The sequence below is a fragment of the Pyrinomonadaceae bacterium genome (genome assembly GCA_036277115.1).
Lineage (GTDB): Bacteria > Acidobacteriota > Blastocatellia > Pyrinomonadales > Pyrinomonadaceae > UBA11740.
The window spans coordinates 1-57,671 of sequence record DASUNM010000015.1 but is presented as its reverse complement, the minus strand read 5'-3'; the positions used below and the strand labels follow the sequence as shown (position 1 = coordinate 57,671).

General features: G+C 56.6%; 58 protein-coding genes. 33 read left to right on the top strand and 25 right to left on the bottom strand.

Annotated elements, in window-relative coordinates; all coding sequences use genetic code 11:
* Positions 1–106 precede the first annotated feature (106 nt).
* The 5 genes from VFX97_03230 to VFX97_03210 form a co-directional block, all read right to left on the bottom strand.
* On the bottom strand, positions 107–913 hold the full coding sequence (locus VFX97_03230; GenBank protein ID HEX5702211.1) for a hypothetical protein: 807 nt from the start codon (positions 911–913) through the stop codon (positions 107–109).
* Between the two features lie 310 nt (positions 914–1,223).
* On the bottom strand, positions 1,224–1,466 hold the full coding sequence (gene rpoZ, locus VFX97_03225) for a DNA-directed RNA polymerase subunit omega (protein HEX5702210.1): 243 nt from the start codon (positions 1,464–1,466) through the stop codon (positions 1,224–1,226).
* A gap of 52 nt (positions 1,467–1,518) precedes the next feature.
* Positions 1,519–2,199: a guanylate kinase gene (gene gmk / locus VFX97_03220; GenBank protein ID HEX5702209.1), complete on the bottom strand. Its 681-nt coding sequence runs from the start codon at positions 2,197–2,199 to the stop codon at positions 1,519–1,521.
* Positions 2,189–3,070, bottom strand: coding sequence for a YicC/YloC family endoribonuclease (locus tag VFX97_03215; GenBank protein HEX5702208.1), 882 nt, complete (start codon positions 3,068–3,070; stop codon positions 2,189–2,191). Before VFX97_03215 ends, gmk begins: the two co-directional genes overlap by 11 nt.
* A 163-nt stretch (positions 3,071–3,233) precedes the next feature.
* Positions 3,234–5,042 carry an ABC transporter transmembrane domain-containing protein gene (locus VFX97_03210; protein HEX5702207.1) on the bottom strand — a complete coding sequence of 603 codons (1,809 nt, stop codon included), beginning with the start codon at positions 5,040–5,042 and terminating at the stop codon, positions 3,234–3,236.
* Between the two features lie 205 nt (positions 5,043–5,247).
* Between VFX97_03210 and VFX97_03205 the strand changes: the two genes are divergently transcribed.
* The 15 genes from VFX97_03205 to VFX97_03135 all read left to right on the top strand — a co-directional run bounded on the left by VFX97_03205 (position 5,248) and on the right by VFX97_03135 (position 22,706).
* A complete protein-coding gene (locus tag VFX97_03205) occupies positions 5,248–5,967 on the top strand; it encodes a response regulator transcription factor (GenBank protein HEX5702206.1) in 720 nt (239 codons plus the stop codon).
* A gap of 197 nt (positions 5,968–6,164) precedes the next feature.
* Positions 6,165–7,544: a PQQ-binding-like beta-propeller repeat protein gene (locus tag VFX97_03200; GenBank protein ID HEX5702205.1), complete on the top strand. Its 1,380-nt coding sequence runs from the start codon at positions 6,165–6,167 to the stop codon at positions 7,542–7,544.
* Between the two features lie 562 nt (positions 7,545–8,106).
* Positions 8,107–9,660, top strand: coding sequence for an OmpA family protein (locus VFX97_03195; GenBank protein ID HEX5702204.1), 1,554 nt, complete (start codon positions 8,107–8,109; stop codon positions 9,658–9,660).
* An 88-nt stretch (positions 9,661–9,748) separates the two neighbouring features.
* The gene (locus VFX97_03190; protein ID HEX5702203.1) at positions 9,749–10,417 is read left to right on the top strand and encodes a hypothetical protein; all 669 of its coding nucleotides are present in this window, start codon (positions 9,749–9,751) and stop codon (positions 10,415–10,417) included.
* A 69-nt stretch (positions 10,418–10,486) separates the two neighbouring features.
* Positions 10,487–11,014 (top strand): hypothetical protein, encoded by a 528-nt coding sequence (locus tag VFX97_03185; protein ID HEX5702202.1) that lies wholly within the window; start codon positions 10,487–10,489, stop codon positions 11,012–11,014.
* Positions 11,015–11,067: 53 nt separating this feature from the next.
* On the top strand, positions 11,068–11,964 hold the full coding sequence (locus tag VFX97_03180) for a tetratricopeptide repeat protein (protein ID HEX5702201.1): 897 nt from the start codon (positions 11,068–11,070) through the stop codon (positions 11,962–11,964).
* Between the two features lie 62 nt (positions 11,965–12,026).
* Positions 12,027–14,015, top strand: coding sequence for a S9 family peptidase (locus VFX97_03175; protein ID HEX5702200.1), 1,989 nt, complete (start codon positions 12,027–12,029; stop codon positions 14,013–14,015).
* 32 nt (positions 14,016–14,047) lie between these two features.
* Positions 14,048–14,395 carry a hypothetical protein gene (locus VFX97_03170; GenBank protein HEX5702199.1) on the top strand — a complete coding sequence of 116 codons (348 nt, stop codon included), beginning with the start codon at positions 14,048–14,050 and terminating at the stop codon, positions 14,393–14,395.
* Positions 14,396–14,450: 55 nt separating this feature from the next.
* A complete protein-coding gene (locus VFX97_03165; GenBank protein HEX5702198.1) occupies positions 14,451–16,169 on the top strand; it encodes a hypothetical protein in 1,719 nt (572 codons plus the stop codon).
* Between the two features lie 91 nt (positions 16,170–16,260).
* Positions 16,261–18,324 carry an ATP-binding protein gene (locus VFX97_03160; GenBank protein HEX5702197.1) on the top strand — a complete coding sequence of 688 codons (2,064 nt, stop codon included), beginning with the start codon at positions 16,261–16,263 and terminating at the stop codon, positions 18,322–18,324.
* A 188-nt stretch (positions 18,325–18,512) separates the two neighbouring features.
* Positions 18,513–19,175 (top strand): hypothetical protein, encoded by a 663-nt coding sequence (locus VFX97_03155; GenBank protein HEX5702196.1) that lies wholly within the window; start codon positions 18,513–18,515, stop codon positions 19,173–19,175.
* 193 nt (positions 19,176–19,368) lie between these two features.
* A complete protein-coding gene (locus VFX97_03150) occupies positions 19,369–20,820 on the top strand; it encodes a sigma-54 dependent transcriptional regulator (GenBank protein ID HEX5702195.1) in 1,452 nt (483 codons plus the stop codon).
* On the top strand, positions 20,817–21,473 hold the full coding sequence (locus tag VFX97_03145) for an O-methyltransferase (GenBank protein ID HEX5702194.1): 657 nt from the start codon (positions 20,817–20,819) through the stop codon (positions 21,471–21,473). The genes VFX97_03150 and VFX97_03145 overlap by 4 nt, the downstream gene beginning before the upstream one ends.
* A gap of 211 nt (positions 21,474–21,684) precedes the next feature.
* The gene (locus tag VFX97_03140; GenBank protein HEX5702193.1) at positions 21,685–22,302 is read left to right on the top strand and encodes an L-threonylcarbamoyladenylate synthase; all 618 of its coding nucleotides are present in this window, start codon (positions 21,685–21,687) and stop codon (positions 22,300–22,302) included.
* Between the two features lie 20 nt (positions 22,303–22,322).
* Positions 22,323–22,706, top strand: coding sequence for a PilZ domain-containing protein (locus tag VFX97_03135; protein HEX5702192.1), 384 nt, complete (start codon positions 22,323–22,325; stop codon positions 22,704–22,706).
* On the opposite strand, the gene VFX97_03130 is transcribed toward VFX97_03135, so the two are convergent.
* On the bottom strand, positions 22,703–24,304 hold the full coding sequence (locus tag VFX97_03130) for an ABC transporter substrate-binding protein (protein ID HEX5702191.1): 1,602 nt from the start codon (positions 24,302–24,304) through the stop codon (positions 22,703–22,705). The genes VFX97_03135 and VFX97_03130 overlap by 4 nt on opposite strands.
* Positions 24,294–25,445, bottom strand: a complete 1,152-nt coding sequence (locus VFX97_03125) for a glycoside hydrolase family 3 N-terminal domain-containing protein (GenBank protein HEX5702190.1) — start codon at positions 25,443–25,445, stop codon at positions 24,294–24,296. The genes VFX97_03130 and VFX97_03125 overlap by 11 nt, the downstream gene beginning before the upstream one ends.
* A gap of 314 nt (positions 25,446–25,759) precedes the next feature.
* Here VFX97_03125 and VFX97_03120 point away from each other — a divergent pair, with 314 nt between their 5' ends.
* The 11 genes from VFX97_03120 (at position 25,760) to VFX97_03070 (ending at position 35,387) form a co-directional block, all read left to right on the top strand.
* Entirely contained in the window at positions 25,760–26,740 is a 981-nt protein-coding gene (locus VFX97_03120) for an NDP-sugar synthase (protein HEX5702189.1), read from the top strand.
* 113 nt (positions 26,741–26,853) lie between these two features.
* Complete coding sequence (locus tag VFX97_03115; GenBank protein HEX5702188.1) at positions 26,854–27,891, top strand: phosphotransferase; 1,038 nt, start codon at positions 26,854–26,856, stop codon at positions 27,889–27,891.
* 41 nt (positions 27,892–27,932) lie between these two features.
* Positions 27,933–29,288: an asparagine--tRNA ligase gene (gene asnS, locus VFX97_03110; protein HEX5702187.1), complete on the top strand. Its 1,356-nt coding sequence runs from the start codon at positions 27,933–27,935 to the stop codon at positions 29,286–29,288.
* A gap of 72 nt (positions 29,289–29,360) precedes the next feature.
* Positions 29,361–30,041 carry a class I SAM-dependent methyltransferase gene (locus VFX97_03105; protein ID HEX5702186.1) on the top strand — a complete coding sequence of 227 codons (681 nt, stop codon included), beginning with the start codon at positions 29,361–29,363 and terminating at the stop codon, positions 30,039–30,041.
* Positions 30,038–30,598: an LOG family protein gene (locus tag VFX97_03100; GenBank protein HEX5702185.1), complete on the top strand. Its 561-nt coding sequence runs from the start codon at positions 30,038–30,040 to the stop codon at positions 30,596–30,598. Before VFX97_03105 ends, VFX97_03100 begins: the two co-directional genes overlap by 4 nt.
* A gap of 99 nt (positions 30,599–30,697) precedes the next feature.
* Positions 30,698–31,552, top strand: a complete 855-nt coding sequence (locus VFX97_03095; GenBank protein ID HEX5702184.1) for a discoidin domain-containing protein — start codon at positions 30,698–30,700, stop codon at positions 31,550–31,552.
* A 22-nt stretch (positions 31,553–31,574) separates the two neighbouring features.
* Positions 31,575–32,537 (top strand): arginase, encoded by a 963-nt coding sequence (gene rocF, locus VFX97_03090; GenBank protein ID HEX5702183.1) that lies wholly within the window; start codon positions 31,575–31,577, stop codon positions 32,535–32,537.
* A 63-nt stretch (positions 32,538–32,600) separates the two neighbouring features.
* Positions 32,601–33,728, top strand: a complete 1,128-nt coding sequence (locus VFX97_03085) for a D-alanine--D-alanine ligase family protein (GenBank protein HEX5702182.1) — start codon at positions 32,601–32,603, stop codon at positions 33,726–33,728.
* Between the two features lie 184 nt (positions 33,729–33,912).
* Positions 33,913–34,302, top strand: coding sequence for a hypothetical protein (locus VFX97_03080; protein ID HEX5702181.1), 390 nt, complete (start codon positions 33,913–33,915; stop codon positions 34,300–34,302).
* A gap of 234 nt (positions 34,303–34,536) precedes the next feature.
* Complete coding sequence (locus tag VFX97_03075; GenBank protein ID HEX5702180.1) at positions 34,537–34,752, top strand: hypothetical protein; 216 nt, start codon at positions 34,537–34,539, stop codon at positions 34,750–34,752.
* A 56-nt stretch (positions 34,753–34,808) separates the two neighbouring features.
* Positions 34,809–35,387, top strand: a complete 579-nt coding sequence (locus VFX97_03070) for a hypothetical protein (protein ID HEX5702179.1) — start codon at positions 34,809–34,811, stop codon at positions 35,385–35,387.
* A gap of 1 nt (position 35,388) precedes the next feature.
* Here the strand turns inward: VFX97_03070 and VFX97_03065 are convergent, their stop codons facing one another.
* The 7 genes from VFX97_03065 to ruvX form a co-directional block, all read right to left on the bottom strand.
* On the bottom strand, positions 35,389–36,339 hold the full coding sequence (locus VFX97_03065; protein ID HEX5702178.1) for a VWA domain-containing protein: 951 nt from the start codon (positions 36,337–36,339) through the stop codon (positions 35,389–35,391).
* 3 nt (positions 36,340–36,342) lie between these two features.
* Positions 36,343–36,777 carry a hypothetical protein gene (locus VFX97_03060; protein ID HEX5702177.1) on the bottom strand — a complete coding sequence of 145 codons (435 nt, stop codon included), beginning with the start codon at positions 36,775–36,777 and terminating at the stop codon, positions 36,343–36,345.
* 222 nt (positions 36,778–36,999) lie between these two features.
* Positions 37,000–37,617 carry a hypothetical protein gene (locus tag VFX97_03055; protein HEX5702176.1) on the bottom strand — a complete coding sequence of 206 codons (618 nt, stop codon included), beginning with the start codon at positions 37,615–37,617 and terminating at the stop codon, positions 37,000–37,002.
* Positions 37,618–37,641: 24 nt separating this feature from the next.
* Positions 37,642–38,289 (bottom strand): hypothetical protein, encoded by a 648-nt coding sequence (locus tag VFX97_03050; GenBank protein ID HEX5702175.1) that lies wholly within the window; start codon positions 38,287–38,289, stop codon positions 37,642–37,644.
* Between the two features lie 93 nt (positions 38,290–38,382).
* Positions 38,383–39,651, bottom strand: a complete 1,269-nt coding sequence (locus tag VFX97_03045) for a POTRA domain-containing protein (protein HEX5702174.1) — start codon at positions 39,649–39,651, stop codon at positions 38,383–38,385.
* 45 nt (positions 39,652–39,696) lie between these two features.
* Positions 39,697–40,770: an endolytic transglycosylase MltG gene (mltG, locus tag VFX97_03040; GenBank protein HEX5702173.1), complete on the bottom strand. Its 1,074-nt coding sequence runs from the start codon at positions 40,768–40,770 to the stop codon at positions 39,697–39,699.
* Positions 40,771–40,848: 78 nt separating this feature from the next.
* Complete coding sequence (ruvX, locus tag VFX97_03035) at positions 40,849–41,370, bottom strand: Holliday junction resolvase RuvX (GenBank protein HEX5702172.1); 522 nt, start codon at positions 41,368–41,370, stop codon at positions 40,849–40,851.
* Between the two features lie 86 nt (positions 41,371–41,456).
* Here ruvX and VFX97_03030 point away from each other — a divergent pair, with 86 nt between their 5' ends.
* The 6 genes from VFX97_03030 to VFX97_03005 all read left to right on the top strand — a co-directional run bounded on the left by VFX97_03030 (position 41,457) and on the right by VFX97_03005 (position 47,280).
* Positions 41,457–42,725: a S41 family peptidase gene (locus VFX97_03030; GenBank protein ID HEX5702171.1), complete on the top strand. Its 1,269-nt coding sequence runs from the start codon at positions 41,457–41,459 to the stop codon at positions 42,723–42,725.
* Between the two features lie 66 nt (positions 42,726–42,791).
* Entirely contained in the window at positions 42,792–43,952 is a 1,161-nt protein-coding gene (locus VFX97_03025) for a potassium channel family protein (protein HEX5702170.1), read from the top strand.
* A 294-nt stretch (positions 43,953–44,246) separates the two neighbouring features.
* Entirely contained in the window at positions 44,247–44,819 is a 573-nt protein-coding gene (locus VFX97_03020; protein ID HEX5702169.1) for a hypothetical protein, read from the top strand.
* A gap of 18 nt (positions 44,820–44,837) precedes the next feature.
* Positions 44,838–45,770, top strand: coding sequence for a retroviral-like aspartic protease family protein (locus VFX97_03015; GenBank protein HEX5702168.1), 933 nt, complete (start codon positions 44,838–44,840; stop codon positions 45,768–45,770).
* Positions 45,771–45,938: 168 nt separating this feature from the next.
* The gene (locus VFX97_03010) at positions 45,939–46,484 is read left to right on the top strand and encodes a hypothetical protein (GenBank protein ID HEX5702167.1); all 546 of its coding nucleotides are present in this window, start codon (positions 45,939–45,941) and stop codon (positions 46,482–46,484) included.
* 58 nt (positions 46,485–46,542) lie between these two features.
* Positions 46,543–47,280: a hypothetical protein gene (locus VFX97_03005; GenBank protein HEX5702166.1), complete on the top strand. Its 738-nt coding sequence runs from the start codon at positions 46,543–46,545 to the stop codon at positions 47,278–47,280.
* Positions 47,281–47,400: 120 nt separating this feature from the next.
* Here the strand turns inward: VFX97_03005 and VFX97_03000 are convergent, their stop codons facing one another.
* From VFX97_03000 to VFX97_02950, 11 genes are all read right to left on the bottom strand, one after another.
* A complete protein-coding gene (locus VFX97_03000) occupies positions 47,401–47,844 on the bottom strand; it encodes a hypothetical protein (GenBank protein ID HEX5702165.1) in 444 nt (147 codons plus the stop codon).
* Between the two features lie 250 nt (positions 47,845–48,094).
* Complete coding sequence (locus VFX97_02995) at positions 48,095–48,388, bottom strand: DUF1330 domain-containing protein (GenBank protein HEX5702164.1); 294 nt, start codon at positions 48,386–48,388, stop codon at positions 48,095–48,097.
* A 145-nt stretch (positions 48,389–48,533) separates the two neighbouring features.
* Complete coding sequence (locus VFX97_02990; GenBank protein ID HEX5702163.1) at positions 48,534–49,790, bottom strand: hypothetical protein; 1,257 nt, start codon at positions 49,788–49,790, stop codon at positions 48,534–48,536.
* 171 nt (positions 49,791–49,961) lie between these two features.
* On the bottom strand, positions 49,962–50,636 hold the full coding sequence (locus VFX97_02985; GenBank protein ID HEX5702162.1) for a cyclase family protein: 675 nt from the start codon (positions 50,634–50,636) through the stop codon (positions 49,962–49,964).
* Between the two features lie 255 nt (positions 50,637–50,891).
* On the bottom strand, positions 50,892–52,463 hold the full coding sequence (locus VFX97_02980) for an acyl-CoA carboxylase subunit beta (GenBank protein HEX5702161.1): 1,572 nt from the start codon (positions 52,461–52,463) through the stop codon (positions 50,892–50,894).
* A gap of 78 nt (positions 52,464–52,541) precedes the next feature.
* Positions 52,542–53,321 (bottom strand): ABC transporter permease, encoded by a 780-nt coding sequence (locus tag VFX97_02975; protein HEX5702160.1) that lies wholly within the window; start codon positions 53,319–53,321, stop codon positions 52,542–52,544.
* A complete protein-coding gene (locus tag VFX97_02970; protein HEX5702159.1) occupies positions 53,318–53,839 on the bottom strand; it encodes a DUF402 domain-containing protein in 522 nt (173 codons plus the stop codon). Before VFX97_02970 ends, VFX97_02975 begins: the two co-directional genes overlap by 4 nt.
* Positions 53,836–54,825 carry an ABC transporter ATP-binding protein gene (locus tag VFX97_02965; GenBank protein HEX5702158.1) on the bottom strand — a complete coding sequence of 330 codons (990 nt, stop codon included), beginning with the start codon at positions 54,823–54,825 and terminating at the stop codon, positions 53,836–53,838. The genes VFX97_02970 and VFX97_02965 overlap by 4 nt, the downstream gene beginning before the upstream one ends.
* Before the next feature lie 50 nt (positions 54,826–54,875).
* The gene (fsa, locus tag VFX97_02960; GenBank protein ID HEX5702157.1) at positions 54,876–55,532 is read right to left on the bottom strand and encodes a fructose-6-phosphate aldolase; all 657 of its coding nucleotides are present in this window, start codon (positions 55,530–55,532) and stop codon (positions 54,876–54,878) included.
* A gap of 261 nt (positions 55,533–55,793) precedes the next feature.
* On the bottom strand, positions 55,794–56,309 hold the full coding sequence (locus VFX97_02955) for a hypothetical protein (protein ID HEX5702156.1): 516 nt from the start codon (positions 56,307–56,309) through the stop codon (positions 55,794–55,796).
* 69 nt (positions 56,310–56,378) lie between these two features.
* On the bottom strand, positions 56,379–56,786 hold the full coding sequence (locus tag VFX97_02950; protein HEX5702155.1) for a hypothetical protein: 408 nt from the start codon (positions 56,784–56,786) through the stop codon (positions 56,379–56,381).
* A gap of 51 nt (positions 56,787–56,837) precedes the next feature.
* Here VFX97_02950 and VFX97_02945 point away from each other — a divergent pair, with 51 nt between their 5' ends.
* Entirely contained in the window at positions 56,838–57,215 is a 378-nt protein-coding gene (locus VFX97_02945) for a hypothetical protein (protein HEX5702154.1), read from the top strand.
* Positions 57,216–57,671: the final 456 nt, after the last annotated feature.

The window sequence follows — 57,671 nt, the reverse complement described above, 5'->3', positions numbered from 1 at the left end:
TCGCGCGCGCGAACAGGTGCATAACGACATAGCTGCCGCCGAGGATGGCGACAGCTATGGCGATGTTCAGCAGAGTTTCTTTCAGGCTAGTTCTCGACGGCAGCCGTCAAGCAGCCTTGCGACTGGCCGTTGGTTCCGTTTGCTTGGTTTCAATCGAGCTCTGGTACGCCTGGCCTCGCTCATAACCGCGGCGAAATGCTTCCAGCCCGCAGCTCTCCGCGTATCGCGTTCTCAGATTCTCGACGGTGTTGTCGTAGTTGCGGCCGCGTCGATCCGGGTGCAGCGATGCTTCAAACCCGAGCCGGTACGCCGCTTCGTCAACATTGAAGTTGCCGCCCTGAGTCGAATAGTGCTCTTGCTCAGCATCACGCAAACCGGTCCACCATTGATCGCGTGCGGCGTCCACTGACTCGGCGCCCGCGCGCTTCAGTTCCGCGCGTGCCGTTTCAGCCAGTTGATCAGAATCGGCGAGCGCAATCACAACTGAGCGCCCTTTGCGCAGAGCATCTTCATACAAGAAAAGCTCATCGCGTGGCAACCCAGTATCAAGGTTGCCTTCGACGGCATTGCCTGCTGCCGCGCCTGCTGCCGCGCCTCCGATGCCGAATAGTGCTGCGCCGATCAACCCGAGCGCGAAAATCGGTCCCACGCCGGGGATTAGAGCAGTCGCTGCGGCCAATCCGGCGTGCATGCCGCCGGCAACACCCAGCGCCCCTCCGACAGCTCCGCCCACGGCAGTTCCGACCCCGGGCTGTTCGGTTTCCGTCGTGGGAATGTTCGCTTCGATTTCAGTTTCCGGTGTGCGCGGCGAAAGTACTCCGATGTTTTCATCAGCTATGCCAAGTGACCCAAGCATAGCTGCCGCGCGCTTTGCATCAGCAAATGAATTAAAGATTCCGATAACAGTGTTCATTAGTCCTATCCTCCCGTCAGTTTCCTTGCGCCTGACGTGCCACATCAGTGGCTTAGGCCCAATTCGTCACATTTTCACGTCGAAAGAGAAGGAGATTGTAAGTAGTTTTTGAGTTGATTGAGGACGCAAAATCCTTACCTCTCAAGTTCGAAAGAGTCGTTTACCCCCGCTGAGGTAAAGAGAGCGTAAGCGGGGGCAAGCCCCTTCCTGACCTGAGTGGTTTTCAATGCACCACGCTTGGCTGTGCGAATATTAGTCCCAGGAACGGCTTCGTGAGAGCTACGGGAGGAACAAAAGCTCGGCGCGAATCTTAGTTTTCTTTGGCGCCGTCTATAGGATTGAAATGGAATGGAACCTTACCGCGGATCACTTCTTCCAGCGCGATACGCGTCGGCTTGTGTTTCGTTACATCAATGTCGATGCGCGGGCGCGCGCCGCGTTGCAGTTGCTTGCTGCGCTTGGCGGCTAAAATTATCAACCGGTACTTCGCATCAATCTCAGGTACTGTTTCAGACGCCTCTTCAAACTCTTCGTTAATATTTGCCATCGTCATAAGTCGTGTTTCTCCTCTATCTCTCGATAGTGTTATTCAGTAGATTTGTTAACTAGCTCTGGGCAATCGTTCCGGCCCGCGCAAAGTCAGCCAGCGCTTCACTCGAAGTTGTTTCCTGTCGCTCGCGGCGGGCGCGTTCCGCGTAAATCACTGATGCCAGCTGCGCCGAGGCCCGGTTGATATCGTCGTTCAATATCACGTATTGAAACTTCCGGTATTGCTCGACTTCAGCCGGCGCGCCGCGCAATCGTCGCGCGAGATCTTCTGCTGAGTCCGTGCCGCGCTTCACCAGCCGATTCTGCAACAGTTCAAATGACGGCGGCAGGATGAAAACGGTGACTGCATCTTCGATCAGCGCACGCACGCTGTCTGCGCCCTGGACGTCAATCTCCAGGATGATGTCACGGCCGGCGGCGCGCTCGCGTTCTACCTGCTTGTGGCTGGTACCGTAAAGGTGACCATACACATCCGCCCATTCAAGGAACTCGCCGCGCTGAATCATCTCTTTAAAAACGGAGGTTGAGACGAAGAAGTATTCGCGGCCGTCCTGCTCTTTCGGTCGCGAGGGGCGCGTGGTGTACGAGACCGAGTAACTGACGCCGGGCACTGTTTGCAGGACGCGATCGATCAAGGTGCCTTTGCCGCCGCCCGACGGGGAACTGACGACTATCAGCATGCCGCGACCGCCCCGGGCGCCGTCGTTATTCGGCTTGTTTATCAGCTCACTCGACATTTTGCACTTGTTCGCGCAGTTTCTCAACTTCAGCCTTGATCGCCAATGCCGCTTCTTTGATGGGAATCTCGGTGGATTTCGAGAGAACCGTGTTGGCTTCGCGATTGAATTCCTGAAGCAGAAAGTCCAAACGCTTGCCTACTTCATCGGCTGAGTCGATGGCTTCACGGAATTGATCCACGTGGCTTTTGAGGCGCGCCAGCTCTTCCGTAATGTCGCTGCGATCGGCCAAATAGGCGACTTCCTGAGCCAACCTGGCAGTATCGACTTCGATCGCCTGACCTTCCCGAGCCAGCAATTCCGCGATTCGTTTATGCAGCCGTTGGCGGTAACTCTCGATCAAACCCTCAGCGGCGGATTCTATTGTCGGGATGGCGGCGTTTATTTTTCCGAGCCGCGACCGCATTTCTTCAGCCAGGGCCGCGCCCTCGGCGCCGCGCATCTGCTCCAGGCTGTCGAGCGCCTGATCGATGGCTGAGTCAATCGCGCTCGCAATGTCCTGGTTCAACTCGTCGCGCGGAGAAGACAGCGCGCCCGGCAAGCGGGCGATTGAAGTCACGTCGATGTCGCCGCTGAGGTTGAACTGCCGCTGAATCTCGCGCAGCGCGTCAACGTAGGCCGTGACCACCGATTGATTAATCTGGTAAGTCGCTTCAGAACCGGTGCGATCAAAACTGATGTTGAGATCTACGCGCCCGCGGGACAAGCGCGCTTTCACTCGCTTCCGGATGTCCATCTCCATCGCGTTCAACTCCTGCGGTGCGCGCAGGTGAATGTCGAGGTAGCGATTGTTGACGGTTTTGATCTCGACGCCCACGGTAAAGCCGTCGCCGCTTGCCGCTCCACGTCCGAATCCGGTCATTGATTTCATAGCTTGTCAGTAGTCCGTCGTCAGTTGTCAGTGGTTTGGTCTGGTACTTTGTACTTTGTGCTTTGTGCTTTGACGTCCCGCACAGTCGACATCTTCAGCGAAGAGCGAACCTCCGCAAAACCGACATCGAAGTACCACAAAGCACAAAGAACGAATTGAATAACTACTGACCACTGACAACTGACAGTTCTTCTTCCTCGTCAGCGAATTGCATCTCGTACAGCTTTTGATACTGCCCGCCGCGGGCGAGCAAATCCTTGTGCGTGCCTTGCTCAATGATACGTCCGGCTTCCATGACGACGATGTTGTCGGCGCGCCGCACGGTCGAAAGACGATGCGCGATTACAATCGTCGTGCGGTCTCGCACGAGGTTCGCGATGGCTCGCTGCACCAGTTGTTCTGACTCAGCGTCCAGGGCCGATGTCGCTTCATCGAGGATCAATACCGGCGCATTCATCAGAATGGCGCGCGCAATCGCCAGGCGCTGGCGCTGACCGCCGGAAAGGAAAATGCCACGCTCGCCGATGATTGTGTCATAGCCGCTCGGCAAATCCATTATGAAATCGTGCGCGAAAGCGGTCCGCGCGGCGTCGCGCATTTCTTCATCAGAAGCCCCGGGTCGGCCGTACGTGATGTTGTAACGGACGGTGTCGTTGAAAAGAACAGTTTCCTGCGTCACTAAAGCCATCTGACGCCGCAGGCTGGAGATTCGAGCATCGCGCAAATCAGTTCCGTCCCAGAGGACCGCGCCGGAAGTTGGATCGTGAAAACGCGGCATGAGCTTCGTTAACGTTGATTTGCCCCCGCCTGATTCGCCAACCAGAGCGACCATCTTGCCAACCGAAACCGTGAGGTTCACATCCTGAAGCACCTTGCGTCCTTCATTCGCGTAGCCAAAGGAAACCCCTCGAAGTTCGATTTCGTTTTGCAATGGCCGGAGTTCAATTGCATCCGGCTTTTCCGGAATCTCGGCGCGTTCGTCCATTACTTCCCAGACATGCCGCGCGGCCGCGAGCGCCTGGGACAGCGAATTCTGCAGACGCGAAAGCTTGCGCATCGGATCGTAGCTGCGGAAGAGGAAGAATAGAAACGTAATGAACTGCGACGCATTCATACGGCCGAGCCGAATCTCTCGTTCAGCGAAAAAGAGCAGCGCCGCCACGAACAAAACGCCGATGAATTCGATGATCGGAGGAGACATTCCCGCAATGCTTGCGGAACGAAGGTTCGCGCGCCGGATGTGATCGGACACCCGCGTGAATCGGTCTCGTTCGCGGGTTTCGCCTTGATAGGCCTTCACGATGTTTTGGTTCGCCAGGGCTTCCTGCGCGGTGTCCGTCAGGTGTTTAGTGCCTTCAAACGACTCGCGCGCCAGATTTCGCAGTGAAGTGCCAAACCGAATCGTTAACCAGGCGATGGGCGGCGCAATCAGAAGCGACCCCAGGGTCAATCTCCAGTTGTAATAAAAAGCCGCCATCAGAAAAGCGATCAGCGTTAAGCCCTCTTTCAGCATGTCACGCAAGGTGTGCGTGATGGCTGCTTCAATCGCCGCGGCGCTGGTGATCAAACGCGAGACAAGATAATTCGTGCGATGACGCTCAAAGAACGCCGCTGATTGCGCGAGCACATGCGTGTAGAGATCCTGCCGCAGGCGCAGAATCGACGACTGGCCAATGCGCGCCATCAGGTAGGTTGAAAAGTAATCCGCAATACCCTTTATGAGCGTGAAGCCAATTAGCAGGATCGCAATCGTGCGCCAGGCGGCCAGGCCAGACGCCGGAATCAGTTTCTGAAGACCAAAAAGTGTGTCGCTTTGCTGCTGGGAGGTCGCGAGTACTTGATCAAAAATCGGAACGATCAGGGCGCCGATGGCAATTTCCAGGACGCTGACCACGACCATTGCCAGAGTCGCAATGGCAAAAGTACCGGCGTAAGGGATCAGATACTTTAAAAGACGTCGGAGATCACGCATGGAAATCGAAGGTTAGACCGGTTGACAGGAAACGGGCCAGGAGCCGAAACGAATGCAACCACGGAATATAACTGAGCGAAATCGTTTGACGCAAGGCCATCGTCCTGTCCATACTAGGGCGCAACCCCTTGATCTTACAGCAAATTAGGCGTAGCTGTTCCGCCGGTCTTGCAGCAATCCGGCAACAGCCTTGAGGAAAACTGACGTGGATCCCGAACCGACACAACGCGCCAAGAAATTGATGATCGTCGATGATGACGCCGAGATGCGTACGCTTCTGGCTGAGTACTTTCGCAGGCTGGGATTTGAAGTCGCCGAAAACGAGAATGGTCAGGCCGCTTTGCAGACCGTTGCAAACGACACCTTCGATTGCTTCATTCTCGACGTTGCCATGCCGGAGATGTCGGGCATCGATCTACTGAAGAAGATGCGCGAACGCGGCATTACCACGCCGGCGCTTTTTCTCACCGCACACGATCTGTTGGACGACAAGGTGGCGGGCTTTGAGGCGGGCGCTGACGATTATCTCGCCAAGCCGTTTAGTCCACGCGAACTTGAGTACCGAATCGAAGCGCTGTTGCGTCGCGGACAGCTTGCTCCAGAGGCGGCGGGCGATGGTGAGCGTCTGGAGATTGGCGATCTCGTGGTGGACAAACGACGGCACGAAGTTTCGCGCGCCGGGCAGCGTGTCGATCTCACGCCGCTCGAGTTTCAAATTCTTGAGCTACTCGCGTCTGAGCCCGGCCGCGCCTGGTCACGCAACGATCTCCTCGATCGCGTCTGGAGCACTGAGTACGAAGGGTATCAGCGCAACATCGACCCTCACATCAATCGGCTGCGAAAGAAATTGGAAAACGATCCGAAGAACCCTCATTACGTACTGACAGTTCGAGGCGTGGGCTACAAGCTAAACGAGAATCCCTAATCAGCCCGCGCCACCTTCAGCTCGCCGCACAAGGGAACCAATCCCGATTCGTCGTTTACTAATTAGTGGTGAAGGTCTGTTCGTTCAAAAGTCGTCTGTTCAGATGGGTATGCGTGGCCGCGATTTGCGCTGGTCCCGCGTTAACGTCGTTAGCGCCTGTCTGGGCGGTGGTTCAGGATAATCCGCCTCAGACCTCGGTGACGCTTCGTTGGGGCGCGCGCCCGGGTGTGTCCCGGTACCGTTTGCAACTGGCAAATGACGCCACATTCATCGACATCGTATTCGATCGAGTAGTTTCGGGCCACGAATACCGCATGAATGACCTGGCGCCCGGTAGATATTACTGGCGGGTCGCTTCGCTGAACGCGAAACGCGGTGAGTTTTCGTCGGCCGGTGTGATCGTGGTGCCTGCGAACGGCGAAACGAAGAAGCCGAGCCCCACGCCGCCGGTGGTAACAAACCAAGCGACAAACACGGTCACTTCGAGGGGCGGCTGGTATGCGGCTATCGGCGATGTCACCCGATCTATCGTTGCCCACCTCAGGCGCACAGGTAGTTCCGAGATAGTCGCGGTAACGACTGAGGGTCGCATTGTCGCGTTGGAGGCGAGCCGCGGGATCGCACTGTGGACGGTTCGTACTGCGCAGCGATCGCCGTCCGCACAGAACACGCAGGTGATTGCCATCCGCGCTCGCGGCGGTGCCGACAACGTTCTGGTCCTGGCCGGAAATACAGCCACTTTGATCGAAGGCGCCAGCGGTCGGCAGCTTTGGCAAACCACGTTGCCGGGAAACGCCGGTGCGGCGACAGCGTCGGGAACCACCACGTTTGTTGTCGATAGCTCGCGTCAAAAGTTGTTTGTGATCGATAACAGCCTTGGACGGGTAATCTCGGAAGCGGCTCTGCCGGGCCGTGCGGTTGGGCGCCCGGCGACCATTACATACAGTGGTGCGCGCGCCGTCGTCGTCGCGCTCGACGATGGTGGCCTGCACGTCTTTGACGAGTCAGGCAAGTTCACCATCGCCGCCAACGCGGGAAGCCCAGCCACGACCGCGCCGTTGATCGTGCGGACAGCACGGGGCGAACTTTTGCTGGTCGGGACGCGAAGTGGACTGACGGCGTTGGCCGCTGAGGACTTACGTGCGCTCGGCCGCGTGACTCTCAAAGAGGACGCGCCGCGCGGAAGTTTGATTGCGCAGGATGTGGACAGCGATGGAAGACCGGAAGTGGTGATGTTCACCGAGCGTGGTCGCGTGGTCATCGTCAAGTCCGACGAAGGCAGAATCGTTTGGGAAGCTGACGCCCGTCGCGCCGAGTCAGCCGCGTTCGCAGACGTGAACGGCGATCGAGTGCTCGACCTGCTGATGGCGGGCAGGGAAGGATTTGCCTTCGCTCTGTCCGGCCGCGACGGTTCAGTTGTCTGGAAAGACGAGATGGCTTCGAGTATCTCAACGAATCATGCACCGGCTACGTCTCCTCGCGAGACGTTTGCTGTGCCGTCCGCCTCGGGCGTTTTGATTATCGCCGCAGAGCCTAATCGCACGGGTCTGCGCGCGATCGAATTTCCCAAAGGCTAGCTCTCCAATTACAATGCGCCTCTTGCTCGGCCGGCGGGTGCCAGCATCTCCACCATGCTCTATTACATCGGATCGTTTTTTCTCATCACTTGGTTTGTCCTTAAGTTCGTGATGCACAAGGGTGGATTCGTCCACACGCTTTTATTGACCGGCTTAGGTTTCATCGCAGTTCAATTTGTGCAGCACCTGCGAACACGGCAGTACGAGCGCGAGCAACGCCGACTTTAATCTTTCCCTCTCCCACTGGAAGAGGTCAGGGTGAGGGACGAAGTTAGCGCTATAACAAAAATTATCCACGCTCTCTGACGTGAGGTTGCGCCTCACGACAGATTGGGAATAAAGGTTCATTTCTTACCGCCTTAAGCTTCGCACCCTCACCCCAGCCCTCTCCAGTGGGAGAGGGAGTGCCGCCCACATCTGCACAAACCTTCTTGTCAGTTTCTTCCCGTTCGGCAACAATTAAGACCGGGCCGTGCATCTAGGACTTAGGACAGGGATTAGCCTGTTCGATGCTCGACATAATCTGATCAGGCAGATAGCCTGCTCTTCAATAGAGGGTTTAATGAAAATAGCTCGCCGGTTACTGTCGTTCCTTCCTGTTCCGATAATTATTGTTGGTCTCTGTTTCGGCGCTCTGGCCCAGAGTGATGGTCGCCGAACTACGACCGCAATCACCTATCCGCTGGATCAAACGATCGAAGTGCCGTTTCGCGGAACGACGCGTTTGCCGCGCTTGAAAGGTGATGCAAAAGTGCGCCGTCAGGGACGCCGCGGCACCCGCGTCCAGCTAAGCCTCGATCATTTGCCGCGCGGATATGAATTAGGCGGGGCGTACACTACGTTCGTGTTGTGGGCCATATCGCCGGACGGTACGGTCGATAACCTCGGCGAGATAAAACGTAGCGGCAGTGGAATTATCGATTCGAAGATCGATGTGACGACCCCGCTGCAAACCTTCGCGCTGATCGTGACGGCCGAGCCGCATTTCCTCGTGCGCGCTCCCAGCCGCATGGTTGTGCTGGAGAACGTGCGCCCGGCGACGCCGCGCGACGCGCAGATTGATACCGTGCCGGTCACCTATATCGGCAACTCCAGCGACTACTTCCGCGACGGAAGCGTTCCCACGATCGCTCAGTCTGATTTCCGGGACATTCCCAATGCGCTACTGGGCGCGCGGCAGGCGCTGAACCTGGCACGATACGCGGGTGCGGAGCGCGATGCTCCGAACGAATTGCGTGCGGCCGCCGCCGATCTTGAACAAGCTGAAGCCGCGCGGCGCATGCGCCAACCTGAATCGGAAGTCGACGTTCTTGCGCGACAGGCAACCAGTAGTGCGGCAAAAGCCGAAGCGATGGCAGTGGCGCGTCGCGCCGCGCGGGAACGGCGTGAAGAGATCGAGCGTCGCGATCAGGCTGTGCGCAGCGCTGAGGAAACGGCCGCGACTGCCAATCAGGAAATTACACGTTTGCAGAAGGATCTCAATAATGAACGGCACGCACGCGAGCTTGCTGAACGCGATTCATTGAGGTCGCAGGAGCAGCTTCGCGACGCGCGCACCGAAATTGCGCGACTGCGCGAAGAGATTCAGACGGTCCGGGCTGAAGGGGAAGACGCGAAAGTCAGGCTGGCCCGGATCGAAGGCGAGCGTCAGGCTGAACAGGCGCGGCAAGCTGCCGAAACGCGCGCGGCGCAGCTACGCGCCACGGCGGCGAATTTGAAACAGGCGCTGGGGCGATTCGGGACCGTGCGTGAGTCTGAACGCGGCATCGTCCTGATGCTGAACGAGTCCTGGTGGGCAAACCCGCGTTCCGGAAACCTAACGGCTGCGGCCGCCGCGCGCCTGGATCAACTGGGCGCGTTGATCGCAAATAATCCCGATTACCAAATCTCGATCGAATCGTACACGGACAATGCGGGCCGCGCGGATGCGCTGCAACAACTGACTGACGACCGGGCGCGGATTCTTTCCGAGCGGCTGGCTTCAGCCGGCATCGATGTCACGCGTATTCAATCCAGCGGTTTGGGCTCTGCAAATCCGGTCGCGCCTAACACGACCGTCGCGAATCGGGCGAAGAATCGCCGGACGGAAATTACGTTGAGCGCGGCAGGGCAGTGAGAGCCTGGCGCGTTCGTGCATAGTGCCACCGGCTCATTACGATGGCTGAATTCTGTGCTCTCCCGCGAACCAAATGTGAGGTGAATTAATGGTCGCGCTGTTAATCATATTACTTCTGGGCTCGTTCGATGCTCGGCCGCAAGTGCAGCAGAATAGCCAATCCGATCCAGTCGAAGTCGTGGATCTTGAGGTGTTCATGTATCCCATGACGCCCCGGCCGTCCGCGCCCGGACCAAAACCCGCACCCACACCGCCGGGTCTCATCGTCATTGATGACCTCACAAACGGGAACCGAAAGGAAAGAAAAGATCCAATGACGATTAGGAATCGCTCGATTGAGCTTCGTACGCCCAGTGGCCAAGTCATAAGTCGTCCCGCCGGCGCGTCTTCACTGATGTCGAGATATGAATACCGGCTGCGGGTCAGGAACGCCGGCGCGAAAAAGATAAAGACTATTCTCTGGGAGTACCAACTCAGAGACGCGTCCAACACTTCGACGATTTCGAGTCGCCTCTTCTTTTGCGCCGTTGTATTAAAGCCAAGAAATCTCAGTTCGTTGCTGGCGAGGTCCCCGGCAGATCCTATCAACGCGAGCGCTGAAGCCTCAGCCGCCGAACCTCGAAAGCAGCGGGCGCTCATCAACCGCGTCGAGTACACCGATGGGTCCTCTTGGCAGCGGCCGGGATGGCAAGCGGCGGACTCAAAACGCCCCGAGGCGATTAGCGAATTGCGCGACGGCCAGTGTACAAGTTGGTAGTGGATTGAATTCGCGGCGCCACGGGACCTCAGCGTTCGCAGGAAATGTCTGAGTCAATTTAGAGGGAAGATGGGAAAACGATTTTCAAAGGTATTAGTTTTGCTCCTCGTAGCAGGCTGCCTGTTCGCGGGACAAAGCAGCTTCGGCCAGGAACAAGAACCCTGGCGTACAGATTGGGTGAAGTTTGGGGAAGCAATAGCACCCTATGCCAAACAAGGCGCACTTGAGCGTAAGGGTAACTTCTGGGAATTTAATCGGATTTTTAGTCAAGAGGTTGAATGGTCAGGCACGCTCAAAGAGTTTCATGATAACGGCGTCGCTAAGCACCTCGATCTCGAAATGCAACCGATCCGAGTGGCTTTGAGCGATGGTAGTTTTCTCGAGCTTAAAGACTTGTCAATCTGGTGTGGTAACGAGAAGAGCGGGTGCAATTGGTCTGCCCAATTAGTCGGTAAGGAAGTCGTCTTCCGCACGAAATTAATTAACCGTACCAGAGGCTATCGTCCCGTCGTGGGCGTAATGAACCAGGGGCAAAAGGATCAGAGAGCCAGAATCGAAGCCTTCGGAGCGGAACTTATCAGAGTGGTCTCGAAATAGAAGCGCGCGGTCGCCCGCTCTACAGTTGAAAGGGAATCCTCGTAATCAATCCGATGAGAGTACTTCTTGCCGCCTTCCTGTTTCTTTTTGCCTCAACCACGGTCGCGCAAAACAAATGTCTCCAAGCCGCCGGCGAAATCCAGCCAAAACTTTCCCGGGAAGCGCGCAGGGACTTTGAAACCAAGCTGACCACCGCCCGTGCCGATTTCCAAAAAGAGCCCAGCGCGGACAATTTTATCTGGTTAGGCAGGCGGACCGCGTATCTCGGCAGATACAAAGAATCGATCGCGATTTACACCGACGCAATTTCGAAATATCCGAAAGATGCGCGGCTGTATCGACATCGCGGGCATCGCTTCATCACGCTTCGCTGTTTCGATGATGCCATTAAAGATTTCGAGAAGGCCGCTAAGCTCGTCAAAGGCAAACCTGACGAAGTCGAGCCCGACGGCATGCCGAACGCCAGAAACATTCCCACCAGCACCCTACAGTCGAACATCTGGTATCACCTCGGCCTGGCGCATTATCTGAAAGGCGACTTCGGAAGCGCGCACAAGGCCTATCGTGAAGCGGAAAAGGTTTCAAAGAACCCTGACATGATGGTCGCGACGACGCATTGGCTTTACATGACTCTGCGGCGTCTGGGCCGGGAGAAAGAAGCCGCCGCATCGATTGCGCCGATCACCGACAACCTCGAAGTGATCGAAAATGCGGATTACTATCAGCTCATAAAACTTTATCAAGGCAAGCTAAAACCTTCAGACCTGCTTAGCGACTCAAACCAAACACCCAACACGCTCAGCAACGCCACGGTGGGCTATGGGGTAGGTAACTGGTTTCTCTACAACGGCCGGCCCACCGAGGCCGTAAATACCTTTCGGCAAATCGTGCACGGCATCCAGTGGGCCAGCTTCGGCCACATCGCTGCCGAAGTGGAATTGACTAGATAGTTCAGGACGCGATAGTGTTTCGCCCCGCGAAGCCATAATTCAGAGTTTCTCAGGAGAATCAAATGAAAAGCCTTGCGAAGACCTGCGCCACACTTCTGTTCATCGCCATTACCATCACCGCGCAAAATGCGCCAACCACCTGGACGCCTGAGCTTCAGGTAAAGACCCGCGGGGTTGGGACTCCGCGCGTGTCGCCGGATGGGCGGCGGGTCGTTTACACGATCAACGACGCTGTGATGACTGCGGACAAGAGTGAGTTTGTGACGCAGATTTGGCTGGCGAGCACGGACGGCAAGGAGAACTTCCAGCTCACCTTTAACGACAAGTCTTCAACAAATCCGAAGTGGTCGCCGGACGGAAACTGGATTGCCTTCACTTCGAATCGCAAGGACAATAAGAACAATCTCTACGTGCTGCCTTTGCGCGGTGGCGAGGCCGAGCAGATCACGGACGTGAAAACTTCGGTGTCGAATTTCGAATGGTCACCGGACGGAAAGTGGTTCGCTTTCACGATGGCCGATGCGAAAGCCGAGGACGAAGAGAAGAACGACAAGGGGCGCAACGACTTTCGCTGGGTTGATGAGAACCTGAAGCTGGCCCGGCTGTACGTGATTCCCGTCCAGAAGGACGCGAACGGCAAACGCGAGCCAAAGAAGCTAACGACTGATAATTACCATGTCGGCGGATTCGATTGGGCGCCGGATGGAAGTCGCATCGTCTTTAGTCACGTGAAGTCGCCGATCGCGAACGACTGGACAACCTCAGATGTCTCAATCGTTGAAGTCGCGAGCGGCAAGACCACAGTGTTCGTGAACACGCCCGCGGCTGAAGATTCTGCGCAGTTTTCGCCTGACGGCAAATGGATCGCGCTCACGATCAGCGACAATCCACCGCGTTGGGCGCAGAGTGGTCTCATTCAGGTCTATTCAGTTGCCGGAGGACAGCCGAAAGCGCTCGCCGCGTCGCACGACGGTCAGCCAAACATGGCCGGCTGGTCGGCGGACGGCAAGCGCATCTACTTCAGCGAAGCGAAGGGCACGGGAACGCAGCTCTACGCGATCGACGTCGCCGCGAACAAGATTGAGGAAATCAAAAGCAGCACGGCCGTTTACGGCGCATTTAACTTGAACCAATCAGGAACGATGTTCGCCTTCGTGCGGCAAACTTCCGACACACCGTCCGAGGTGTTCGTCGCGCCGGTGACGACTTTCGCACCGGTACAGGTCAGCCAAGCGCACTCAGCGATGAAGCTGCCGGCAGTTGGAAAGACTGAAGTGTTGACCTGGAAGTCGGCTGATGGCCGCGAGATTGAAGGCCTGCTTACTTACCCGGTCGGCTATCAAGCAGGACAGAAGGTTCCACTCATTCTAAATGTCCACGGCGGACCGGCCGGCGTGTTTCAGCAAAGCTTCCTCGGTGGACGCGGAGCCTATCCGCTCGCGACTTTCTCTGCGAAAGGTTATGCCATTCTCCGTCCGAATCCGCGCGGCTCGTCCGGTTACGGAACTGAATTCCGGCGCGCGAACGCGAAAGATTGGGGCGGCGCCGATTATCAGGATTTAATGACGGGCGTGGACAAGGTCATCGCGATGGGCGTCGCTGATCCAGAACGGTTGGGCGTGATGGGCTGGAGCTATGGCGGATTCATGACTTCATGGATCGTCACGCAAACGCAACGCTTCAAGGCTGCTTCCGCGGGCGCCCCGGTAACAAACCTGATGAGCTTTAATGGAACGACAGACATTGCTTCGTTCGTGCCGGATTATTTTGGCGGCCAGTCATGGGAAATCATCGAGGCGTATCAGAAGCACTCGGCGATGTTCAATGTGAAAGGCGTGAAGACGCCGACGATGATTCAGCACGGCGAGGCCGACGTCCGCGTCCCAATCTCACAGGGCTACGAGTTCTACAATGCTCTGAAGGCGCAGGGGGTGCCGACGCGCATGCTCGTTCTTCCGCGCCAGCCGCATGGACCGAACGAGCCGAAGATGCAAGTGGCAGCAATGCAGGCGAATCTTGAATGGTTCGACAAATACATTGGCAAGAAATAAGTTTGGGTGAACAAAGGGAAGGGCACAGGTTGATGCAGAGAAGAAAAGCTTTCAAAGTTGCCGCGTTGTTGTTAGTGATGGTTGTATCGAGCGCCGATATTCTGGCGCAGAAGCGCATCCGCTTTCAGCGCGGAAAGAGTTCCGCTACGGTGCGTGGCCCAATCGGCGCCAACGGCTACACCGAATACGTCATCGACGGTCGCGCCGGCCAGGTGATGACGATCGAAATCACCTCCGGCAATGGCGCCGTCGTCGTGAATGCCGGTACGGCGAGCGGCAAGAGCTTTAGTGTCGAGATGACCGGCGGCGACCATCTGCTTTCGGTCGTCAACACGGCACGCCGCGCGACAAACTTCACGCTGACGGTTTCAATTAGATAGCTGAGCGGCCCTCGGTTGTCCGTGAAGGCAGGCCGCGCCAGCCAGAGGGAAACAAATGTCCCGCGCAAGACTGACCCACATCGTCCTGCTGGCGCTCTTGCTAATCACCGGGCGCGCCCACGCTCAGGAGCCCGAAAACCGGCGGACCGCCGATCTTGAACTGCAAAGAAAGGCCATTGATCTCCTCAAAACTGTTGGCGATCAAATCGGCACGCTACAGTCGGTGGAGAACCGTGCCCGGCTTGGCGCTAACGTCGCCGCGTCGCTTTGGAAACACGACGAGCAGCGCGCGCGAAGGCTCCTGGATTCCGTCCAGAGCGACATCAACCTTGGGCTGCAAGCGGTAGACGGCGACGAAGACCAGCAAACCGCGGTGCAGACACGTATGGTGTTCCTTAAGTTACGAACGGATACGGTTGAGCGGATTGCAAAGCACGATGCCGACCTGGCGCTCGCGTTCTTGAAAGGAACCGAACCAGCTCCGAGTAATTCGAAGTCGCATGAGCTTGCCGAGCTGGAGCGCAATCTTGAAATTCGACTGGCAAGTCAGATCGCCGCGGAGAATCCTGAGATGGCGCTCAAGCTTGGCCGCAAATCGCTGTCTCGCGGTTTTTCCCACGACCTTTTGTCACTGCTCAGAAAATTACAAAGAAAAGATCGAGAGACGGCGCTGACTCTATATAAAGAAATCGTTTCGAAACTGACGAGTGTCGGTCTCGGACGATTCTCTCCGGCCTTCTATTTTGCCCAAAGCTTGGCCAGGTCATTCAAGCCACCGGTCGTTGATGACGCGACCTTTCGAGAGCTAATCAAGTTATTCATTACCACTGCATTCGAGCACCGTTGTGATAAAGCTGGGCAGGGTTCTGACGAGTCTTTCTGCGCGTACCTTGGGTCCTTTCTGCCTGAGATGGAAAAGATCGATCCATCGCGAGCGGCCGAATTAAAACAATGGGCGCCCGAGGCGCCCGAATCGCAGCGCGACCCGGAGGCCTATGAGCAGGTCCAGGAGACTATCCAGAACGGAACTGTTGACGAGCTCCTCGCCGTTGCCCGGAAGCACCCTCAGATGGCGGAATGGATTTATTGGCACGCAATAAGTAAGGCCGAGTCATTGGGCGATATCGATCGAGCCCGGAAGATTGCAACCGACTACATCACCGATTCCGAATCACGTAAACGGGTGCTGGAACGGCTCGATCGCGCCCAGGCTTGGCGTTCGATGACCGCTGAGAAGCTCGCGGAAGCGCAGACCTTCCTCAGTACTATTCCGCACACGAGGCAGCGAATCGAGTTCCTGGTGTACTTGGCTAACCTCGTGGGGACAAAAGACAGAAAGGCCGCTTTAAAACTTCTGGATCAGGCGAGCGAAATCGTCGACACGATGAAAGCTGGTAAGGAACAGACTGCAGGGGAGATCGGTCTGGCGATGATGTATTGTTTGGAAAAAAGTGATCGTGGTTTGGACAAGATGCAAGCGCTAATGCCGAAACTAAACGAGCTGGTTGCGGCAGCGGTTAAGCTTGATGGCTATGACAGCCACAATCTTCGCGATGGTGAATGGAACATGAGTAATCAGGGCACCGTCGGCGGTCTCCTGACAATGTTGTCACAGAACGCGAGTTATTTTGCCTGGTGCGATTTTGATCGCGCCGTGAATGTGGCTGGCCAGTTCGAGAGATCTGAGATTCGGTTAATGGCGCAGATGAAGTTGGCGCAGGCGATTCTCGCCGGGCCCCCAATTCGATTGGTCTCGACTCAACGATGGGAATAGTTTGAAAGTGCCGGCTTCTGCGCACGGATCAGCCCAACCGTAGCGCCAAAAGGTTCTGACTCGGCCGTTCAAGTAGTATCCTCACACCGCGATGTCCCTGCTCGAGGCCCTCCAGCTAATTGGTTACAGCCTGGGCGCCGTGCTGCCGCTGTGGCTCGGGTATGTGCTCCTGCGCCAGCGCGTCGGCCTGGTGACAGTCGAGCGTCTGCTGCTGGTGCTGGCGGGCTGCATGGTTGGCTGGCACGGCGGAAATCTGATCGTTACTCTGCGCAGTCTGCTTGGACTGCCACATGCCGATTGGATCATCCCGCTGCGCGTCGCGAACACGATCGCGGTAATCAGCATCACGCTGTGCTATTCGGTCCTGCTTCACGTTCATCTGCATCTATGGGCCGGGGCGCACGGCAGATCGCTCAATCGCATCGAACGCATCCGCGCGGTCTTGTCTTATCTTCCATGTATCTTTCTCGTTCTCGCCATTCCGCGTATCTGGTCGGGCGAATATCAGCCGATGATCGCGAAAACGTCTTCATTCGTTTTGCCGTTCGCGCTGTGGGTCGTTTATTCGCTAAGCGTCTGTGCGATCACTGAGTTACTGGTGGCGCGCCGTGCGGATTCCGCCAGCGAGCGCCGCATCCTGCGCACGCTCGCATTTTCGTTCTTCGGCATCGCGGTGCTGATTCTGTCGGCGCTTGGACTCGGGATGGGACGCGGAACGACCGCCGGGCTGTACCTTCAGACGTTTGCGAATCTTGGCTCGCTGCTGCCTTCGGCGCTCCTCGCTTACTACATTTATCGTTATCGGTTCCTTGAACTGATCATCAAAGAGAGCCTCGTGGTTGCGAGCTTCGCGGCGGTAGTCCTGGCCGTCTATGTTTACGGCATCCGCCGAATTGGTGAGTGGACCAACGCGCGTTACGGCGTACGCGCCGGCGTCATCGAAGCCATCCTGATCCTCGGACTGACCTTTTTAGCGGCGCCGATGCGTGGCGCTCTCGAAAGATGGTTTCGCTCGCTGTTTGAGCGCGAGACGGCGTTGTATCGCGATGTCATGACAGGCGTGGGCGCGCAAGTCGGACAGTTCCGAGAGTTGCCTGAACTGATCAGTTTTATTGAGACCCAAATCGCGAGCGCCCTGCCGTTGCGGAAGGTGAAGATCGTATTAAGTTCAAGGGAATCCACAGCCGTTTCCCCCTCTCCGCATGCGGAGAGGGGGGCAGGGGGAGAGGAGGTGCGGCCTGCCGACCCCACCCCCAACTTCTCCCCGCAAGCGGAGAGGGGCGATGAGGACAAAGCCTTCTTTAGTTCCTACCCGTTGCTGCGCGAGGATCAAACCATCGGCGCGTTGCGGGTTGAAGCGTCACCCGGCGCGTTAACTTCCGACGTGCGCGCGGTACTTGAGGTGCTCGCCGGTCAAATCGCGGTCGCCCTGGACGATTGGCGGCTGGTGGAAGAGAACGTGCGGCTGGAACGGAAGCTGGCCGAGGGTGAACGTCTCGCTGCGCTGGGCCAAATGGCGGCGACGGTCGCGCACGAGGTGAAGAATCCGCTATCGGCGATCAAGTCAATCGCCCAGGTCATGAGCGAGGACGAAGCGCTCAAGACTCAACACGCGCGCGACCTGAGTCTAATCGTCGGCGAAACCGATCGCCTGAACAACACAGTCACGCAACTACTCAGCTTTGCGCGAACTCAGACACCGGCCTCTGCGCCGAGCAGCGCCGCGGAGATCGTCGGCACCGTGGTCAGCCTGTTTCGCGCTGAAGCTGAGGAGAAGGGCGTGACCCTTCGATCCGTAGCGCGTTGTGACGGGAAGCTTGACGGTGTGCAAACCTCGGCGGTGCGTGACGCGCTTTCCAATTTGCTTCTCAATGGTTTGCAGGCCACGCCGCGCGGAGGCATGGTGAAAGTCGAGTGCGATATCGACGCTCAGTCGCTTTTGTTTACTGTGAGCGATACCGGCCCCGGCATTCCGGAAGCGATGCGTGAAAAGGTTTGGCAACCGTTTTTCACGACGCGGCAGAGAGGTACGGGGCTCGGTCTGGCCATCGTTCGCAAGCGGATGCAGGAGGCGGGTGGTTCGGCCTTGCTGGCTCCTTCGAGCAACGGCGAAGGCGCGCGTTTTGAGCTGCGCGTGTCACTGTCAGAAGCCTGACCGGCTATTGAGATCTCAATCTCAGATCTCAGATCTCAGATTTGAAATCTGATAAGTTGCAATCCCTCGCCGTCCGCGCTCCGACACTCTGGAACTTTTGCATGCCCACAGCGTGACACCTACGGACGAGCACTCATCCTGCCGACGAGCAATCGGCAACCTGATCTACTAACAAAGGAGAACCGATAATGATCTCGATAAGAATTCGTGTGGTCGTGTGTCTTGCCGTTCTATGTGCGGCAGCCATGTTCATGGTTCCGGCCGCGGTTTGTCAGGAGTCAACTCAGCCAGCTCGCGCCACGCGTCCCTCAACCGATGTTACCAATTTCGATACTCACCTCTATCTCATTCTGGGCACGAACCGGGAGATGCCGGAGGGAAAAACTCCGCCGATTCTTGAGCCGATAGTGAAGACACTGCGGGAATCGATGGCCTTTAAGCACTATAGTTTGGCCGGCACGTTTCTCAATCGAGTCACGAATAATGAACGGTTGGCAGTGAGTTGGGTGGGCGGCCCATTCCTGCTTCCGGTGTCGACCTCTATTGGCCACCCGAGCTTTAATCATTTCGGGGCAGTAGTGCGGTGGATCAAGGATGAGCGGGGCAACGAACTGGTGCGCATGACCGACTTCAGATTCGGTTCAAAGGTTCCGATCGTCACTGCGCAATCAAGCATCACGAATGCATCCACCTCCAGCACCACTTTCCCAGTAGTTAACTACGAGTCGGTCGGCTTGATCACGGACATCAGTATGCGAGAAGGCTCTCCCGTGATCGCCGGGACTCTCAATCTGGGCCCGTCAGGGGACGCGATCGTCGTAGTGATCTCAGCGAAGCGCTCCGGGAATTAAGCAACTGTCACTATTACGGTTTGATCGAGGCGGGCTACTGGCCCGCCTCCTTTTTATTTCCCGCATTTGGGCGGGCGGCACCCTCCACTAAGTCCTCCTTCACGTTTTGGCACAGAATGCGCAAGGTCAAAGCCGGAACACTCAGGTGGCGCGAGCGTCCTCGCCCGCTCTGTATTAAACTGTGGAGTCCGGAATGAGTATGAATAATTTGCGTTTGTTGATTGTTGACGACGAAGAAGCCGCGCGCTATGGCATGCGCCGCGCACTGCAGACGGCTGGCTGCGACATTGCCGAAGCTGAGAGCGCTGAGTCAGCGCACGCTTTGATGCGGACGTCGAAATTCGATTTGTTGCTGCTGGATGTGAATCTGCCGGGATTGAGCGGCCTGGATTTCTTAAGACAGATTCACAGCGACGCCGAAGCTGCGAAAGCTGAAGCGCCACACGTGATCATCATCACGGCCCACGGCTCCGAACGGCTGGCGGTTGAAGCCGTGAAGAGCGGCGCGTACGACTATCTCTCAAAGCCATTCGAGGTGGACGATCTGCGCCTCGTCGTCAAGAACGCTTTCGAGAATATTCAGCTCCGTCGCGAGAACCAGTCGCTGCGTCGGCGAATTGAAATCGAGAGTTCGCAACGCGGTGCTTTGCTGGGTAACTCAGAAGCGATGCAGCGCGTGCGTGGGATGATCGAGAAGGTCGCCGACACGGACGCAACGGTGCTCGTTCGAGGCGAATCGGGGACCGGCAAGGAACTGGTTGCGCGCGAGTTGCACGACCGGAGCAGCACGCGCAGCGGCGGAGCATTCGTGGCGGTGAACTGCGCGGCCCTGCCGTCGGAACTGATTGAATCTGAGCTTTTTGGCCACGAAAAGGGCGCTTTTACGGGCGCTGCCACGCGTCGCAAGGGCAAATTCGAGCAGGCTAACGGCGGCACGTTGTTCCTGGACGAAATCGGCGACATGAGCGCCAATGTGCAGGCGAAGCTTCTGCGCGCGCTGGAAGAAAGACGCATTGAACGGCTCGGCGGCGATGAATCCATTCCGGTCGACGTGCGGATTGTGAGCGCGACGCATCGAGCTTTGGAAGAAGAGATCGAAAAGGGAAACTTCCGCGCCGATCTCTTCTATCGTTTGCGCGTGGTGACGATCGACATCGCTCCACTGCGCGAGCGGCGTGAAGATATTGCCTTGCTGGCGGCGGCTTTCGCCCGCGACGCGGCCGAACGTCACGGTTTGCCGGAGCGACCAATTGGGCGTGACGCTTTGAAAAAATTGGTGGAGTACGATTGGCCCGGCAACGTGCGCGAGTTGCGCAACGCGATTGAGCGCGCCGCAATCATGTCTGATGGCGATGAAGTAAACGCGATCGAGACGGGAATCACCGCCAAAGCAGCGCAATCAAATGATGCTTCGTTGAACGGCGGACTGGTCGTTCCTTACACATCAGATTTTCGTGATGATCGACGGGAGTTCGAGCGCCGTTACATTGCCAGGTGTTTAGAAGAGTCAGGTGGCAACGTCACCCGCGCCGCCTCCGTTTTGGGCATGCATCGCCAGTCTCTGCAGCATAAGTTAAGAGAGCTGGGACTGGGACGACGCTATGTCGCAGTGGGTGAAGGCCCGCAGGAAAAGAACGACAATTGAAAGCTAAACTCGACGCTATTCTGCAACGTGAGCAGGCGGAATATCTCGACGGCATCCTGCCGGCGAGCGATGATCTGCTTGCTGAGATGGAGCGTTATGCCGCGGAGCATCGCGTGCCGATTGCTGATCGCGAAGTGGCTTTGTTTCTCGAACTCACTGCCCGCGCCATCAATGCAAAACGAGCACTCGAATGTGGGATGGCGATTGGCTATTCCGTCATCCATCTTTTACGCGGCATGGGCGGCGACGGGCGCGTTGTCACGATCGACCCGAGCGATGAAATGATCACGGCCGCGAAAGGCTATTTCACCCGTGCAGGTATTGGCGAGCAAGTGCAGATCGAAATCGGGTACGCTCTCGACGTCATTCCGCAACTTAACGAGACATTCGATCTCGTGTTCATCGACGCGGTGAAAGAAGAGTATCGAGGCTATCTCGATCTCAGCCTCCCCAAGCTGCGCACGGGCGGTGTTGTCATCTGCGACAACTTGCTTTGGGGCGGACGCGTCGCGGGCCACAACGAACTAAACGATTATAAAACTTCTACCGAGGCTCTGCGCGAATTCAATCCATACTTCGTCAATCATCCTCAGTTACGCGCAGTGGTCTTGCCGGTTGGAGACGGGCTCGGCTATGGCGTGAAGATCAAATAATCCCAGAGCCGGTGTCGACGCGACGTGGATTCGACGGCTCCGTAGCAGCCGAATTTATAGAAACAGATCGTCATTTAGGTTTTTCTACTCGGCGAGGGGCGTTGCTCCTCGCCGAGTGCGTTTTAGTTAAGCGGCGCCATGAGCTATAAACATTTTCGCGCCTACGGCGCGGACCGTAACGTTCGACATTCGGCCAGACCCTGGGACACTCGTGATTCTTCCGCAGAACAGCGAAAACATATCGCTCGTCGTCGAGATAATTGCGCGCGGCGGCGTCATCGCGTTTCGCACCGATACCTTCTATGGCCTGGGCGCCGACCCTTTCAACGCTTCTGCAGTTCAGAAAGTTAAGGACTTAAAAGGAAGGGAAGGGAACAAGCCGATTCTCGTGCTCATCAGTGACGCGGAACAACTTGGCCGGTTAATTGAAGAACGTTCGGCAACGTTCGACGAGCTTGCGAAACAATTCTGGCCGGGTGCCCTGACAATCATCGGTAAAGCCGCCCGCAAATTGCCGAGCGAACTGACGGCAGGCACTAATTCTGTCGGCGTGCGTTTGCCGGATGATGAAGGAGTCCGCTCACTTGTGCGGGCCTGCGGCGGCGCACTAACCGCGACCAGTGCTAACCTTTCCGGCGAGCCGGCCGCGCGATCTTTAGCAGAAGCGGCGAAGTACTTTGGCGAGAGTGTGGACTTAATTGTGGACGGTGGCACTACGAAAACGGATCAGCCGTCTTCTGTGGTTGATGCCGCCGGTGTTGAAGTTAAGCTGGTTCGCGAAGGCGCAATCGCGTGGGACAAAATTCAAGTAGCGTTACGGGGAAACTAGGTTAAAGTGCCATCAAACTGGTGGCAGAGACTGAAGTCTGTGCCATACGGGCGCACTCAAATAGCATGGACTACAGCGAGCTACGCAGTCATCCACGGGTCACCGTCGACTTCTTTGCCGACTGGGGCCGGAGCGCCGAGTGCGAGTATTACGACAAAATAACCAGCCTGAGCGTGAGTGGATGCTTCCTCGCCACGAAGCGCGAATTGAGTCGCGGTGATGAAATCCATTTGCGGCTGCGCGGAGAGACGACCGGCGCGATTAACGTCAAAGGCGCCATTCGATATCAGTTGCGAGTCATGGAAGGCGCGCCCCCTACCGGCGCGGGCGTCGAGTTTGTAGGAGTCTCGAGCGAGATGCAGTCCAAGCTGCAGATGATGATGGACGCTTACCAGCAGGCTTAACGTTGAACTGTTAGATTCTTCACGAATCCCCAATCGCCGCTCGCGTTGACGTTAATGTTGCCCACGGTCTTTTTCGCGATCACCATGTTCGCCTGATACCAAAGCGGAAGAATGGGCGCGTCGCGGCTCACAATCTCCTGCGCCCGCGCGTACAGTGGTTTCGCTTTTTCATGGTCGTATGTGTTCGCGGCTTCAGTCAGAATCTGATCGAGTTCCGCATTACTGTAGCGGCTGCGATTACGCGACGCCCGCGTTTCCGTGGGAATCTCTGACGTCGCAAACAGATCGCGATAGAAGATCGGATCCTGATTGCCGCCCACCCATTGGCCATATTGCATCTGAAACTGGCCCCGGCGAATGAACTCGAGCATCACATTGAATTCTGTTGCCTCGATCGAAACGGGCAAGCCGACGTTCTTTAGATAATTTTGAATGACTCCGGCGTATTGCCTGGCCGGCGCGCTGCTGCCGGAAATACGAAAGAGAATTGGTTTGCTGATGCGCATTTGCGGGCCGTCGCCATCCGGATCGCGCAACCCTGCTTCGTCCAGAAGCCTTTTCGCCATCGCGGGATCGAAGTTGTAAGTCTGACCGGGCGTGTACGCCCATGACGATTCGGGCAGAATGGAATGGGCGATCTTGCCCTGACCCAATAGCAGATCACGTATCAGACCTTCACGATCGACGGCATGAGCGATCGCCTGTCGCACCTTTACGTTATTAAGTGGAGCTTCGCTCGTGTTGAAGGTGAGCAGGTTTACATTCGAGCCGGTGAATTGATGTACGGTCAGGTTCGGATTCGAGCCAAGCGCTTTGATCGCGTCCGGCGAAAGACTTGTCGGCAGCGGCGCGATATCCACGCGACCGCTTTGCAGCTCGGCCTGCATCGCGTTTGAGTCGCTGATTACGCGCGCGCGCAAGGTGGCCATTTGCGGAGGGCCGTCCCAGTAGCTCGTATTCGCTTCGAGATCGACCACCTGCTGCGATTGATCGTAACTCTTGAACTTGAATGGACCTGTGCCGAGCGGATGGGTCTTCTGTGATTCGTAGCTGTCCTTTGGAATGACGGCAATCGGAACCAAATTCGGCAGCAGACCAGTCCATGGTTTGGTCAGCGTGATTACCAGCGTGCGCGCATCAGGTGCCTCAACGCTCTTGATGTAGCCCGTCCGATTCGCGCCCGCGCCTTCGAAGAAACTCGCCGACTTCGCAAACTGGTTCGCCAAAACAGTATCGACGGTGTATTTCGCATCAGCCGAAGTGAACTGCCGGCCGTCATGGAATGTCACACCGTCGCGCAGCGTGAAGGTAAATGTCAGGCCGTCCTCGGAACGCTGAATGTTCGACGCCAGCTCGGGAACGTAGTCAAACTGATCGTTTTTCTTAACGAGTGAGTTGAACATCAGCACCCGCACGCGCTCGCTGGCCGCATCCACGGTGGGCGAGCCAATCGGATCGATGGTCTTGATGTTGTCGGACAGGACGATCACGAAGCTGTCGCTGCGACGCCGGCACGTAGTCGAGGTCACTAACGTCGCCGTCAGACAAAATGCCAGCGCGAACAGTGTGCGTCGCGTCGTCTGTGTTCTACGTGACATTTGATTCTCCCGGATAGCGATATTCCAGCGTCACATTGAGTTCCCGGATTTCGTCTGACAGACGATTGTACTTGTCCATATCGAGGGGGAGGGGTGGCTGCGCCAGTGTCTTGGTCGCCGAAATACGTTTCAAGGATGCCTGAATGCGCTTTTCGCTGATCTTGCCGTCTCGGGCGGCTTTGAGTAGTCCCTGATAGCCACGTCGAATTGTTTCGGGCGTAGCGCAAATCAACAACATATCCTCGCCCGCGGTAAATGCCTTAACTGAGGCATCCTCAATTTCATACTGCTTCGCAATCGCACCCATTTCCAGGTCATCAGTGACCACCAGGTGTCTGTAACCGAGTTCCTGACGCAGCAACTGCGTCACAATGTTGGAATTAATCGAAGCGGGAGCCACGAGGCCGTGCGTCGTGCCTTTCTTGATGTCGATGTTCGGAAAGCCCCCGTGGCTAACCATCACGACGCGCACACGATCGTCGGCACGCTGGAAGAGTTCGATGTAAGGCGCGAGATCCTGGGACATCAAATCGTCTCGGGTAAGCGGCACGAGCGGCATCTCGATGTGGGAATCGACTTCGCCGGCGCCAATCCCGGGGAAGTGCTTCAAACAACCGAGTAAGCCCGAGCCCTGCAACCCGCGCATATAGACAGTTGTGTAGCCGAGTACTTCTCCGGGTGACCGGCCGAATGAACGCGAGTAGAGACCGTTCGTCAGCTTGCTGCGCGCTTCAGTGATGATCGACATGACCGGCGCGAAGTTAAGATGGAAGCCGAGCATGCGCAGCAACTCGCCGGTCACGCGGCCGAGTTTACGCGCGCCGGCCAGATCGCCGTGTTGGCGAATCGCGCGGGCCGAAGGCATCGGCGGGAAAATCTCACGCAGACGATCGACCAGGCCGCCTTCCTGATCGATGGCGCACAACGGTTCTGTCGGCACCAGTCTTCGGCCGTCATCGAGCAGCTTGCGTAATTGCTCAGGTGACTCGACGTTGCGGCCGAAGATGATGAGGCCACCCGGCTTAATCTCTTCGATCAGTTTGCGAGTCTCTTCATCGATTTCGGTCCCCGGCAAGCCGATGAAGAAGAACTGGCCAATTTGTTGTTCAAACGGAAGCGACGCGAGATGGTTGTTCGGCATGGATGAAAGCGGCTAAAAAGTTTCTAGCGGTACGCACGCCTCTGGCGGCTTATCGTTAGCACGCGAGACGCGTGCGTACCGCACGCCCGCGTACTTTACGATACGGAACAGAATGATTCAACCAGATTTAGAGTGCGGCTCCCTCTCCCTTTGGGAGATGGCTGGGTGAGGGAGCGAAGCTATAGCGACGAACAGAATAAATTTTTCCTTCTACTCCCTTCGTCAGGCCCTCACGCCTACCCTCTCCCAAAGGGAGAGGGAAGTTCTAGAAGTCCCGTCAACCGCGCACGCCAAAGTGTTAGAATGCTGCACGCATGAAATCGATGATCCTCGCCGCCGGTTACGGCGAACGGCTCTGGCCTTTGACCGCAGATCGCGGCAAGCCGGCGCTGCCCGTCTTAGGCAAGCCACTGGTCGGCTATGTCGCTGAATACCTGGCCCAGAACGGCGTCACCGAGAGCGTTGTTAACCTGCATCATCGGCCTGAAACGGTGCGCGCGTCGCTGGGCGACGGTAGCAAGTTTGGATTGCACCTTGAGTATGTGTACGAGCCGGTGATCCTCGGAACGAGTGGGGGACTGGATAACGCGCGCGAGTTCTTTCAAGACGGCACGTTCATCTGCGTCAACGGAAAAATCATTACTGACATCGATTTGCATGCGGCAATCGAAACCCATCGAAAGCAGAAGGCATTGGCGACGTTAGTGCTGAAACGAAATAAGCGTCGCGAGCGGTTCAGCATGGTAGAGGCCGCCGACGGGTTGGTGACGCGGTTTGCTGGAATGCCGCAGCCGGCTGCAGAAGACGACGCTGAGGCGCCGCTGATGTTCACCGGCATTCACATTCTCGAGCCGCGCATCTTCGATTACATTCCGCGCGACGTTTTTTCGGACTCAGTCGTTCACGTGTACCCGCAGGCAATGGCCAAAGGCGAGAGAATCGCAGCGTATGTCGGCGAAGGAAAGTGGCACGAGCTCTCAACTTTGCAGCGTTATCTCGGCATTAGTTTGGATTTACTCGCGGCGCAGGACCGAAACGCTTTTTCCGGAGACAGGACTCAGGTCGCTCCGAAGGCGAAAATCCGTGACGCTATTCTTTGGAACGACGTCGAGGTCGAAAACGGCGCCAGCGTCACACGATCGGTGATCGGAGATGGCGTTAGCGTGCGCGCTCACGAGGCCTTCGAAGATTCAATCGTCGTCCGGGCCGAACTCGTCCACGACACGATGGCGCCGCCGAAAGCTTTGAAAGGCAGCTTTCAGGACGACAAGTTTGTAGTGCCTTTATCGCAGTGATAAGATTTCGTTAAGCTAAGAACCGCCTGCGACATAGCGTGTGAGCCTGGGATGACCTTCCGTCACCAACTAACCGCCCGCTGTCCCCGAGGCGTCGGGATTCTGACATCTACATGAGTTCAGCGACAAAAGCGGCCGGAACTCTCTCTGACACGCCGCAAGCGCGTCTGGAAAAATATCTGGCGCAACAGCCGGCGAAGGGTGAAGTTGTGCCTCTCACGCCGGACGCTTCGACGCGCGTATATTTTCGCGTTCCGTGGAAGCGCGGGACGGCCGTCGCGGCGGTTTACCCTGATGCATTCGACGAGACTGTCCAGCCGTACCTCGACGTAACGCGACTGTTCCTTGAATGCAACCTGCCCGTGCCGGAAATCCTCGACGTGGACGGCGGCGCCGGAATCATTATTCAGGAAGATTTGGGCGACAATCAGTTGTGCAGAGTCTTCGAGACTACGTCTGAAGACGAGCGGGAAGCTCTATTGGAGCAAGCGATCGAGATTATTGCCCGGATTCAAGCAGCAACGGCGAAAGCCTTCGAACGCGATTCCATCTGTAGCCGGCTCGCTTTTGATGAAGCGAAACTGGAATGGGAACTAAACTTTTTTTTCGAACATTATTTTGGCAGTTATCGCAAAGAGAACCTTGCGCACGGCCAGGCGGCTGAGCTCAAAGTAGAGCTGAACGACATCGCCGCTGAATTGGCAGCGCGCCCGCGCGTGATGTGTCACCGCGACTTTCACTCATTCAATCTGATGATGGATCCGCGGGGGCGCTTACGTATCATCGATCATCAGGACGCGCGCATGGGTCCCGCAACCTACGACCTCGTTTCCTTGCTGCTCGATCGCGTCACCTGCTCGCCATCGCTGGCCGAAATTCGCGAACATCGATTGTTCCTCCTCAATGCTCGGGAGCGGTTAAATCTGGCGGCGTACGATCCAGACGACTTTTCAATGGAATTCAGATTGATGACGGTGCAGCGATGCCTGAAGGCGTGCGGCACTTTTTCATATCAGACTGGAGTACGCGGACGAGTAGAACCGTACAAGCAATTTATTAATCCGATGCTCGAAATTACTCTGAACGCGGCTGAATGGCTGGATCGGTTCCCGGTATTGCAGCGGATGATTAGAGAGAGAATCGGGCAGTAGCCCCTACCTTAAGGGAGGGCCCAAATTGACGTTATTGAATCATGACTGAAGCTATCAAAACTCAAACTGTTAACCTGACGGACCGGCCGCAGACCTACATAAACGATCTTGCGAAGCACATCGGCGAGGAAGTCACGCTGAAGGGCTGGCTCTACAACATGCGTTCGAGCGGCAAGTTGATGTTTCCGCAGCTGCGTGACGGAACCGGCGTCGTGCAATGCGTGGTCGTCAAGAACTCAATCGCGCCCGAAGTGTGGGACGCATTAAAGCCTTTGGGACAGGAATCCTCTTTGGTAGTGCACGGTCGCGTCCGCGAAGACGCGCGCGCCCCCGGTGGTTTTGAGATCGATGTCATTAACGCCGAAGTGGTGCACGCGGCCCACGATTTTCCGATTACCCCGAAGGAACACGGTCCGGAGTTTCTGCTGGATCACCGGCACCTCTGGCTCCGTTCGCGCAAGCAGCACGCAATTCTGAAGGTGCGCGCAACGGTCATCCGCGCGGTGCAGGATTACCTTGACGATCACGGATTTACACGTTGCGACACCCCCATCTTCACTCCCGCAGCTTGCGAGGGGACCAGCACGCTTTTTGAAGTCGATTACTTCGGCGACGAAAAGGCGTACCTGACGCAGTCCGGCCAGCTTTACAACGAAGCGACCGCCGCGGCCTTCGGAAAAGCTTACTGTTTCGGCCCAACGTTCCGCGCCGAGAAATCGAAGACGCGCCGCCACCTGACTGAATTCTGGATGCTTGAGCCGGAGATGGCTTACGCCACCCTCGACGACGTGATGGATTTATCTGAGCAGCTCCTGTCATACATCGCCGCGCGCGTGCTGGAAGATCGAAAAGAGGAACTCAAAACCCTCGAACGCGACACTTCAAAACTGGAAGGCATCGTGCCGCCGTTTCCGCGGCTGCACTATGACGATGCGGTGAAGATTCTGCATGAGGGGTTCGAGCAGGGCGCACTGGAAAACAAGTTCGAGTGGGGTGGCGATTTGGGCGCGCCCGACGAGACTTTCATCTCAAGCAAGTTCGATAAACCGGTGATGGTGCATCACTACCCAGCTGCAGTGAAAGCTTTTTACATGAAGCGCGATCCAGAGCACGACGAATATGCCCTCGGCGTCGATGTTTTGGCCCCTGAAGGCTACGGCGAAGTGATTGGTGGCGGTGAACGTTCGACCTCGATTGAATTTCTCGAGAAGCAAATCGCGGAGCACGGCCTGCCGAAAGAGGCCTTTGAGTGGTACCTCGATCTGCGTCGTTACGGTAGCGTCCCGCACGGCGGATTCGGTATGGGGGTAGAACGGGTGACTTCGTGGATGTGCGGGAACGAGCACGTTCGCGAAGCGATCCCGTTTCCGAGAATGCTCAATCGGTTAAGACCTTAAGCTCCGATCGTTTAGAAGCGGGCGACCGCCCGCTTCCCTCGGGCAGTAGCCCGACTCTAAACCAAAGGTTTCATGGACGAACAACTTCGCACTGAATTCAACGAGTGGGCGCGCGCCGGTAAAGGTGAAAGTATGGAGCGCGGTCATCGGCCGGTTGGCGAGCAGGCCCTGGCGCGCATGGATGTGCCAACGGATGCGCGCGTGCTGGATGTCGGGTGCGGTTCGGGGTGGGCCACGCGCCTCCTGGCTGATTACGCCGCCAAGGGCCGCGTTACCGGCATCGATATTTCCGACGAGATGGTCCGGCTTGCGGCTGAGTCCTCTCAAGCCTACACAAATGTGGATTTTAAAACGGCCAGCGCCGAGCAGCTGCCGTTCGCTGATAACGAATTCACGCACGCTTTCTCAATGGAGTCGTTGTATTACTACGCGGACATCGCGAAAGCCCTAGGAGAAATTCATCGCGTGCTCAAACCCGGCGGTCTGTTCGTCGCCGTGGTTGATATGTATTGGGAAAGCGATGCGACGCATCAATGGGTCGAGATGTTGAATGTTCCGGTGCAGCTGCTCAGCATCCAGGAGTATCGTTCGCTGTTCGAGGGCGCGCGCTTCGAGCATGTGAGTGACGAACGCATTCTGGATCCGCGGCCGGTGCCGGATGATTACACCAGCGGCTCGTTCAAAAGCCGCGACGATTACGTGAAGTATCGAGACACAGGGTCGCTGATGATCAGCGGGAAGGCCGCGAAATGAACGCCGGCTCGGAAAGAATCGTCACCATCTTCGGCGGCTCGAAGTGCGGCGAAGGTTCTCCGGAATACGCTGAAGCACATCGCGTCGGCGAACTGCTTGCCGCAGCGGGCTACACCATCTGCACCGGCGGCTATGCGGGCGTGATGGAGGCTGCCAGTCGCGGCGCGCACGAACGTGGCGGCCGCGTCATCGGCGTGACGATGAATCAGTTCAAGTCGCAGCCGAACCGTTACCTAACTGAGAAGATTCCGTCCGAACATTTTTACGAGCGGCTGCAGCGATTGATCACGCGATCGGTCGGCTACATCGCCTTGCGGGGCGGGATGGGCACGGTGACGGAAATCTCGCTAGTCTGGAACAAGATGCAAACGCGAGTACTCGAGCCGCGGCCTTTAGTTCTCCTCGGCGATTGCTGGTCGCCGATCGTGAAAGCGTGGCAGCAGCATCTCGCAGTGACAGACGATGATGTGAGGCTTTTGAAGTTCGCGCTGGGGCCGGACGAAGCCGTGGCGATAATCAAGCGAGAAGCCGCGGCGGCAGGAGCCGCGACAGGATGAATCCACAGATTACGCAGATTACACAGATTAAGAATGAAAGCGACTCGAGTAACTTGGTATTGTGCTCTGCGTAATCGGTGAAATCTGCGGACACTTCTTATGAAGCGTTGTTCAAAATGTCATAGAGCCTACGAAGACGATACGCTGCGTTTCTGTCTTGAAGACGGCAGTCCGCTTTTCGATGCGCGCGATTCGGAGGCGCCGGCGACTGAGATTCTTCCGGCGCGTGGCACACCGACATTGAAATCGACTGGCCCGACCGTCCCTTCATATCAAGCCGTCAGACGCCCTTCGCCGGAAATTAGCGAGGCGCGAGGTTCGAATCCGGTGTTGACTGTCGGCGTGATTGCGATCGTCGGTTTGCTCCTCGCGTTGGTAGCGATTGCCGGAGTGTTTGTTTTTCGACAGAGTCGCGAAAAGGAACCAGAAGTTGCGCGCACCGCCACACCGCCCCCGTCGCCAACCGCGGGAACGCGTCCGGGAGTGGTCGATTCGGCCGAAACGTTAATGTCGCCATCCACCGGTGCGCCACTGAAAATCACGAGTTCAGCCTCATCCGTTAGGCTCGCGGTACAAGCGAACACGTATTACGCTGCGAATGCGATCGACGGAAAGCGCGCGACCGCGTGGATAGAAGGCGCCGACGGCCCAGGCATCGGCGAGTGGATTCGCTTCGATTTTGATCGTGAGATTACCCTCCGGCGGATTCTTTGGCAGCCCGGCTATTTCAAGAGTCCCGCCATTTGGAATCAGAATAATCGCCTCGCTACGGTTAGCGCTGAGTTTTCCGACGGCACCTGGCGCGAGCTGAAATTCGCTGACCGGATGGACGGTCAGAAGATGGATGTGGGCTCAGTCCGCACGCGCTGGGTGAAATTCGTGATCACCGCCGTTCATTACGGAAGTGATCCGGATACGGCGCTTTCCGAAGTCGCTTTCGAATGGGAGCCCTAACCAACCGCTGACGAGTAACCCAATGGCAGATAGTTTGATCAAGACGGGTATCAATCACGAAGCATTGCCTGGCGTGGGCAAGACAGTTGGCATTCTCGGCGTGCCGCTCGCTTTCGGTCAGAGCATGCTGGGCGTTGAACTGGGCCCGGCGGCTACACGTGTCGCGGGGCTGACTTCCGCTATCGGCAAACTCGGTTATGAAGTTAATGATCGGGGCGACCTTCGCGTCGAGCGACCTCGAACCTACCCGCGGAACGGTGAGCCGCTAAAGTACCTGAACGAAGTCTTCACCACTTGCACTGCGCTGGCATCTGAAACTGAGAAAATTGTCGAAGCCGGCGAGCTTCCCATAACAATTGGCGGCGACCATTCCATTGCGATCGGTTCCTTGTCCGGAGTTGTGAAAGCGTTTCGCAAACGCGGGCAGAAACTCGGACTGATCTATCTCGACGCGCACGCCGACATGAATACGCCTGAGACGACGCCTTCGGGGAACATTCATGGAATGCCTTTGGCGGTCCTGCTCGGGCATGGTGCGCCTGAGTTGCTCGGTATCGGCGGGCACGGCGCGAAGTTCACGATAGAGACTTGTGCGCACGTAGGAGCGCGCGACCTCGATTTGGGAGAGCGCGAACTGATCAAGCAGCTCGGTCTTCGCTGTTTCACCATGCGCGAAATTGATGAGCGTGGCATAAGTGTCTGCATGAACGAAGCGATCGCGATTGCCTCGAAGGGCATGGACGGATTTGCGGTGACGTTCGACGTGGACGTGCTTGACCCCGGTGACGCACCCGGGTCAGGCACACTGGTGCGTGGTGGGTTCACCTATCGCGAAGCACACCTGGCAATGGAGAAAATTGCCGACAGCGGCGGGATGCGATCGCTCGAGGTCGTGGAAATCAACACGGCGCTCGACGTCAACAACCGCACGGCCGAATTGGGAGTGGAGTTGATCCTGTCGGCATTGGGCAAGACTATTTTGTGAGTGGCACAGGCTGTAGCCTGTGATGACAACGGGAGAGCCACAGACTGAAGTCTGTGCCACAGAATGAAAAAGAAACTTCGTATTGGCGTCATCTTCGGAGGCCGGTCCGGCGAGCACGAAGTATCGCTGCGTTCGGCGCGCTCGGTAATCGAAGCCATCGATAAATCGAAGTATGAAGTCGTGCCGATTGCCATCACGAAGGAAGGGAACTGGCTCGGGCCGGCTGCCGCGGTGAAAGTTTTGCCGGCGGACACGCAACGTCTCTTGCCTACAAACGCGCACGAAAATTCCGGCGGTGACGTAACGATCCTTGGCGATCCTTCACGTACCGGTCTGGTAAGACTCGATGCAGACGACCAAGCGCGCGAACAACTCGACGTAATTTTTCCGGTCTTGCACGGCACCTACGGCGAAGATGGAACAATTCAGGGCTTGCTGGAAATGGCCGCGCTGCCATTCGTCGGTTGCGGGACGCTGGCGGGAGCGTGCGGCATGGACAAGGTGACAATGAAGGCCTTGTTCAAGGAAGCGCAGCTGCCGATCTGTGGATATACATGGTTCCTGCGTTCGGAATGGGAGACCGATCCGGGCAAGGTAACCAAACGCGTCAGTCGTGAGATCGGATTTCCCTGTTTCGTGAAGCCCGCGAATCTCGGCTCGTCGGTCGGCATTTCGAAGGCGACGGACAAGGTTTCGTTTGCCAAAGGTGCTGAATTGGCTGCTCGCTATGATCGCAAGATTGTGGTTGAGGAGTTGGTTGACGGGCGCGAGATTGAGTGCGCGGTGATGGGCAACGACCAGCCTGAGGCGAGCTTGCCGGGTGAGTACGTCATTCACGAACAGTCGGCGCGCTTCCTCGACTACACGGAGAAATATGCGAGCACCGGAAATGTGGAGTTCATTGTTCCCGCCCGCATTTCAAAAGCAGCGACGAAGAAGATTCAGTCGATGGCCGTGAAAGCCTACAAAGCCATCGACGCCTCAGGCCTCTCGCGCGTGGATTTCTTTCTGAAGAAGGATGGAGAGTTGCTGCTGAACGAAATAAACACGCTGCCCGGTCTCACAGACGTTTCCGGTTTTCCCAAAATGTGGAAAGCGTCGGGCGTGCCGTTTACAAAGGTCATCGATAAACTCATTCAATTCGCGATCGAACGACATCAAGAGCGTGCGCGAAACGAGACGAGTATTTGAGCAGCGCACGCGACGCGATAAATGCGGATCGTTTGGTTGGATGTGTTGCCAGATTACGGTTGACACCCTGACTCAATAGAACTATCGTTCACGCTTCCACGGTTGAAAAGCTGTTTTGTTTTCCCGCTGACGAGGTCCTTACCGGCGCCAGCCTCACAATTAACTAACACCAAGGAGATAACTCATGAGCGAAGTTTTTCTGAAAGCACCACCTTCAGGATCTGTCCGGCTCGTCAGTTTTACGAGCGCGAGAGTTGTCGGGGGCTTTCTTCCCGGCACCTATTTTCTAATCGTCAGGGGGACGAAACCTTACGTCAATATGACGGTTGAGCTGAGCCCACTGGTTTACGTACGCCAACCGGAGTATTGGGGAATAGAGGTCGTCGGTTCCTTGCCCGGAATCGGACTCCCCACGACGGCGCCCTACACGGTGGCTATCTCTCTGGATGGGATTCTGGGTACCAAAGGGATCGAGGTTATCGGAGCAAACAAGAAGCAGAAGATCGCAGTTAGCAAAGGGTCGGCGGTGCTCTCTGCCAAGAAGGCGGCCAAGAAGACGGCCAAGAAGAGGTAATAGATAACTCTCGAGTGGCGCCGGGCTATCCGGGTGCTAACAACTTCGCGGGCGAAACCCTGTCGATGTGTGCGAACCTTGCCACGCGGCGAAGCAAGGGATCGGTGCGCGCGCGGAACGAAACGGGTATCTGACAAGTATTACGCACCTGTCTCGCTTGGATCTTAATCATGAGCGTGGAACAGTGGTGGGGGCTGGCGCTGCGAATAGTCGGCGCAATCGTGTCTGTATGGAGTGGGCTACCTGGTAGATGGGGCGTTATTCCATCTTGAGTACTTCATCTATGCGGACTCAACCGTCAATTACTACCTTGTCGTTGGCGTCCTTTACTGCGGTGCGGGCGTCTACTTACTTCGGGGTGCGCCGCATATTGTGAGGTTCGCTTATCCGCAGGAAGAAGGAATGGATGAGACGGCCGAAGACGAAGGAAATACCGAAGATCGTAGTTGATGTCTGTGTTATGCCTTCGACGCGCCCTGCTCTCTAAACCTGCAAAGGATCAGCCAATGAGCTTACTTGTAAAGATAGTTTTCACGGCAGCGTTAGCACTCGCTTTTATCACCCCGTCTCACGTTCAGGCTCAAGCCGATAAGGCAAAAGACGAAGCGGGGACGAGGAAGGCCTTCATCGAAAACCTAAAAAAGCTATGCGGTCACCGGTTCGCAGGCGAGACCCAGTTTCCACCGGATCCTAATCACCCACTCGCAGGCAAAAAACTATTTATGTCGCTTGATTCGTGCAGCGACCGTGAACTTCGGATTCCATTTGTCGTCGGTGAAGACAGGTCGCGAACCTGGATTTTGACCCTCTCGGAAAAGGGTTTGCTTTTCAAACACGATCACCGTCATCCGGACGGAACGCCGGACAAGATTACGATGTACGGTGGATGGGCCGCCGCAGGTGGCACTGCTCACTTACAGCGTTTTCCCGCCGACGCCGATACCGCAAAACTAATTCCTGAGGCGACGACGAATGTTTGGACGCTCGAGATACTCCCCGAGAAACAGCAGTTTACTTACTATCTTGAGCGGAACGGCCAACCACGCTATCGAGCGGTATTCAGTCTGAAGCCGCTACCTGATTAAGCTAACCCTTCGGCGCGCGATAACCTTTGCGCGTTCTCGCGCTCACGTCCGGTTTGGAGAGTTTCACATCAACCTTCCGCCACTTGCCGTCGCGTGCGCGGTTAGTTGGACGGTAAGAGATCGTGTACTGATGACCGAGTTCCTGCGCGATGGAGGCGAACGAGTCGCGCAGTTGCAATCCGCCCGGCGTGTCGATGTAACGACCACCGCTTTTTTCAGCAAGATTCTTGAGTGTGCCCGCCGCCGCAAGGTCGCGCTTCGGACCCTGCTCAGACATGTTGACGCCGTAGATTGTGGCCGCGGCGAGAGACGCGCGATCCAAGGCTTTGTCTGCGCTGGCGCGGCTATAGTTCTCGCCGCCGTCAGAGAGCACGACGATGGCGCGGCGTTTCTCTTCACGTTTCGCCAAATCCTCGGCGGCACGAACCACCGCGTCGTTGAGCGCCGTCATCGTTTTGGTCCGCAAACCATAAACGCGCGGCGGCAAATCACGCCCCGGAGAATAGTCGCCCCACTGCTCAACCTTCATATCAAAGCTGTAGACGGAAGCGACATCCTGTTCTCGCAAACCATCGAGGAAACGGATGGCAGCACTGCGTCCCAGCGTCAGCCGCGATTCCATGCTCCCCGACGTGTCGAGCAGGATCGCCGCTGCAAAAGGAGTCTCTTCAGCGCTGAATGCTGCGATCTTCTGCTCCACGCCATCTTCACTTATTTGGAAGTCACCGTTTTTCAGACCCGTGACGAATTTTCCATTCTTGTCGAGCACGGTCACGTTAAGCACAACCAGATCGGTCGAGACACGAACGACGTCATCCTGATCCTGAGGGTTAGCTTGCTGATCAGCACTAACCGGCGCGGTAGCGGAAATGATTGGAAGGAACGATGAAGCAGTCAGCGAAAGAGCAAGCGCAATCACCCGGGCACGACGGTTAAAGCGCAAAACGTCCATGGCTCAATCGCGAGTACCGCGCACGTATTGGATTAGGGCGATGAGTTTGTTCGCCTGATCGATTATCGAAGTCGAGACAACGCGACGAGGGGTCTTCTCTACTTCGTCGCAAAGTTCGCGGGCCATGTCCGCAAGCTGCGACACGGCTTCGTCGTGGGTCTTGGGCAACTCCTTCGGATCGGCATCTGTGTTTGAGCCGCCGACCTCGTTGCGCACGCGCCGGGTGAGCTTTTCCAGCCGCTCCAACTTCTTGAAATCCGCGGCGTTAAAGCTGCGCGCAGTCTCATAAGTCTTCTTCAACTCGGCGGCCAGGTCACGCGCTTCGTGGGCGCGCTCGACATGTTCTTCGTACTTTTTCTTTTCTTCCTTCAGAGCCAGGCGCTTGCGCGTTTCGCTTTCGCGGTTTCCAAAATCGATTCCGTCATGGCGTCGATCCATTGGGTTCGGAGTCGGTTGCGGAACGGGACGCGTGGGCGACGACTGGGCTTGAACCGATAAACACGTCGCTGCGAACAACACCACCGCGCAGGCCAGCGTGAACCGAAGAAACTGTACTGTCGTGATGCGCGCGAACATAAAACGGTCGCTATCGTAGCCTAAGTCCGAATTGCCCCCAAGCAATGCTGTGACGAAAAAAGCTGAGTTGGCGTTGGCTGCCGATTAAGGAATACGACCCGGGTTATTGGGAGTGTTGATGAACTCGTCGCGCTTGCCTGAGCTTGGTTTGTCCACCACGACGGTTTTCGAGGCGGGCGATTCCATCGGCGGCGCCGCGTTTCCGGGCATCGCTTTGAAAGCGACTGGTGTTCGGTCGTTGCCGCCTAAGACACGCGTGAAGGTCGACGTGCTGTAATCCTGGGTCGGGACCTCCAGGTGGTAACGGGCGCGGCCGTCGGGCGGCAGTACAGCGGTGTCTGTGACCACGATCCGCATCTCGATGCCCGATCCAACGCGGCGTCTCAGTGCCAGCTCAACCGCGAGATTTTGCAATGTCTCAGCCGAGATGTTGTGGACCGTGCCGCTCAAGGTGGTCGTTTTGCCTTTGACCACTGCGTCATCAACCAGCACTTCGACTTTCGGTAAGTTCTTTTTCACTTCTACGGCTGCGGCCGCGGCGACCTGCCGCTCGTGGCGCCTGCGCAGCAGGAGATAGCCGCCGAATACCAATCCGGTCACCAAAAGGGCGCAGAGCACTCCGACGAGCAAACGTCGCGTGTGCCGTTTTTCTTCTTCTTCGAGTGGGATGGGTTGGGTTTCGAGTTGATTCAGTATGTCCATGTTCGAGGGTGTGTAAAAACTAAGTTACGGTTGCGGGCGGACCGCATTCGGAGTTCCGCCCATGTGCTCGATCAAGGCCGTCAGGAATTCCTGTTCGGCGATTCCGCTGCTGGGGAGCGTAATCCACTGGGCGCCGGTTGCACCGTCCGTGCGTCCTTCAATCTTGGCGTTGATTGAGACGTTTGCGGCCACGCCGTCGATTGGCTGCACTTCGATTGAGATAGTGTAACGCCCCCGTGTCCAACCCTGGGTGTCGGAAGTGACCACGTCGGCATACCGGTTTAGTTCGGATTGGGCGACGACAGCGCCTTTGATGAAAGTGAAAGGCTGGCTGACGACGATTCCTTCAGAAGGGCGGGAAGCGGCATCGTCCACGATCAGCTTTCGATCGCGCATCACTTCCGTAATCGCGGTGAGAAGCTCTTCACGCCGCGCGGTCATGCGATAAGGATTCGGAAGCACAAGCGTCGCGGGAGATTTGCCCTTTCCGAAATTTATTCCGGAGTTGCTGGTGCCTACGTCAGTCTTGGTCCCGTTAACGCCCGCGTTCCGGTTACTTCCGCTATCGCGGACCCTCTGGCTCTGCGTATCGACGCCCTTTTCCTGGGCAATCACCGCCGGCGAAATCAAAAAGATAGTAGACAGTGCGAAGAGGCTTGCTAGGACTTTCATTAAATTACCTCACTTCAGCGTAACCAAACACGAAGGGGTGAACAAAGTTGAGAATAAACCCATGGCCGGGGTGAATACAAGCAACACTCGCGATTAGTTCTTGATTTCAATCGTCACATCAACACTGAGCGAGTGGCGATTTGGTTTGCGGCTAATGCTCACGTTCGGCACCGGCCGGCCCTGCGCCTGTCGTGAGCCTAAGATGCGCGAAAATATCGCTGCGCCGTCCACCCGCAGAAAACGGCCCGAATAACTTTCATCATAGACGGCGCCTACGCCCAGCTGCCATTTTTGCTTTAAGGCCTCCGCGTCCTCTTCGGAAAAGCCCTTGAACACAACGGCGCCCATGCGGTATTCAGGGCCTTCGCTCACGTCGATGCGGAAAGTGACTTTTTGCGCCGCATCGTCAAAACCCGGTTCGGCCTTGAATTGAGCATCGATGCGCCCCTTCGTGTCGTAGAGTTTCTCAAGGTCCTTAAGCCCTTTGTCGAACTTCTTGCCGTTCGCTACCTCACCAACCTTCATGCCGAGCGCATTTTCGAGATCGGTCGGTGAGAAGACTTGATTTCCGCGCCAATCGGCCTTGGCCCACGCATAAGCCAGCCCTTCGTTGACCGGAATCGTCAGGTCAACCCCACCCTCGCAGCCCGGAGTCGTGTCCGGTTTCGCGATGGGCGCGCCGAAAGTCGCTTTCAAGTGTCCCACCTCGCGATACAGCGGAAACAAACCATATTTTGGAAAAGTCAGCGCGCCCTGGCGCGAGTAATTCAGATCAGTCGAGCTCTTTGTCGTCGCGATTAGTTTCTGTTCCGGCACCTTCTCCGAGCCGGGAAAATGCAGAGTGCAAATGTTCAGCGGGATTCCGCCAACCCGAAACAGGTGACCGGTGTCGGTCAACGTGTATTCAACTGTCCCGGCCAGTTTGCGATCGACGATTAGGGTTTGCAGCGCTTGCTTGATCAACTCGGCCGACTTGCCTGTGTCGGGAATTGAGCCGGCGAAGGAGGGAAGCACGCTCTTTACGACTGCGATTAGGTCTTCATCAGAAAACCAGATGAAGTTATCGAACACCACCGGCGAGCTGTTGCTTTTAAGTTCCTCAAGCTGAAAAGTGATGGTCACCGCGGCGCCGGTGGTGCGAGTGCGATAGCCGACGTTCTTGAAAAGCCCGCTATCGATCAGGCGTTGCGCGGCGGCATCGACCACGCCCACCGAAAAAGGATCTCCTACTTTCAGTTCGGTCATGGCAATTACGTTCTCACGCGAAAGAACCTGAAGACCGGCAGTGTCGATTTGCGCAATCTTTCGTCGGTCCTGGCCAAACGAGATCGTCGCGCACGAGATCAGCAATGCGGCTGCCATGAGTACAGGGGCTCTGGAGTTAATCATTTGCATCATGAGTGCTGACTATTTTTGCGCGTCGCGGGTGCGCTCCCATTCTCTAAGCGCGCGCACGCCTCTCTGAAAATCGGCGTCGTTGTTGTAGAAGTGATGCGCGCCGTCATTCCGGTTGGGATCGCGAACATAATACAGATAATCAGTTTGCGCGGGATTCAATGCGGCGTCGATTGAGCTGTCGCCGGCATTTGCGACCGGCCCCGGCGGCAGCCCAACGTAGATTCTCGTGTTGTAAGGCGAGCGCCGGTTGACGTCACTCAAATACACCTTGCCGTCGTTGCGCCACTTCCCAGCGAGTTTTGACGCGTAAACGATCGTCGAATCCACCCCGAGAGCGATATTCCGCTTCAGCCGGTTATAAATCACCGAAGCAATCATCGGCCGCTCGTCTTTCAGTTTTGCTTCGGTCTCGATCAGCGACGCGACGATGGCGATTTGGCGCGGCGTCATGTTAAGAGCGCGTGCTTTCGCAGCGCGTTCCGGCGTCCACGTCTGCCGGAAACGCTTGACCATCGTTTCGATAATCACCGGCGCCTTGGTGCCGGCCGGAAAGCTGTAGGTTGCCGGAAACAGGTATCCTTCGAGGTTTTCCGCCGACGGATCGAGGTCCCGAATCAAGCTCGTATCGTCCATCAGCTTGAGCGCTTCCGTGCTGTCCTTCAATTGCAGCTCCTCGACCCGCGCCAGCGAATCAGCGATGTCCCAACGTGTCCAGCCTTCGATAACCGTGAAGCGACTGAGACGCTGCTCGCCTTCCTGAAGTTTTCGCAGAACGCCGAGCGCTGAAATCGGAGAAGCGAAGCGATACTCGCCGGCCCTAATCGTCTTCGCCTTGCCGGTCGTCTTGAGATACAGCAGCAAAGGCCACTTGCGTCGCAGCACACCTTCCGCGACGAGTTTCTCTGCAATGCCGTCCGGCGTGGAGCCGCGCGGAATTTCGATGTAGTCGCCGGCTTTGGCGTGTGCGACCGGCGCGTGCAGATCGCGGTAAAACCAAACGCTGAAGCCTATAACGACAATTACGAGCACGATCGCGATTCGAAGTGCCCAACGCGTAATGTTTTTTCGAGTTCGAGTAGACATGAACTTTAATTTGACTCGAGCGCAACCGTCTCGGTTGCACAACTCTCGCGGCTGCAAGCAAGACGCTTGCGCTCCAGTCTAGGTCTCGGCCGAGCGTAACTGTTGGTCGATGAAATCCTGAAGGATAATTGCCGCGGCGGCACTATCAATATCGTTCGCTCGTTCGCGTGTTTGAATGTCTTGAAGGCGTAATTTGGCTTCCTCTGATGTCAAACGTTCGTCCTGAAGATAAACGGGAATCTTAAGTGATAGTTCAAATTTCGCGGCAATCTGCCGGGCCTCAGCGGACGCAGGTCCTTCCGATCCATCAAGATTTAGCGGGAGCCCCACCACCAGAGCGCGCGCCTTAAAAATCTCGATTTGCTCGCTGATGCTCCGCAAGAGTTTCTTCCAGCTACGGCGCTCAATCGTGGTCACGGGCCGGATTGTCAGGCCGAGTTCATCAGAGACGGCGACGCCGACACGCTTAGCCCCCATGTCGATCGCGAGCAGCCTGCCGCCCTCTCTTCGGTTCTCGACCCCGGTCGAATCCCCGGCATTCGCAGCCGCATTCACCATATTTTCGCCGTCAACGGGTAACAAAACTATCCTTGCGTGCATCAAATAGCCTCTGTATCATACAAGCGTTCGGCGGATCACCTAAGTCTCTCGGCCGCTGCATCGTTGACCGTTAGAGGAACTAATTAATGTCGTTTAAAAAGAAATTCACTCTTATTTTGGCGTCGGCGAGTTTAGCAATCTACACGATCGCGGGCGCATGGCTGGCGACGCGTGCGCAGCAACCGGCGAATGATCCGGGGGCGCAGCAGCGCATTTTCGAGAGCGTACTTCAGCATATTCAGAACGATTACGTCGACGAGCCGAACATGGAAAAGGTCCGCGCCGGTGCCTTGCGCGGGTTGGCCTACGGACTGGATCCGTACTCGACGTATTTGACGGCTGAACAGGTTAAGGATTACCGGGCCGGCAAGAAAACAAACCAGGTGGGCATCGGCGCGGAACTGTCGCAGATGGCGTCATACCTGTATGTTGTCGCGCCGGTGAAGGGCGCACCGGCCGAACAAGGCGGTGTGCGCGCAGGCGACATCATTGAATACATTGACGGCAAAGCCACCCGCGACATTTCGCTCTATGACGCGAAGCAGTTGTTGAACGGTGCGGCCGGGACCGAAGTGAAGCTCCGGATCCTGCGCGCCGGTGTGCGTCCGCTGACGCTGGCGGTAAAGCGTACCGCTTTCCGGGCCCCCTCAGTTGAAGCGCGGATGGAACCCGGTAAGATTGGCATCCTGCGCATCAACAGCCTCGACGCCGGCGAAGGCGCCGACGTGCGGGCTCGTTTACAGGACCTGATGAAGCAGGGTGCGCAAAAGATCATCATTGATCTCCGCAGCGTGGCGGGTGGTGAGATTCAGGAGGGCGTGACCGTCGCTAACCTGTTTATTCCATCCGGCCCGCTGGCACGTACGATCGGCCGCGAACAAAAAGTTTTGAAAGCATTCGACGCCGATGCGAAAGTTACTTTGTTCAATGGTCCGGCCGTCGTTCTTATTGACAACGGAACGGCCGGAGCCGCCGAGATCGTTGCTTCCGCTTTCGTTGAGCGAAAGCGCGGCGACGTAGTTGGCGAAAAGAGTTTCGGTTCCGGGGCCGACCAGGAGCTATTCACTTTGCGTGACGGCGACGGATTGTTGCTGACCACTGTGAAATGGGCTTCGGCGAGCGGCAAGCCCTTCCTGGGCGAAGATCGCGCCCGTTCCGGCATTGCACCGTCGGTTGAAGTGAAGCGACCCGAAGCGCCCGACGCGGCCGAAGTAGATGATACCAGCCCCGAAGAGCCGCAGCCGCCGACCCCGACGGCGAGTCCTGAAGCCCCCAAGCCGCCCCCCGAGGATTTGCAACTCAAGAAAGCGCTTGAATTGCTGCGCGACAAAGCGCCGGCTCAACGCGCGGCATAATCAGCATTCAATTGGGTGTGAAGGGCCGGAGCGATCCGGCCTTTTGCATTGCGGGTAACTTTAAGTATGCGATACCTCGTCGGCAGCATCGGCGTCTTCCTGGTGGCGGTGGTGTTGTGGGAGACATTTGAGACGATTGTCCTGCCGCGCCGCGTAATTCGCCGCTGGCGCGTGACGGGGTTTCTCTATCATCTCACCTGGTCGCCGTGGGCGGCGCTGGCTCGATCGATCATCAAAGACCAGCGGCGGGAAAAGATCCTCGCATTCTTTGGTCCCCTCTCTTTAATCCTGCTACTGGCAATCTGGGCCTTCGGCATTATCGTCGGCTTTGCTTTAATTCATTACGGCGCGGGAACCACATTCGAAAATCACCCGCTGACCGGTTTTTGGTCCCACCTGTATTTTAGCGGTACCACCTTTTTTACTTTGGGACTCGGTGACCTTTCCCCGACAAATAATCTCGGCCGCGTGTTAGCGGTCGTCCAATCCGGCGTTGGGCTCGGCTTTTTTGCGATGGTCATTAGCTACCTTCCCGTTCTTTATCAGGCGTTCTCGAGACGTGAGGTCAACATTTCGATGCTCGACGCGCGCGCCGGCACACCACCCACCGCGGGTGAATTACTGCGCCGCCATCACGAAGCGGGCGATATGGAGAGCTTGAACACCCTCCTGCGCGAGTGGGAGAGGTGCTCGGCGGATCTTCGCGAAAGCCATTTGTCCTATCCAGTGTTGTGCTATTTCCGATCGCAGCACGACAATCAGTCATGGCTGGCGGCGCTCAGCACGATCCTCGACACCTGCGCGCTCGTCATGGTCGGGATCGATGGAGTGCCGAAATGGCAGGCGCAGCTCACCTTCAAAATGACGCGGAACACGATTGTCGATTTGACGAAGGTGTTCAATACGTCGCCCCTCAAGAATGACGGCCAGCAGCTCACGCCCGAAGAACTTGCGCAGCTGCGGACCGTCCTCGGCCAATGTGGAGTTGCGCTTTGCAATGAGCCCGGCGACGACGTAGCGGTGACAAAGCTGCGCGCGATGTATGAGCCTTATCTTCAGGTGTTGTCGGAACACCTGTTGATGCCTTTACCGGGATGGCTTCCGCAACCGCGCGCGACGGATGACTGGCAGACGAGCGCGTCGGAGGGAAGAGAACCTGCCCCCGACGAACCTTTTCAAAAGAGTAAGCTCGAACATGCTGCGGGGCCTCAGCGCAAAGTGTCATGATTTCGCGTAATCTGCCTGAATAGCTCAATGGAATCTCAGTTGAGGATATGGGATACGCCCCGATCCCATATGGAACATGATCTTTTTTAGCAACTCGTACGATCCTTCGGCTCGTCCACTCATAATCTTGTAAATTTCTTACAACGCGTCCGATTCACGCATGATTGCGGCTATAGGGCGCTCAATCGCAATTAATGCTGAGTGTTTGCGCCTAGAGGCACGCATGTTGCCACTTACTTCAATGTTCACGACCGGGAACCTCCGGAATTCAGAATTAATTGAAGGAGAAGTCAAATGCTGATCACGAAAAAAATGTTACTGGCAATTGGGCTAATCGCGGCGCTGGTGGGCGGCGGTCTGGGCGCGTTGATTACCAATTCGTCACAGAGGACGGAAGCCGCAAACGATAGCTATCAGAACACTCAAGCCGCGAACACGGGCACCACGGCGGAGCGCGAAGTTGGCAACCCGTCACAGTTTAGTACGGCGCCTGAGCAGGTTGCGTATCGCGAAGGTTTCGAAGAAGGCTATAACTCTTGCGCGTCGGCCGCCTTGGGCACGGGCACCAACCGCAATGTGACCCGCAGCAACGTAGTGTCGAACAATTATTCGACCACGCGGGCGCGACGCGTTTCTAACAGCGGCTCGCGCAATGTGTACTACGACTATGAGCAGCCTCGTCCGAAGGGTCGCAGCTTCTGGTCGAAGCATCGTGACAAGCTGACAATGGCGATTGGCACGGGTTCAGGCGCGGCAATTGGCGGCCTGGCTGGTGGCAAGAAGGGCGCGGGCATTGGTGCGCTGGTCGGCCTCGGCGGTTCGGCCTTGTACACCTACAAGCTTCGCAAACGTTCGCCCAGGTACTAACCTGACAGGAGCGGTTTCGTGAACAGCAAGCACAGACTTCTGTTTGCAGCCATCCTGTTGGTCGCAACAGGGGGAAGGGCAGTTTCAATAGAGACTGCCCTTTTTGCTGCCCCTCAATCCGCGCCGCAGCGAACGGCTCGCGCGGCGACCGTGCGACCTGTGCGTTTGCGTGAAGTTCGCGGACGCGGACTATTAGCAGATGTTTGGGTTAATTCCGTCGGGCCGTTCGTCTTTGCCGTTGATACCGGCGCTGGGGTAACGCTCGTGACACCGCGCGTAGCGTCCGCAGCGCGGCTCGATGTTCGCGCGGATCGCAGCCGTTCAATTGCGGGCTTAAGTGGGCGCGGGACGACCGCACACGATGCTCTCGTTCAAAGTTTGGCGATTGGCGACCGGACGAACTACGTGCCCGGCACGCGGTCAGTCGTCGTGACGGCCGGGTTACCTAATGATATCGACGGAGTATTGGATCCGACGGAAGCCTTCTCGCCTCTCGGCTACATCATCGACATTCCCCGATTAGAGCTTTCCACGTTTGATACCCGTGCGTTCCCTCTAAGTCTTGAAGATCAACCGCGCGAAGGAGCGGTCGTGCGCTGGTTACGCCAGGGATCGAGTCACCGTCCATTCGTCCAATTGGACAACGGCGAGCGCGCATTAATCGATACTGGTTCGAGCCTGGGTTTAGGCATCAGGTCAAATTCTGAGTCAGATCGGGGCCGCGTTTCGTACTCGCGAGACGTCGGCGGCGGCCAGGTCGCCACCCAACGCGTGCGCCCGATGACCGTCGCAATCGGCGCGCTTGAATTGAAAAACGTTCCGACCGATGTCATTTCGGGCGCGCAACCCGGGGCGCCTACGCTTTTGGGACTCAGCGCGCTGCGCCCGTTCCGGCTTGTCTTCGATCCGGTTAATCGCCTGATTGAAATTGCACCCTCCTCACGCCGCTAAAGCCTCCCCATTTACGTGATTTGGGAAGTTTTAAAAACCCCTGTGGTTGACAGGCGCTTTAGTTCTTCATATTCTCGCGCGTCACTTCTCGAGTTTTCGGTTGCCTCTCGCAAAGTAGGTCCTTGGCCGAGAAATCTGGCTTACACAATTAATTTTCAAGGAGAATCAATGAAGAAGAATTCAGTCTTTATGCGGGGAGCCATTGTCAGCGCGCTCTTTGCTGTCACTATTATCCAACCGGTCGCGCTGGGCCGGGGTTATGCAAAAAGCGTCGCCGCAGTGGAAAACGCTTCAGTGCGCGCGCTGGACGATCCGGAAGCCGTATATCAGGGCGCTCGTATTGTTCACAACGTCACGGTCAAGGGTCAAAAGGGAATGCGCGTGCATGCGAAGTTCACCGTCAAACATGGCTATGACGTGGACTGCAAGATGATCGCGTATTTTTATTATGACGATTCTGATAATACGCCGTTGAAAGCCAGTGAGGCGCAATACCGGACGAAAACCGGAAACGTCTCGGCCCAAACCAACTTTACGCCGAAGTATGACCCCGCGGTCTACAACGATCTGCAGATCTTCATCCCGTACGACGCCCTGAACATGGAGAGCGGGGAAGAGCACGACCTGAAGTTTTATCTCGCACTCTATGACACCGAGGGGGAAAGGTTCTTTGGAAAGTCCGGCTGGTATAAGTTCCAACTGACCATGCCTTAACGACCGTGGAGATCAGACAGCGGCAGCCCGGCCCGCGCTAAAAAGGAGAGAACGTTTTATGAATTCTTACTTTAGCCAAGCTCGTGTTGGAGGGCCGAGGCTGCTTGCTGTTTTGATTCTGCTCGTTTGTGGAACTACCGCGCTGGCTCAGGACGAAGCGGGCACGATCGATGTGTCGCGGGTCCCGGCGCAGGCGAAAGACGCCGCGTCGTTTGTGCCTGCTGGGTGGAAAATTGAAGAACAAGTCACCGGCGACCTCAACGGCGATTCGCTGCCGGATCACGTGCTGAAGCTTGTCGAAGCTAAGCCGGCAAAAGATGCCGACGATATGCCTACTGAACGCGGCCGGGCGTTGGTCATTGCTCTGGCTGCCACAGATGGCACCCTGAAACGCGCGGGCGTAGCTGCCAGGTTACTCCAGTGCACACGCTGCGGAGGAGCGTTCTATGGGGTGGTTGAAACGCCGGCCGGTGTCTCGATTGAAAAAGGAGTAGTCGTAGTTGAGCAGGACCACGGCTCGCGCAACCTAACCAACACCACCTATAAGTTTCGCTTCGAACCGGCGACCCAGCGATTCCTGCTGATTGGATTCGATTTGGCTGACGCTGACCGGCTGACCGCCCAGGTCGTCTCTGAGAGCAGCAACTACCTGACCAACTCTCGAGTCATTACGCGCAGCAAAGGCAACCGCGACATTAAGACGAAGTCGGCGCTGTCGAAACACAAGTACTATCTGGAAGACGTTTCCTCGGACGAGTTTGAAATGGCGGCTTACAAACGCCTGGGGTTGGACTAAGCGCCGGGGCGCTTTAATCAGCTCCACAAAAAAGGCGAGCGAGAGAAGTCCTCTCGCTCGCCTTTCTTTTTTTAAAAAACCGTTGCACCCTCCCTTACGGTTCGGGTTTCTGCACGCTTGCTACTCGACTTCCGCGCGTGCTTTGCCGTTCTCGTAGAAGAGCGTCGCCTTTGAAATCTTCAAAAGGTTCAGGTTCTCCCACTCGATGGCGTTGCCTTTGCTGTCTTCAATGCGCAGGTCCCAGTTCTCAGCCGTCTCGCCGCGATTGAACTTGATATCGACGGTTTCGTCGTTAGGCAGCGTGTCCCGACCCAGGATGTCTTCTTCCCAATCGTCTGCGTCGTGGGGAGAAACGTAAACCGCGTGAATTTCAACGCCAGTTTTGTTGACCAGCGTGAAATCCTGCGCGGCAGTTTGACTGGCGGGGGAAGCCGCAGCGGTCGCGGGCGTACTCGCCGGTGTTCCGGCAGGCGTCGTGTTGGTGTTGGTTGTAGTGCTCGTCGAGCACGCCGCCGTCAGCAGGAGTGCCAGGCAAAGCGTTGCCGTGTAAAAAAGATCCTTCATTAAAATCTCCTAATTAGAGTTGGTAAAACCGCGCGACTTTAGCAGGAGGGTAGTGGTAAGGCAACCGTTGAGAGCCTTCAGTCCCGTAGGGACTGAATGTTTATAGCATCGGGTTTTCAGAAGATATCCGAGCTCCGTAGGAGCGCCGTATCTTAAGAGTAGTAAGCATTCCGCTCCTCCGGAGCTGAACGAGTTATTAAAGACCACGAGCTATAAACATTGAGCCGCTCTGCGGCTCGGCGGATGGACTCTAGGATTGGAAGCCTTCAACGACAATCATCTGCGTCTTCGCAGTGGCCTGACGGAGAGCTTTTGCATCAGCGTATTCGGACGAATTCCACCAGGCTTTCGCCTGATCAACGGAAGGGAACTCGACCATGACCAGGCGCGTCGGCGCCCAATCGCCTTCGAGGTTTTCCACCTTGCCGCCGCGCACAAGAAAACGGCCGCCATACGCAGCGAGCGACGGCGGCACCATTTTCTTGTAGTCTTCGTATCTAACCGGATCTTCTACTTCAACTTCGACAACGATGTAAGCGGGCATCTCGCGTCTCCCTCGTTTAGAGTCGGGCTACTGCCCGACCGGCGGGCGGTAGCCCGCCTCTAAACACTGAGATTAGGATTGAAATAACCGCCGCATTGTACCCGCCCTCATCTGGTCAGTACCATCCGCGCGACCGGATGGGTTGTTAGCGAATAGAAATATTCGGCAGTGACGGGCGCGGCAGAAGATTCCCAACCCACGAAATCAAGGTCGCGGTGGCCTCACCGGCCAGCGATGCCGAAGGCGAAACCGTCAGAGTATCGTTGCTCTCGGGTAAATTGGCACCGCGATCAAATTCAACATGGCTGTCCACCGCCTGATAGATGGAAAGATACATTTGCGTCTCAGCCGGAATCAGCGAGCGCCAGCCGCTGCCGCCGTTTGCCAGATAACCCGGCAGCCGGTAGGGATTCGAGTTGTAGCCTGCGGCCAGCAGTTCAGTCTTCGTGGCCGTACCTGAACTCAGCGCGTGTTGGACTTCATCCTGGCTTTGCAAAAACTTCCAGGTGTCGTTGATGTAAAGCAACTGCGCCTTTAAGGCGTTCGTATGGTCCTGCATGCCGCGGACGAAATCAGAGTGGAGCGAAACGTTCGGATGCTGCTGGCGAATTGCTGCATAAGTCTTCGGAATCATTTGGATCATTCCACCCGCGCCGGCCGAACTAACCGAATAACGATAAGTGTCGCCGCGATTCAGCGCATAGAGTGAAAGGACTTCAGCCGAAATATCCTCGCGATTCTCTTCACGAAAACGCTTATGATCGGTGTGCTCAACAATCACCAGATGCGAAGCAATCTCGATTAGATCGGCAGGAATGTGTACACCGTCGGCCGCCAATGATTGCGACGCTTGATTGAGCATGCTTGAGACATATGCTTTGCCTGAGGCCGCCAGCTCTTCCGTGACCAGGGCGGGATGCGCTGAGACATAGAAGGCCTGCTGAACAGTGCCGGCTTTCTCAATTGGATATCTCACCATCAGCGGGTAAAGCGCTTTGCGCGTCGCCGCATCGCTGACAATCACGGCCGTGTTAACACCGTTCGCCCGCACAATCCGCACGCGCAAATTAGCGCCGAGATTGCTCACCATTTGGTAATCGCCGCCCTTCGTAAGGAAGGAATCTTTGTCGATCGAAAGGACATTCATTTGTCCGGTCGTCGAATTGAAAGCGGCCAATTGGACAGCCGAAGTGCTGAAGTCCTGCGTCTGGAGCGTGCGTTTCGCCGCTACCAGCTGTTCGTTGATTTGTGCCACCGGCATAACGTCCGGCCGCGCGATCTTCTCGCTCGCTGAAGCCATGAGTAGGGCCTCGCCGCTGGTGTGCGCCGTCTGTGCGAAAGTGAGGGTTGCGACGAACAGGCACACGCATGCCTGCATGAGGAACTTACTGAATCTTCTCATTCGGTTGTCCTTATTTTGTGAGTTTCAGAATGTCGGGCAATTTGTAAGATGCCCTCATCCCGGTGTCGGTTGTTACGGAGAAGTCACGCAGAAGTGTCAATGAGACTGAATAAAAAGCACACATTGAAATCGTTCACGCTGCGGTAAACAGAAGGTTTGCTGCTGAGAAAGCTACTCCACAATTGCGAATGCACGCACCGGAAATGTTCCCATGCCTTTTATCTTTGCGGGAACCGCGAAGAATCTGAATCCGGCGCGGGGCAGTGCGCTGAGGTTGTGCATATGCTCAACAATAGGGATGCCCGCGCCGAGAAGAATAGTGTGCGCGGGTCTGGTTAAATCAGCGGTGTCGTCTATGTTGTAAGAATCTATGCCGACGAGCGCGGCGCCCTTGTCGACCAGAAACTGCGCGGCATCTTTGGTGAGATATGGGTGGCCATCGAAGTAGTTGTCGGTCCGCCAATGCCTCGCCCAACCGGTGTGAATCAGAACTGCTTTCCCGTGCACTTCAATTCCCTTGAATGCGGTGGCATCCACACGTCTTTGATTTTTATCGTTTGCCCTAACCACTGTGCCGTCGAGATTAGCCAGAGATGAAAGCTCCAACTGTGACAAATCCTTGCCATGGTCATATCGATGAAAAGGACTGTCGAGATAAGTGCCCGTGTTTGCGACCATCTCAATTTTGCCGATTTGAAATTCAGTTCCCGGCGCATAGTGCTGGCGCGATTGTTCCCGGCTGAGAAAATCACAAATGACAGGTGCAGGCAGACCTTTATAAGTCACGAGGCCGTCCTCGATGGTGTGGCTCAGATCGACTAAGGCTAATTCATCATTCACGCGCACGATTCTACGCAGAGAGACGCGTAACGAAAAGGGAACTGATAACCCGGGGTGGTCGCCTAGTTTGTTTCTCTGTGCGTGCTCTGTGGTTCTCGGTGTCTCTGTGGTGGTAGTTTCTTAAGACAAATTCACCACAGAGACACGGAGTGCCACAGAGTTCCACAGAGGTTTTGAATTTCGAACACTACCGATAACCCAAGCGACTTGCCCAGGCTGTAGACTCGTTGGACCTTGAGCGGTGATGAAACTAGCAGCGGCTCACAACGGAATATTGCCGTGCTTCTTTGGCGGGTTCTGATCGCGCTTGTTTTCCAAAAGCGAAAGCGCGCGGATTAGTTTTGGACGAGTCTGGGCGGGCTCAATTACTTCATCAATGAAGCCACGCTCGGCGGCAACGTAAGGGCTCGCGAACTTGTCTTCTAATTCAGTTACACGAGATCGGCGCGCCGACGCTTTATCTGAAGCTTCAGCCAGTTCGCGCCGGTACAAAATATCAACCGCTCCTTCAGCTCCCATCACCGCGATTTCGGCCGAAGGCCAGGCGAAGTTAATGTCGGTACGAATGTGCTTTGAGCCCATCACGCAATACGCGCCGCCGTAAGCCTTGCGCGTAATCACGGTGACTTTCGGCACGGTCGCTTCGGCATACGCATACAGCAGTTTCGCGCCATGCTTGATGATGCCGCCGTGTTCCTGTGAAATGCCGGGCAGGAAACCGGGCACGTCTTCAAAGGTCACAATCGGAATATTGAAGCAGTCGCAAAACCGCACGAAGCGCGCGCCCTTGATCGAACTGTCGATGTCCAAAACGCCGGCGAGATACGCAGGCTGATTGGCGACGATGCCCACGGGCTTACCGTCCAGCCGCCCAAATCCCACTACAATGTTCGGCGCGTAGTCGCGATGCACTTCAAAGAAGTAGCCTTCATCGACGATCGAATCAATCACTTCGCGAATGTCGTAGGGTTGGTTCGAAGCTTCCGGGACTATTGAATTCAGTTTTGTGTCGATGCGCTCCGGCGAATCGCTCGGCGCCAGACGCGGCGGATCGTCAAGGTTGTTCGAAGGAATAAATGACAGCAGCTCGCGCACCATCCGCAGCGCGTGCTCGTCCGAATCGGCGGCGAAGTGCGCGACGCCGGATTTACTGTTGTGCGTGGCGGCGCCCCCAAGCTCTTCCTTCGTGACGTCTTCGTGCGTCACTGTCTTAATCACATCAGGGCCGGTGATGAACATGTAGGACGTGTCCCTCACCATAATGTTGAAGTCGGTAATCGCCGGACTATACACGGCGCCGCCCGCGCACGGACCCATAATGCAGCTGATTTGCGGCACGACACCGCTGGCCAAAGTATTACGCAGAAAGATGTCTGCGTAACCACCGAGACTGACGACGCCTTCCTGAATGCGCGCCCCGCCGGAATCGTTCAGGCCGATGATGGGCGCGCCCACCTTCATCGCGAGGTCCATCACTTTGCAGATTTTTTCGGCGTGCGTTTCAGACAGGGAACCGCCAAAGACCGTGAAGTCCTGCGCGAAGACAAACACTTTGCGGCCGTCAATCAAGCCATGGCCGGTAACCACGCCATCGCCCGGATATTTCTGTTTGTCGAGGCCGAAGTCCCGCGAGCGATGCTCGACCAGCTTGTCGAATTCCTGGAACGTGTCGTCATCGAGGAGAAACTCGACTCGTTCGCGCGCGGTCATCCTGCCGGCGGCATGTAGCTTCTCAACGCGCTCCGCGCCACCGCCCTCTGCCGCGCGTCGCTCACGCTCGCGCAGTTGATCGAGCTTCGAAAGTTTAGCGGGCTGTTGTTTCTGGGAACTCATTATCGCGGTCAGTGGTCAGAGGTCAGTTGTACAGCCGAGTGCTCAACGGACAACTGACCACGGACTACTGACATTTTTTCAGGCGACCATGCGCTTTCGCAAACTTCTCATGGCCCATTCGCACGCCACGAGCGCTGATATTACCAGATAGACGGCTTCGTACACGTGACGTTTTAGGAAGTGGCCGGTCAAAAACGCCCGCGTCAGGTCAATCGACTCTGTCAGCGGCATCGCCCACGCGGGAATTTGCAGCCACACGGGCAGAACTTCAATCGGATACCACGCGCCCGACACGTACATGAACGAAAAGAAGACCGCCATGTAAATGTTGAAGGCATCAATGTCGCGGACGTGTGCGGTGACGCCCAGAGACAGCCCGGCCATGAATAACGCACCAAGTAACAACGGCAAAGGAGCAAGCAGAGCCCACCACGAGGTGGCGCCTCCAAAAATCGCCAGGACCACCAGAATGATCAGCGTGTCGAAGAAAGCGTGCGTGACGGCCCAGAGTATTTCGGCGAAGGCCAGCGACTCGGCATCCACGGGCGTGGCCAGGATCGCGTCGTAAGTCGATTGGTACACCATGCGAAAGTACGACGCGTACGTGGTTTCAAACATGGCGCGCATCAGAACCGTGATGCCGAGGATGCCTGCGCCGGCGAAGGTAAGGTAAGACACGCCGGTTACCTGGCCCGCCACCAGCGCTCCAATGCCCCAACCGAAACCGAGCACTGATATGACCGGCTCGATAACTGGGGCGACCAGATTAAGTCGCCACAGCCGGAGGTGCACCATGACATTCCGCCTCCACACGGCGGTGGTGTCTGCCAGGTTGATGCGAGTGACTGCTAAGCTCATGACTTACTAACTCGTTCCGAAATGTCGCGTTTCGCTTCCGTAAAAGGGAACTGACGCGCTTCAATCAGCGAAGTGACCTCATTAAGTGCCCTTTGAACTTCGCGCCGCAGCCCGTCATCATAACCAAAGACCTTCACGTTCTGCTCGAACTCATCCATATCGAGAACCGCGTAAGTAAAGTCGGGCTGCACCAGAACATCAATGTCCAGGTCAATGTAGCTCAACACGCCGTCTTCAAGTGTTGGTGGAGTGTTGATGTTGCAATACCAGAGCCGGGTATCGCCGTCATTCCTCAGGAACCGAAAAATGTTGTACCAGCGACTGAACCAATAGTACTCAGCCGTGCGAGTTCCGCGCGGAATTTCTCCCAACAGTTCATGGTTAACGTCATACTCGAACTCCGCATCAAGAATGATGAGTGAATCGTCACAGCTCGCTACGCGCGCACTCCAACGGCGGTGTTCGGCGCCGTCGTGCTTTAGAACGCGGACTGTGATGTCATGGCTTCCCACGGTCACTGCCCCAATTCGTTGTCACCGACGAGTTGTAGAAAGACATCTTCAAGGTTCGACAGACGAATCATGCGGCGGCGTCCCTCATATTCCTTTTCCTTCATAAGTGGCGTGAGCATTTCGGCTTCGGCGGCAAAGTAAAGATGAGCGCTGTTCCGGGCGATGGCGTTGATGCCATTGCTCGTGGCCCGTAGCGGCAAATCGCCTACGTCGCGGACTTCCAATGCGTAACGCGATACCTTAGCAAGCACGAGGTCGCGCGGCGTGCCTGTCGCCAGGATCTGACCGCGGTCAATGACGACCAGACGTTCACAAAGCTTCTCAGCCTCGTCCATGTAATGCGTCGAAAGCAGAATTGTCACTCCACTTACGCGCCGCAACTCTTCCAGCTTCTGCCAAATCTCCTGGCGCACTTGCGGGTCAAGACCGGTGGTCGGCTCGTCCAGCACCAACAGCCGGGGCTCGTGCAACAGCGCGCGGGCAATCATCAGACGCCGCTTCATGCCTCCCGATAGATGATCGACCTTGGCATCAGCACGCTCAGCCATTCCGATAAACTGAAGCAATTCGTCAGTGCGGGCCGCGGCCTGTTTTTTCGGGATTCTGTAATAGCTCGCGTAAGTGATTAGGTTCTTGATGACATTGAGATCAGGATCCAGATTGTTGTCCTGCGGGACGACGCCGATCAGAGAGCGAATCTGCCGGCCCTGCGTGCGGACATCCAGTCCCTCGACAAACAACTCACCGGATGTCAGCGGCGAGCGGCAGGCAATCATGCGCATCGTGGTGGACTTTCCCGCGCCGTTAGGCCCGAGCAATCCAAACGTCTCGCCTTGACGGACATCGAAGTCGATTCCGTTGACCGCTGTATGCTTGCCGTAGGTTTTGGTGAGATTGGTGGCCTTTACGACGGACGCCGCCGGCCCCCTGTCAGAGGCCAGGGAAGTACCGTCCCGCGTTGAGGCGCGCAGGTCGACAGACTCGTCGGGCATGTTTCGATCTGTACCTAACATCTGACATCAAGCCTCTGACCTCTCTGGCTTCAGCCTTTTGCCGCGGACGCTTTCTTCGAATCGGCGAGAAACGTTTCCTGCCCCTTCTCGGTGAGCGGATGCTTCAACAACTGCTGGAACACTTTGAAAGGCATCGTCGCGATATCGGAACCCATTCGAGCCGCCTCAATGACGTGAATTGGATGGCGCAGGCTGGCCGCCAACACTTCGGTTTTCCAATCGTACTGATCGTAGATCTCGATGATTTCCTCGAGCAGCCGTAAACCGTTGTCGCCAATGTCGTCGAGCCGACCCAGAAACGGGCTGATGAAGGACGCGCCGGCTTTAGCCGCGCAAATTGCCTGGGCTGCCGAGAAGCAAAGCGTCACGTTAACCTTGATTCCTTCCTGGTCGAAGATGCGCGTGGCTTCCAGTCCGGCAGTCGTGAGCGGCACTTTGATGACGACGTTGGGCGCGATTTTCACGTACTCGCGGCCCTGCTTGAGCATCTCGTCGCGATCGTCGCTGGTCGTTTCGGCCGACACGGGACCGGAAACTAATTTGCAGATCTCGGCAATGTGTTGCTTGAAATCGACGTTGCCTTCTTTGGCGATGAGCGTCGGATTTGTGGTGACTCCGTCAGCAAGGCCGAGCGCGGCTGCTTGGCGAATCTCGTCCAGGTTAGCGGTGTCGAGAAAAAACTTCATGCGTCCTCCTGAGTTGTTTTTCGGAATGATAAGCGAAACGCGTCGCGATTGACAGTGACGGCGGGCAAAACGAAGCGAATGAACCCGATTACGTCTAGCGAAACAGACCATTTCGTGCCGGGTGTCAGGGTTCGCAAACTATTTTCGGACGCCTCATAACGGAACAACGATTGCTCTGTGCTCGGTCAAACCGCTTTCCCCTCAGTTCACGCACGGAGGTCCTTTATGAAATCCAGTTACTTGAGAACCATTTTGGTGGCGCTAAGTCTCAGCGTCAGCGCAGCGGTTGGTTTTGCCGGCTTTGCCCAAGCCCAGGATCCGGGCGACCGCAATCAGAGACAGAATGCGCGGCGCGAGCAAAGAGAGGAACGGCGGGAGGAACGCCGCAACAACCAGGGGAACAACCAGGGAAACGAGCAGCGTCGCAATAACGACCAGGCCCAGGAGCAACGTCGCAACGACCAGCAACAGCAGGAGCAGCGCCGCCAGGCTGAGGAAGGGCGTCGTCAACGGCAGGAACAGGAACGTGCCGCCCGACAACAGCAAGCGGATCAGCAACGTCAGCAGCAGGAGCAGCGCCGTAATGAGGAACTTCAACGGCAGCGCAACCAGGAAAATCAGCGCAACGAAGAGCAACGTCGCGCGAACGAAGAACAGCGACGACGCGCCGAGGTCGAGCGCCGCAATAACGATCAAGAGCGCCAGCGCGAATGGCAACGGCGGCAAACTGACGACCAGCGGCGCAACAACGAGCAGCAACGCGAACTTGAGCGTCAACGCCGTCAGAACGAAGACCAGCGACGTGTAAATGACGAGCAGGGTCAGGAACAGAGACGACAGAGGGAACTACAGCGCCGCCAAAATGACGAGCAGCGCCGGGCGCTCGAAGATCAGCGCCGAAATCAACAACTGACTGAGGAGCAACAGCGCCTGCTGGAGGAACGTCGTCGCGGTGAGGAGGGTCGCCGGAACAACAGAGATTGGCGCAACGGGCCGAATCGCGATGGGCGCGACGGCAACCGCACCGGTACCGGCAATCGCACCGACAACCGCACTGTCAATCGCACGGATAATCGAACTGGCAATCGCACCTGGTCTACCCGCGACCGCGAAGACTGGCGGCGCCGGGAGGAGACTTCGTGGCGTCAGCGTCAGAACGACTGGCGGCGACGAGAAAACGAACGTGACAATTGGTGGCGCCAACGCCAACAGCAGATCCAGAACCAGCGTCGCCAGAACTACTGGCGGCTTCATCAACGGTACCTGGAGCGGCTGCGTCGCGATCGTGATCGGCGGACACGGTTTGTGTACGTCAACGTCGGCGCGCCGACTTATCAGTACTACCGCACCAACCAGTACTACTACGTGAACCAGTACGGCGCGGACATGCTGCGTCGCGCGATCGACCTGGGTTACGAAGAAGGTCACCGTGCGGGCGCGGCCGACCGTGACGACGGTTGGGGTTTTGATTATGAGAACTCTGACGCTTATCTCGACGCGACCTACGGTTACGATGGGTACTACGTTGACGTGAGCGAGTATCAGTACTACTTCCGCGAGGGCTTTCGGCGTGGTTACGAGGACGGCTATCACAGCCGTTATCAATACGGCCAATACTCAAACGGTAAGTACAGCATCCTCCAGCAGATTCTCAGCGTCATCCTGAATCTGCAGGGCTTCTAAGTCAGAAGCACTTTTCGTTAACTACGGTCCGTGCGTTTACAACGTGCGGACCGATTTTTTTGGCCAGGGAACGGTTTGCCCAAAAAAGCGCGAGTGAGCGATCAAACTCGTCGAGCTGCGAAGCAGCGGTCTTAGCTAAGCCCAAGGTGAGGCTCGCAAAGGTATTTATATAGTTGACCCACCCCAGCCCAACCCTTCGGGTTGTCAGAAAGTAGCCGGTGGTCGGAGTCCGCGGAGACCACCGGAAAAGTCGTTAATCATGACCGCACCCCGAAGGGGTGCCAGACGTCACAACAAGTACTTCTCGTCAAATTTGATACCGGCCGCGTTAAGAAGCTCTCTCAATTCATCAACAAATGAATGTTTACGATGATGCGCCTCCTGCGTGGCAATGTAGCGACGAACTGAGTTGGTCGCCGTGGGGCTTACGGTGAACGCCGCATAACCCTCTTGCCA

Bases quoted from the DNA above. Each gene is read 5' to 3' on its own strand.
- rocF (HEX5702183.1), top strand. From the start codon at position 31,575: ATGGCAGATAGTTTGATCAAGACGGGTATCAATCACGAAGCATTGCCT.
- mltG (HEX5702173.1), bottom strand. From the start codon at position 40,770: ATGTCTACTCGAACTCGAAAAAACATTACGCGTTGGGCACTTCGAATC.
- VFX97_03005 (HEX5702166.1), top strand. From the start codon at position 46,543: ATGAATTCTTACTTTAGCCAAGCTCGTGTTGGAGGGCCGAGGCTGCTT.
- VFX97_03065 (HEX5702178.1), bottom strand. From the start codon at position 36,339: ATGGACGTTTTGCGCTTTAACCGTCGTGCCCGGGTGATTGCGCTTGCT.
- VFX97_03215 (HEX5702208.1), bottom strand. From the start codon at position 3,070: ATGAAATCAATGACCGGATTCGGACGTGGAGCGGCAAGCGGCGACGGC.
- VFX97_03080 (HEX5702181.1), top strand. From the start codon at position 33,913: ATGAGCGAAGTTTTTCTGAAAGCACCACCTTCAGGATCTGTCCGGCTC.
- VFX97_03020 (HEX5702169.1), top strand. From the start codon at position 44,247: ATGCTGATCACGAAAAAAATGTTACTGGCAATTGGGCTAATCGCGGCG.
- VFX97_03045 (HEX5702174.1), bottom strand. From the start codon at position 39,651: ATGGCAGCCGCATTGCTGATCTCGTGCGCGACGATCTCGTTTGGCCAG.
- VFX97_03160 (HEX5702197.1), top strand. From the start codon at position 16,261: ATGTCCCTGCTCGAGGCCCTCCAGCTAATTGGTTACAGCCTGGGCGCC.
- VFX97_03070 (HEX5702179.1), top strand. From the start codon at position 34,809: ATGAGCTTACTTGTAAAGATAGTTTTCACGGCAGCGTTAGCACTCGCT.
- VFX97_03060 (HEX5702177.1), bottom strand. From the start codon at position 36,777: ATGGATCGACGCCATGACGGAATCGATTTTGGAAACCGCGAAAGCGAA.
- VFX97_03000 (HEX5702165.1), bottom strand. From the start codon at position 47,844: ATGAAGGATCTTTTTTACACGGCAACGCTTTGCCTGGCACTCCTGCTG.
- rpoZ (HEX5702210.1), bottom strand. From the start codon at position 1,466: ATGACGATGGCAAATATTAACGAAGAGTTTGAAGAGGCGTCTGAAACA.
- VFX97_03150 (HEX5702195.1), top strand. From the start codon at position 19,369: ATGAGTATGAATAATTTGCGTTTGTTGATTGTTGACGACGAAGAAGCC.
- VFX97_03085 (HEX5702182.1), top strand. From the start codon at position 32,601: ATGAAAAAGAAACTTCGTATTGGCGTCATCTTCGGAGGCCGGTCCGGC.
- VFX97_03130 (HEX5702191.1), bottom strand. From the start codon at position 24,304: ATGTCACGTAGAACACAGACGACGCGACGCACACTGTTCGCGCTGGCA.
- VFX97_02995 (HEX5702164.1), bottom strand. From the start codon at position 48,388: ATGCCCGCTTACATCGTTGTCGAAGTTGAAGTAGAAGATCCGGTTAGA.
- VFX97_03175 (HEX5702200.1), top strand. From the start codon at position 12,027: ATGAAAAGCCTTGCGAAGACCTGCGCCACACTTCTGTTCATCGCCATT.
- VFX97_03030 (HEX5702171.1), top strand. From the start codon at position 41,457: ATGTCGTTTAAAAAGAAATTCACTCTTATTTTGGCGTCGGCGAGTTTA.
- VFX97_02965 (HEX5702158.1), bottom strand. From the start codon at position 54,825: ATGCCCGACGAGTCTGTCGACCTGCGCGCCTCAACGCGGGACGGTACT.
- gmk (HEX5702209.1), bottom strand. From the start codon at position 2,199: ATGTCGAGTGAGCTGATAAACAAGCCGAATAACGACGGCGCCCGGGGC.
- ruvX (HEX5702172.1), bottom strand. From the start codon at position 41,370: ATGCACGCAAGGATAGTTTTGTTACCCGTTGACGGCGAAAATATGGTG.
- VFX97_03055 (HEX5702176.1), bottom strand. From the start codon at position 37,617: ATGGACATACTGAATCAACTCGAAACCCAACCCATCCCACTCGAAGAA.
- VFX97_03050 (HEX5702175.1), bottom strand. From the start codon at position 38,289: ATGAAAGTCCTAGCAAGCCTCTTCGCACTGTCTACTATCTTTTTGATT.
- VFX97_03115 (HEX5702188.1), top strand. From the start codon at position 26,854: ATGAGTTCAGCGACAAAAGCGGCCGGAACTCTCTCTGACACGCCGCAA.
- VFX97_03210 (HEX5702207.1), bottom strand. From the start codon at position 5,042: ATGCGTGATCTCCGACGTCTTTTAAAGTATCTGATCCCTTACGCCGGT.
- VFX97_02980 (HEX5702161.1), bottom strand. From the start codon at position 52,463: ATGAGTTCCCAGAAACAACAGCCCGCTAAACTTTCGAAGCTCGATCAA.
- VFX97_03190 (HEX5702203.1), top strand. From the start codon at position 9,749: ATGGTCGCGCTGTTAATCATATTACTTCTGGGCTCGTTCGATGCTCGG.
- VFX97_03025 (HEX5702170.1), top strand. From the start codon at position 42,792: ATGCGATACCTCGTCGGCAGCATCGGCGTCTTCCTGGTGGCGGTGGTG.
- VFX97_03095 (HEX5702184.1), top strand. From the start codon at position 30,698: ATGAAGCGTTGTTCAAAATGTCATAGAGCCTACGAAGACGATACGCTG.
- VFX97_02950 (HEX5702155.1), bottom strand. From the start codon at position 56,786: ATGAAGCCGCCAGTAGTTCTGGCGACGCTGGTTCTGGATCTGCTGTTG.
- VFX97_03180 (HEX5702201.1), top strand. From the start codon at position 11,068: ATGAGAGTACTTCTTGCCGCCTTCCTGTTTCTTTTTGCCTCAACCACG.
- fsa (HEX5702157.1), bottom strand. From the start codon at position 55,532: ATGAAGTTTTTTCTCGACACCGCTAACCTGGACGAGATTCGCCAAGCA.
- VFX97_03125 (HEX5702190.1), bottom strand. From the start codon at position 25,445: ATGCCGAACAACCATCTCGCGTCGCTTCCGTTTGAACAACAAATTGGC.
- VFX97_03155 (HEX5702196.1), top strand. From the start codon at position 18,513: ATGATCTCGATAAGAATTCGTGTGGTCGTGTGTCTTGCCGTTCTATGT.
- VFX97_03195 (HEX5702204.1), top strand. From the start codon at position 8,107: ATGAAAATAGCTCGCCGGTTACTGTCGTTCCTTCCTGTTCCGATAATT.
- asnS (HEX5702187.1), top strand. From the start codon at position 27,933: ATGACTGAAGCTATCAAAACTCAAACTGTTAACCTGACGGACCGGCCG.
- VFX97_03170 (HEX5702199.1), top strand. From the start codon at position 14,048: ATGCAGAGAAGAAAAGCTTTCAAAGTTGCCGCGTTGTTGTTAGTGATG.
- VFX97_03185 (HEX5702202.1), top strand. From the start codon at position 10,487: ATGGGAAAACGATTTTCAAAGGTATTAGTTTTGCTCCTCGTAGCAGGC.
- VFX97_02975 (HEX5702160.1), bottom strand. From the start codon at position 53,321: ATGAGCTTAGCAGTCACTCGCATCAACCTGGCAGACACCACCGCCGTG.
- VFX97_02990 (HEX5702163.1), bottom strand. From the start codon at position 49,790: ATGAGAAGATTCAGTAAGTTCCTCATGCAGGCATGCGTGTGCCTGTTC.
- VFX97_03105 (HEX5702186.1), top strand. From the start codon at position 29,361: ATGGACGAACAACTTCGCACTGAATTCAACGAGTGGGCGCGCGCCGGT.
- VFX97_03230 (HEX5702211.1), bottom strand. From the start codon at position 913: ATGAACACTGTTATCGGAATCTTTAATTCATTTGCTGATGCAAAGCGC.
- VFX97_03165 (HEX5702198.1), top strand. From the start codon at position 14,451: ATGTCCCGCGCAAGACTGACCCACATCGTCCTGCTGGCGCTCTTGCTA.
- VFX97_03010 (HEX5702167.1), top strand. From the start codon at position 45,939: ATGAAGAAGAATTCAGTCTTTATGCGGGGAGCCATTGTCAGCGCGCTC.
- VFX97_03120 (HEX5702189.1), top strand. From the start codon at position 25,760: ATGAAATCGATGATCCTCGCCGCCGGTTACGGCGAACGGCTCTGGCCT.
- VFX97_03100 (HEX5702185.1), top strand. From the start codon at position 30,038: ATGAACGCCGGCTCGGAAAGAATCGTCACCATCTTCGGCGGCTCGAAG.